This is a genomic window from Aquitalea aquatica (genome assembly GCF_013911085.1).
Lineage (GTDB): Bacteria > Pseudomonadota > Gammaproteobacteria > Burkholderiales > Chromobacteriaceae > Aquitalea > Aquitalea aquatica.
In genome coordinates, this window is sequence record NZ_JACERN010000033.1 from 172693 (window position 1) to 228749 (window position 56057).

Genomic DNA, 56057 nt, shown 5'->3' on the forward strand with positions numbered 1-56057 from the left:
CATCCCCGCCCGGCATATCGAAGACGTACTGGCCCTGGCCGAGAAAATCGTGCGCCGACAGGATGGCATGGTGGCTGCGGTGCGCAGCGGTCGTTCGGTGGCAGACGTCATGCACGACAAAGAGTTTGAAGCCATCAAACACGGAGAGGCAAAGTGATGCAAACCGATCAGCAACTTGTTGCCGCCTTTGCCGGGCTGGATACCCCGGCAGTATCCGATGCCATGGACAAGCTGGGCCTGCCCGGCCAGTGCCTGGGCATCATGCCGCTGGATAATTACCGCACCACCGTGGTTGGCCCGGCCTTTACCGTGAAATACGTCAGCGCCAGCACTCCGGCGGGTACGGTGGGAGACTTCATTGACGATGTCGCCCCGGGCGATGTGGTGGTTATTGATAACGATGGCCGTACCGATTGCACGGTGTGGGGCGACATCATGACCCAGTACGCCGGTATGCGGCACATAGCCGGTACCGTCATCGACGGTGTCTGCCGTGATGTAGGCAGAGCCTTGGCCGATGGCTATCCACTGTTCACCCAGGGACGTTTCATGCGTACGGGCAAGGACCGGGTGCAGGTAGAGGCGGTCAACGGCACAGTGTCTATCGGCACGGCACGGGTCTGTTCCCGTGACATCGTGGTGGCGGATGCCAATGGCGTGGTGGTGGTGCCGCGTGAACGTGCTGCCGAGGTTGCCGCACTGGCACGCCATATCGAAAGCGTGGAGGCCCGGATTCGCGCACAACTGGCTGCGGGTAAAACACTGGCAGCGGCCCGTGCCGAACTGGGTTATCACGATCTGCAAAGGAAACCGGCATGAGCACTTCCGCTTTCAACCAGGAGCAGCGTACCCGCTGCCTGACATTGGGCAGCGCCACCCTGTACGAGGCATCGGGTCTGAACTGCGCGGTAGATCCGCAAATACGCCCAGTTTGGGAGGGTGCGGCATTGGCGGCTCCGGCCTATCCATTGGTTTGCTCCCCCGGCGACAACCTGTCGATTCATATCGCGCTGGAACGCGCCCCGGCAGGCAGTGTGCTGGTGGTGGATGCCGCCGGTTTCATCGCGGGCTACTGGGGCGAGGTGCTGACTGTTGCCGCCAAGGCTGCCGGCATTGCCGGCCTGGTCATCAATGGCGGTGTGCGCGATGTAGCTGCCATCGGCACGCATCGCTTTCCAGTCTTTTCCCGTGGCATTTCCGTGCGCGGCACCGTCAAAGCCAGTAGCCCTTCCGTTGGCCAGGCCATGCTGTTTGCTGGTGCGCCAGTGGCGCTTGGGGATCTGGTGGTTGCCGATGCCGATGGCGTCATCATCCTGCCCGCAGCAGCCATAACATCAACCTTGCAGGCAGCAGAAGCCAGAGCAGAAAAAGAAAACATCATGATGCAGCAGCTACGCCAAGGGGTTAGCACCCTGGAACTGATGGGGCTGTCCTGCTGGCGAGAGAGAGCATGAACATGAACATGAACACTCCCGTGCTGAACAAATATCTGGCCAGCGCCCGGCCATCAGCCACCTACAAGGTGATGGATCGGGTTGCTGCACTGCGTGCCGCAGATGTCGAGGTGATTTCGCTGTGCGCCGGTGAGCCGGACTTTGATACCCCGCTGCACATTCGTGCCGCGGCCATGGCCGCCATCAATAACGGCCACACCCGTTACACTCAGGTTGCCGGCTTGAAGGCGCTGCGTGAAGCCGTTGCCGACAAGTTCCGCCGTGAAAACGGGCTGAACGTACAGTGGACCGACACCCTGGTCTGTTCGGGTGGCAAGCAGGTGATTTTCAATGCCCTCGCCGCCACACTGAATGAAGGTGACGAGGTCATCATCCCCGCCCCTTACTGGGTGAGTTACCCGGAAATCGTCCAGCTGTGTGGCGGCAAGTCCATCGTCTTGCCTTGCGGCCCGGGCAGTGGCTTCAAGCTGACGGCGGCACAGCTGGCGGCGGCCATTACACCGCAAACTCGCTGGTTGATCCTGAACTCGCCCTCCAACCCCAGTGGGGCGGTGTATCAGCGCGCAGAGCTGCAAGCGCTAGCCGAGGTTTTATTGGCCAATCCGCAGGTATTGGTACTGTCCGACGATATATACGAGCACCTGCTGTTTGACGGACAGGTATTCCATACCCTGGCCCAGGTTGAAGCACGTCTTCAGCCGCGCATCCTCACCATGAATGGCGTATCCAAATCCTACGCCATGACCGGTTGGCGCATCGGCTATGCCACTGGCCCGCGCTGGCTGCTGGATGCCATGGAAAAACTGCAGGGGCAGCAAACCTCAGGGGCTTGTTCCATTTCACAGCATGCTGCGCTGGCAGCCCTGACCGGGCCGCAGGATTTCATTTCCCGCTCACGTGGTGTGTTTGAAAATCGGCGCGACATGATGGTTCGCCTGCTCAACGAAATGCCCGGCCTGTCCTGCATCAAGCCGACGGGGGCTTTTTATGCTTTTGCCTGTTGCGAGGCTTTGCTGGGTAAACGCAGCCCGGCTGGCAAGTTGCTGCAAACTGACGAAGACGTCGCCATTGCTCTGCTGACCGAAGCCAGCGTGGCGGTAGTACACGGTAGCGCCTTCGGACTGGGACCATACCTGCGCATTGCCTATGCACTTGATGATGCATCGTTACGCAAAGCCTGTGCTGCTATCCGGACTTTCTGCAACACGGTGATGGCCACCAACGGCTGAAACAGGGAGACAAGATGAAACCGCAAGCATTACAGGCCCAGACGCTAGCTATCCGTATTGAAGGGATGGAGCTGACTGTTTCTGCGCTGTATCGCCCTGGTCCCAAAGAACCGATTGTCTTTCTGCACGGTTTTGGCTCGACCAAGGAAGACTATGCCGACATCGTCCAGCATCCGGCGTTTGATGGCCATGCTGTGATTGCCTATGACGCCCCCGGCTGCGGGGCCAGCATCTGCCCATCGCTGGACAAGGTGGGAATTCCGCTACTGTTGCACACGGCACGGGCGGTGTTGGCACATTACCGGGTAGAGCGCTTCCACCTGCTTGGCCACTCTATGGGCGGGCTGACAGCCTTGCTGCTGGCCGACGAGCTAAAAGAAGCAGTGCTTAGCTTTACCGACATCGAAGGCAATATCGCGCCGGAAGACTGTTTCCTGAGCCGACAGATTCAGGAATATCCCGCTTCCGATGCCGAACAGTTCTTTGCCGACTTCATCTGGCGCACTGGCCAGGCGCCGGATCATGCCAGCCCCCTGTATGCGGCCAGTCTGCAGCACAAGGTGCGCCCAGCGGCGGTACGCGGCATTTTTACCTCCATGGTGGAGCTGTCAGACCATGGGGAGTTGATGGAGAAGTTTCTGGAGCTGCCTTGCCGCAAGATGTTCATGTACGGAGCCAGCAATGCCGGGCTGAGTTATTTGGGCCACATCCAGGCCAACGGGGTTCGGCTGGCCGAGATCCCGGCCTGTGGCCACTTCCCCATGTATTCGAATCCGGTTGCGATGTGGCAGGCGGTAGCGGAATTCATCCGGCACGGAGGCTGCCAGGGTAGTGAATAGCCTTACCTTATGTCACCATGCCACCCTTAGCTCCAGGCCGCAGGATGGCAGTGTGCATTCACCGGGCGGCACCTCATCTCGCTCAACTTGAAACATGCCAATTATTGCGTTAAAGCTTTTGATGACCCCGCTCATGATCATTGCCGTTCATGCAGCGGGGAAGCGATGGGGAGCCATTATCAGTGGTTTGCTCATCGGGCTACCACTTACCTCGGGGCCGATCTCACTGATTCTGGCCTGCCAATACGGAGAAGCGTTTGCTGTTCATGCCTCGGCAGGTAATCTGGCTGGGCAGATTTCCATCTGTCTGTTCTGCCTGGTTTATTACAAGCTGTGCCAAACCCGGGGCTGGCTGCATTGCACCCTGCTAGCTACGCTCACTTTCATTGCTGCTACAGCAATCTTGAAGGTACTTGCCCTCGGCTTGCTGAGTGCATTTGGATTGCTGTTGCTTACCCTTGCGCTGGTCAGCAGCAAGACGCCAGGTAAACCGACATCTGCGATCAAGATGGCAAAGCCCTGGTGGGATTTGCCTAGCCGTATTGTGATTGCCGTCACATTTGTGTTGCTGATAAGCAGCCTGGCAGGCGGGATGGGGCCGGTATTGAGCGGCTTGATTGCCCCGTTTCCAGTATTTGCCATTGTATTTGCCGCCTTTACCCTGCAAACCGAAGGTAGTGCGGCAACATGTAATCTACTGCGGGGCATCGTACTCAGCTCGGTTGGCTTTGCGGCCTTCTTCATGACCATTGGCCTTACCACATCACAGCTTGGCTTAAGCAGTGCTTATCTGCTTGCGGCTGGACTGGGCATTCTGTCGAACTTCATTTTTCACTCTTTACTTGGTTAGAAAAAAGCTGCTTTTCCATTGAAAACAGCCAATAAAAGTTAGCTATGGTGATTATTTTACTGGCTCCGCCTTAGGGAATTCCCAAGAGCCATCAATGATTTCAGGTCTGGGACGATAAAGTCGAACCAGATAGTTCCAACCCGGCATGATTCGCAGATAATTAATGGCTTTCGGATTTCCACCAAAGTTCACGGTTACTGTTCCGTCACTATCTTTCTTGGCCGTGTAGCTGTTTACTGATATTGCATTGACAGGCGCCTCATAAAACCCATTTTTGTTATAGACGGTAATAGACCAGAATGCATCGACAGGCACATCCTTGACTTTCAGTCTGAACGGCTGCTTACCATCATTACCTTTGGGAACCTCAACAAAATAGAGTGCATCCTTCTCAGCATTGCCAAAGATACCTCCTGCGGTACCTATCAAATGCCGGACTTCATCAACATCATCTTTAACTCCGAAGGTTCGACGACTATCAGGCATCCAAGGGGTCATGGTCAATATTGCATTACGAAGTCCAGTTAGACTTTTCTGGTCCCAATTTGGAACTTCAAAACGACCAGGGTTAGCCTGAACAACCTGAACAGCATCTTGCGCTTTGCGCATTGCTACGATGTCGGCCGGATCGGTTGGATTAACCAACGTTCTAATCGTGACTTGAATGTAGCGACTTCCCATTTCCTTTTGGGTAAATGTATAAGTACCCGGATCATAAATGACTCGCTGAATATAATGATCCTGATTAAAAACCAGGATGGACTGAAATCGTCCGCCAGTATCTGGCTTCACAATAGTGAGAGGCTGAGTCAGATCGAATATACCCGTACTGTACGGCGTATCCCGATTCATTCTGATGACTAACTGTTTATCGACATCAACAGGCCCACGCTCATGGTGGAATTTTCCGAATGCACCTTGCTCCACACGTTGCTTAAAGTAGCGATCCGTTTCGGCACGAACAAAAGTATCAACAGTTACAGGAGTTACGCTCATATCAACTGATGCAGCGTGGATCTCTGGCAGATACGCAAGCGATAGCAGGCCCAGCGAGGCTGCGGTTAATAATCTGTATATTTGTCCACTCATCGTTCTCACCTTCTTCCTTCGGGATGGAAATGTAAAATTTGCGTTGCGACTGGAAATACAAACCACGCAGACTCCTTCAATCAAGCGGATCGGCAGCTATCTTGCAAAGGCGAAAAGCCTGTCATTTACTGACAGTTTGGTAAGCACAACCGGGTGTTCCTCGTATTAGCACCAAGAAAGAGGTCACTTTCTCTGAACGAGAGGCGACTGGTAGATGTGCTTCGAACTTCTGCTGCTGCCAACAATGGTGATGCTAGCACATTGGCATGGCAAATTTTTACCTTATTCCAGAACCCGAGCACCTCGGCCATCCGCTGTCAGCAACATCGTCGCCACAAAATCCGGCCTCGTCAGCACACACCGCACTGGGTGGTAAGAAATTGCATGTTCGAGTAGTTCGGCGGTAGCGGGCCGTACCTTCTGATACGCCTTGGGCGGGATGGCTGGGACACGATTTTGCAGCGCTGCGGGTCGCCTTTTCTCTGCCTCCTTGCTGTTTGCGAAGTGGCAAAGCAAAAGAAAGGACCTCGACGGAGGAACGAGGCCGGCGAAGCTAAATGCTGCACTACAGGATGACCACCCGCTTGCCGACACGGAATGAGAGCCGATTTTGTAGCGGCTCACGCACAGGGTGGTTTCGCTGTCGCCAGGCGCTGAACTCCCCTGCTTGATCTGCCGCACGGCAGCGGGTGCTAGGCTGCCCGCCAGGCAAAATGCGCAAAGGATTGCTGCCAGTAATCCAGCACTGCCCTGCCCGGCCACTGTGCAGCATCAAACAAGGGCTGGCCCTTGCCATCCCTGCCCTGCTGCAAGGCAGCGTGGGTGACGCCTTTGGCCTGCAGGGTGTCGGCCAGCCGGTACAGGCTGTCTGCCGTCATCACGCGCGGGTCCAGCGTGGTGCGGCATTCCAGCGCAGCACCGCTCTCCAGCGCGACATCCAGCGCCTGCCACATACGCGCCTCGCTGCCCGCCACGCCGGTCACGGCATCCACACCGCCGGGGGCGGCCTTGATGTCCAGCCCTATCCAGTCCACCAGTCCGGCCACTGCCGCCAGCCGCTGCGGGTAGATGCCGGCAGTATGCAGGCCGATGGCCAGGCCTAGCCGGCGAGCGTCCTGCATCCATTCGGCCAGTTGCGGTGCCAGCGTGGGTTCGCCACCGGAAAACACCACGCCATCCAGAAAGCCCACCCGCGCCGCCAGCATGGACTGCACGCTGCCCCAGCCAAGCACACCGGCGCTGCGCGCCTGCAGATCGGGGTTGTGACAATAGCCGCAACGCCAGGGGCAGCCGGCCACGAATACCGTGGCCACCAGCCGTCCCGGCCAGTCACAGCTGGAAAACGGCTCTATGCCGGCCAGAGGCAACAGGGGGCTGGCCACGGCAGGCCGGGACTCAGCGCCGCAGATGTTCTTCATCAAAATGCAGGCGTTCAGCAAATTCGCCCTGTTTGCCCACATTAAAGGCAGAGACCGGGCGGAAATAGCCCATTACGCGGGTCCATACTTCGCAGCGGGTACGCAGTGCCGGGTCCAGCTGTTCTGCCTGTTTGGCTAGGATTTGGGATGACATCATTTCTCTCCTGTTGAGGTGTCGGGTGTGCTGCTGGGAGCGGGCTAACAAAATGGCGTGGTGTCCTGAGGCCAGGCGCACCGCCGCAGCATGTTGTCAGCGGTGCTCAGCAGCAGCCCGGCGCGGTGGCTGCCGTGGTGCGGGCCAGCAGTTCGGCATCGCACTTGGGGCAGAATTCGTGATGGCCATGCAGGTAGCCGTGCTGCGGGCACACCGAGAAGGTGGGCGTCACCGTGACATAGGGCAGGCGGAAGCGCTGCAGCGATCGGCGCACCAGCTGCTTGCAGGCGACGGTGGAGCTGATGGCTTCAGTCATATACAGGTGCAGCACGGTGCCGCCGGTATAGCGGCGCTGCAGCGGTTCCTGATGGCTGAGCGCGACGAACGGGTCATCGGTATGGCCGGCCGGCAACTGGCTGGAATTGGTGTAGTAAGGCTTGTCCAGCGGGCCGGCCTGCAGGATGTCCGGGTAGCGCTTGCGATCTTCGCGGGCAAAACGGTAGGTGGTGCCTTCGGCCGGGGTGGCTTCCAGGTTGTACAGATGGCCGGTGCTTTCCTGCATCTGCACCATGCGCGTGCGGATGTGGTCGAGCAGATCCAGCGCCAGCTGCTGGCCGGCGGTGCTGGCAATATCTTCGGCATCGCCGGTGTAATTACGCACCAGTTCGTTGATGCCGTTTACGCCGATGGTGGAGAAGTGATTGCGCAAAGTGCCCAGATAACGCTTGGTATAAGGATACAAGCCATCATCCATCCAGCCCTGCACTCGCTGGCGCTTGATTTCCAGGCTGATGCGGGCCAGCTCCAGCAGGCGGTCGGTTTCGGCCAGCAGGCCATTCCAGTCGCCACGGAAGCGGTAGCCCAGCCGGGCGCAGTTAAGCGTTACCACCCCCAGCGAGCCGGTTTGCTCGGCGCTGCCAAACAGGCCATTGCCGCGCTTGAGCAGTTCGCGCAGGTCCAGCTGCAGCCGGCAGCACATGGAGCGCACCATCTGTGGTTCCAGATCGGAATTGAGGAAGTTCTGGAAGTACGGCAGGCCGTAGCGCGCGGTCAAGTCGAACAGCAGCTCGGCATTCGGGCTATCCCAGTCGAAATCCGGGGTGATGTTGTAGGTGGGAATGGGAAAGGTAAAAGCCCGGCCATGGGCGTCGCCACTGGCCATCACCCGCAGAAAGGCGCGGTTGATCTGGTCCATTTCCGGCTGGCAGTCGCCATAGCAAAACGGCATTTCCTCACCGGCAATCAGCGGAATCTGGCCGGCCAGGTCGGCTGGGCAGCTCCAGTCGAAGGTGAGATTGGTAAACGGCGTTTGCGTGCCCCAGCGTGATGGCACATTCAGGTTGTAGACAAACTCCTGCATGGCTTGCTCCACCTGCGCGTCGTTCAGGCCATCGCGCTTGATGAAAGGGGCCAGATAGGTGTCCACGCTGGAAAAAGCCTGAGCCCCGGCCCATTCGTTTTGCAGGGTGCCCAGAAAATTCACCATCTGCCCCAGTGCCGAACCCAGATGGCGCGGCGGCGCGGATTCCACCCGCCCCGGCACGCCGTTGAAACCCTCGTGCAGCAACTGGCGCAGCGACCAACCGGCGCAGTAGCCGGCCAGCACGTCCAGATCGTGCAGGTGGAAATCGGCCTCGCGGTGGGCCTGTGCCACTTCCGGCGGATAGATGCCGTCCAGCCAGTAATTCGCAGTCAGTTTGCCGGCGGCGTTCAGAATCATCCCACCCAGGCTGTAGCCCTGGTTGGCATTGGCAGAGACGCGCCAGTCGGCGCGACTGAGGTATTCGTCCAGCGTGGCAAGCGGACTGACCATGACAGGTTTTTTCATAACAATATGTAGTGCCTTGAAATTTTCAAACACTATATATTGATTTTTGGCACAACAAAGCCACAGCTGAAAAAGGCTTGATTCGGATCAAGTGCCGCCTTTATCTGCCAAACAGCACAGCCGCCAGCCCGTCCGACATGCTCATGTCGTGTAGGAATCGCCCTACAGGACTACAGCATTTTTCCTGACAGTAAAATCCGCAGCCCCCCGATACCCCTACTGTCATCCGCTTTTTACAATTCAGTCATCACCATTTAAACAGGAGTGGTCATGGCTGAAACGAACGCAAGCGACATCCTGGTCCGCTTCAAGAACGTACAAAAGAGCTACGACGGCGAGACCCTGATCGTGAAGGATCTCAATCTGGACATCCGCAAGGGCGAATTCCTGACCCTGCTGGGTCCGTCCGGCTCCGGCAAGACCACCAGCCTGATGATGCTGGCCGGCTTCGAAACCCCGACCGCCGGCGAGATCATGCTGGGCGAGCGTTCGCTCAACCGCGTACCGCCGCACAAGCGCGATATCGGCATGGTGTTCCAGAACTACGCGCTGTTTCCGCACATGACCGTGGCCGAGAACCTGGCCTTCCCGCTGAAAGTGCGCGGCATGGACAAGACCGATGTCACCGAACGGGTGAAACGCGCCCTGTCCATGGTGCAGCTGGACAAGTTTGCCAACCGCTACCCCGGCCAGATGTCCGGTGGCCAGCAACAGCGCGTGGCCCTGGCCCGCGCCCTGGTGTTCGAACCGCAACTGGTGCTGATGGACGAACCGCTGGGCGCGCTGGACAAGCAACTGCGCGAACACATGCAGATGGAAATCAAGCATCTGCACGAACGCCTGGGCGTGACCGTGGTGTACGTGACCCACGACCAGAGCGAAGCGCTGACCATGTCCGACCGCGTGGCAGTGTTCCATCAAGGTGAAATCCAGCAGATCGACAGCCCGCAAGGCCTGTACGAGCATCCGCGCAATACCTTTGTTGCCAACTTCATCGGCGAAAACAACCGCCTGCACGGCAAGCTGATCAGCCGCGACGGCGAGCGCTGTACCGTGGGCCTGGAAAACGGCGAGCGCGTGGAAGCCATGGCCATTCACGATGCAGCCCCTGGCGCGCCGGTTTCGTTGTCCATCCGCCCGGAACGTATCAATCTGAACGTGGCGCAGGAGCAAAACCGCTTCTCCGGCCGCGTGCGCGAATTCATCTACCTGGGCGACCACGTGCGTATCCGCATGGAAGCCTGCGGCAACTCCAGTTTCATCGTCAAACAGCCTATCGCCACCCTCGACCCCAAGCTGGCAGTGGGCGACGTGATTTCGCTGGGCTGGAATGTAGAACACGTAAGAGCGCTCGATCCCGTCGAACTGGCCGAGTGAGTGCGTGCAAGTGAGTAGCGTGTAGTAGCTGTAGTCTCAAAACAATATGGAGATCTATCAAATGAAGAAATGCATGAAAGCTCTTTCGCTGGCCGTGGTTGCTGCTTGCTGTGCTCAGACTGCGCTGGCAGGTGATCTGACCGTGATTTCCTTCGGTGGTGCCAACAAGGCTGCCCAGGAAAAAGCCTACTACGCCCCCTTCACCAAGGCCACTGGCGTCAAGGTGGTAGGCGGTGAGTACAACGGCGAAATGGCCAAGGTCAAGGCCATGGTCGACACCAAGAGCGTGTCCTGGGACGTACTGGAAGTGGAATCCCCGGAACTGGCTCGCGGTTGCGATGAAGGCATGTTCGAAAAGCTGGACTACAGCAAGATCGGCAACAAGGCTGATTTCGTACCGGGCGCTGCCCAGTCCTGCGGCGTAGGCATTTTCGTATGGTCCACCGTACTGGCCTACAACGCCGACAAGCTGAAGGTTGGCCCGAGCGGCTGGAAAGACTTCTGGGATGTGAAGAAATTCCCGGGCAAGCGCGGCATGCGCAAGGGTGCCAAGTACACCCTGGAAGTAGCGCTGATGGCTGACGGCGTAGCCGCAAAAGACGTGTACAAGGTACTGGCCACCCCGGCTGGTGTTGACCGCGCCTTCAAGAAGCTGGACCAGCTGAAGCCGAACATCCAGTGGTGGGAAGCCGGCGCACAGCCGCCGCAGTACCTGGTATCCGGCGACGTGGTGATGAGCTCGGCCTACAACGGTCGTATCGCCAACACCCAGAAGGAAGGCAAGAACCTGAAGATCGTCTGGGCCGGTGGCATGTACGACTTCGACTCCTGGGCTATCCCTAAGGGCTCGCCGAACAAGGATGCTGCACTGAAGTTCATCGCTTTCGCCAGCAAGCCGGAAAACCAGAAGGTGTACTCGCAGAATATCGCTTACGGCCCGACCAACAAGAAAGCCGTACCGCTGCTGGACAAGAAGCTGGTTGCCGACCTGCCGACCGCCCCGCAGAACATCAAGAGCGGCGTAGCCGTGGATGTGGCTTTCTGGGCTGACTTCGGCGAATCGCTGGAACAACGCTTCAACGCCTGGGCTGCCAAGTAAGCAGCTGTAACACGCATGACTGCTGCCGGCCCTTTTAACTACCGGCAGCAGGTCCGCCCCCTCGGGGGTTCATCCCCAGGGGGTTTTACCCCTTACCTGATCCGGAGCCGGAAGAATGACCGCTTCCTCTGCACCCACCACCGCTATCGCAGCCACCCTGCCGGAGGCCGGCCGTTCTCTGAAACAGAAACTGGCCCGCGCCGAGCGTATGAACAAACTCAAGTCCCAGCTGCTGATTCTGCCGCTGGTGCTGTTCATCCTGCTGGTATTCGTATTGCCGATCACCAGCCTGCTGTTCAAGAGCGTCAACAACCCGGAAGTGGTAGACGCCATGCCGCACACGGTCAAGGCCATCTCCAGCTGGAGCGGCCGCGCCCTGCCGCCGGAAACCGTCTATGCCGCCGCGGCACAGGATATCCAGCAAGCACACGACGACCAGAAACTGGGTGACCTGGGCAAGCGCCTGAACATGGAAGTAGCCGGCTACCGCAGCCTGCTGAACAAGACTGCCCGCGCCCTGCCGATGGACCCTGCCCCCAAATCCTACAAGGAAGCGCTGACCAATCTGGACGAGCGCTGGGGTGACCCGGCCTACTGGCAGGCCATCCGCCGCAACACCAGCAGCCAGACCCCGTTCTACCTGCTGGCCTCGCTGGACCACCGTATCGACGACCTGGGTGAAATCAGCCGTTCCTCGCCGGACCAGGCCATTTACCTCGACATCTTCACCCGTACTTTCTGGATGAGCCTGGTGGTCACCGCCATCGCCCTGGCCCTGGCCTACCCGCTGGCCTACCTGCTGGTGAACCTGCCCACCCGCAGCAGCAACCTGCTGATGATTCTGGTACTGCTGCCGTTCTGGACTTCCGTTCTGGTGCGCGTGGCCGCCTGGATCGTACTGTTGCAATCTGGCGGCCTGATCAACTCCACCCTGGAATGGCTGGGCCTCATCGATCATCCGCTGCAGCTGGTGTTCAACCGCACCGGCGTGTACATCTCCATGGTGCACATCCTGCTGCCCTTCATGATCCTGCCCATCTACAGCGTGATGAAAGGCATCTCCCCCAGCTATATGAAAGCCGCCATCTCGCTGGGTTGCCACCCGTTTGCCAGCTTCTGGCGCGTGTACTTCCCGCAGACCGTGGCCGGCATCAGCGCCGGGGCCCTGCTGGTGTTCATCCTGTCCATCGGCTACTACATCACCCCGGCCTTGCTGGGCAGCCCGAACGACCAGATGGTGAGCTACTTCGTCGCCTTCTACACCAACACCTCGATCAACTGGGGCATGGCTACCGCTCTGGGCGGCCTGCTGCTGGCAGCCACTATGATCCTGTACATCGTTTACAACTGGCTGGTGGGCGCCAAGAGCCTGCGCCTAGGCTGATCCTCACCCTTTCCCGGAGACATAAAACATGCTGAACCCGACCATGTCGCCCATCGAAAAGGTGTGGCACTACGTACTGCGCATCACCAGCGGCCTGACCTTGCTCTTCCTGATCATGCCGGTGCTGGTCATCATCCCGCTGTCCTTCAACGAGGGTTCCTTCCTGGTGTACCCGCTGACCGGCTTCTCCTTCCGCTGGTATCAGGACCTGTTCAGCGCACCGGAGTGGATCCGCTCCTTGCAAAACAGCATGATCGTGGCCCCGGCCGCCACTGTGCTGGCCATGGTGCTGGGTACGCTGGCCTCCATCGGCCTGACCCGTGGTGAATTCCGTGGCAAGGGCATCATCATGTTCCTGCTGATTTCGCCCATGGTGGTGCCGGTGGTAATTGTCGGTGTGGCCAGCTACCTGTTCTTTGCCCCGCTGGGCATGGACAACAGCTATACCACGCTGATCCTGGAGCATGCCGCGCTGGGCGTACCCTTCGTCATCATCACGGTGACTGCCACTCTGCAGGGCTACAACCACAACCTGACCCGTGCGGCGGCCAACCTCGGCGCGTCACCGATTACCGCCTTCTTCCGCATCACGCTGCCGCTGATCGCACCGGGGGTGATTTCCGGCGCACTGTTCGCCTTTGCCACGTCCTTCGACGAAGTAGTAGTGACGCTGTTCCTGGCTGGCCCGGAACAGGCCACCCTGCCGCGCCAGATGTTCAGCGGCATTCGTGAAAACCTCAGCCCCACCATTGCTGCCGCTGCCACGCTGCTGATCGGCTTCTCCATCCTGCTGCTGCTGACGCTGGAATGGTTGCGCGGTCGCAGTGAGCGCCTGCGCACCAGCTAAAGCTGACGATTCCCTCATCTGCTCCATCCATTACAGGCCGGCCTTAACAAGTCGGCCTGATTTTTATCAAGCAATCACTATTTAATACCCAGACAAAACCGCCCTTGGTTGCAATCCTCCGCCAGCAGCATACTATTCAGATAGTCTGCGTTCATTGCGCCCATTTCCCTGCCCGTTTGTTTATGCGACTTATCTCGGCTTTAAGCCTGATTTTTCTAAGCAACACCCTGCTTGCCGGCCCAGGCATCGACTCTGCCACCTGGGAATATCAGGTGAAGCCGGGGGATTCGCTGTGGTCGTTTGCTGACCAGCACTTATCCTCCCCCGCCTATGTGCCACGCCTGCAAAGCCTCAATCACATTGCCGACCCCTACCGCCTGACACCGGGCAGCCGTATCAAAGTGCCTTATCCCTGGGTACGGCAACATCCGTCCACAGCGCAAATCGAAGAGTTTTCCGGAGAAGTCAGCGCGCACGACGCCAAGGGCAAACCGCTACCCATCAACAAGGAAACACGCTACCCGAAAGGCGTGCAGTTCCAGACCGGCAACGACGCCATGCTCAAGCTGCGCTTCGAAGACGGCTCCACCCTGCTGCTGAACGCCAACTCCAGCGCCCAGCTACAAAACGAAATCTACTATCCCAGCACCGGCTCGGCCAAAACCGAAATCAAGCTGGACAAGGGCAATGCCGGCAGCTCGGTCATTCCCAACATCCTGATGCCCAACCGCTACCAGATTCGCACGCCATCGGCCGTCACCACCGTGCGTGGCACCGAATTCCGCGTCAATACCGAATCCAGCGACTCCACGCTGACCGAAGTACTACGCGGCAAGGTCAGCGTCAGCAGCAAGAACAAGGGTCAGGTCGATGTTCCGGCCGGCTTTGGCACATTGGCTTCAGGCTCCAGCAAACCCACCGTACCTGAAGCCCTGCCCGCCGCACCGGACCTGGGCCAGCTGCCAGCAGCCAGCAGCTTTAATCCGCCGCTGCTCAAATGGACTGGCGACCAGCAGGCCGTGGCTTACCGCATCAAGCTGCGCGGGCCTGGCGAGCATGGACGCCTGCTGGCCGAGCGCACGGTTGCGGCACCGCAGCTGTTCCCGGCACTGCCGGCTAATGGCGAATACCTGCTATCGGCACGGGCGCGCAACCAGCATGGCCTGGAAGGCTTTGACAGCAGCAAAACCTTCACCTTGAATGCCTTCCCGCCACCGCCACTGCTGTTCGGCACCGACGGTCCGCAGGAAATCCGCAGTCAGACCCTGCCACTCAAGCTGCTGGCCAGTCCGCAGCAGCCATTGCAACTGCAAGTCTCCCGCAGCAGCGACTTTGCCTCTGTCAGTCAGAACCTCACGCTGCAGGATGGTGACATCACCCTGCAGCTGCCGGACAAGGGCCAGTGGTTCTGGCGCGTGGCCCGGCTGGATGGCAAGGGGCAGCCCGGCCCCTTCAGCGATGCCCAGCAGGTCGTGGTCAAAGGCCTGTTCTCGAGCATCAACGACAACGCGCCCGCGCTGCTGGGCCGGCGTTATCCAGTCAACGGTGCGCGCTATACACTGAAACTGGCGGACAATCCGGCCATGCACAACATCAGCTACCGCGACACCCAGCCACAGCCGGCCTGGCTGCTGGACAAACTGCCACGCGGCCAGTACTTTGCCCAACTCGAAGTCAACGGAGATGATGGATATCACGCGGTGGAAGCGATTGAAAAAATCAACATCCAATAAGCAATCGCATAAAATAAGCGCATGCCATCACCGATAAAACACCGGCTATACCAACTGCTTCCCCTGCTAGCGGGCTTGCTCGGCCTGCTGCTGGCGCTGACCGGTGCTGTGCAGCGGCTGGACTACTGGTTTTACGATGCCAGCCTCAGCCGGCATGTGCTGCACAAAAGCGCCGACGACCCCATCCTGATCGAAGTGGACAACCGCAGCCTGGCCGAGATGGGCAGCTGGCCCTGGCCACGCGAATTGCATGCCCGCCTGATAGACCAGCTGCAATATGCCAAAGCAGTCGGCCTCGATATCGCCCTGGCGGAAAGCACGCTGGCCAGCAACAAACCCGACCAGTCACTGGCGGTGGCCATCCGTCGCAATGGCAAGGTGGTCAGCCCGGTATTTCCGGAAAGCGCAGGCGACACCCTGACCGAGACCCGGCCGATACCACTGCTGGCAGCGGCCTCCAACCGGCTGGGACACACCGACTTCGAGCGCGACAACGATGGCGTCATCCGCCGCACCTATCTGATGGCTGGCCTCGGCACACCGGACTTTCCCGGTTTTGCCAAAGCAGTGCATGAGGTGGCACAAGGCCTGCCCGCGCCAACACTACGCCTGCCCTTCCATACCAGCGACGAACCATGGGTGCGTGCCGACGAAGTACTGGTACCCTTTGGCAACGGTGCCGAACCCTTCGAGCGCATCTCGTATATCGATGCCCTGTCCAATGCCGAGCGCGAGACTTTCCGCAACCGCATCGTGCTGATCGGAGTCACGGCAGCCGGGCTGGGCGATATGCACACCACCCCTATTTCTGCCAACTCGGCCGGCATGCCCGGTGTGGTGATCAATGCCTACCTGCTGCGCGGCCTACAGGATGGCAGCCTGATCCGGCCAATCAGCCTGATACCCCAAGCGCTACTGACCCTGCTGCTGATCGTGGTGCTGGACTACCTGCTGGCACCATGGGGCCGGCAGCGTACGGTGCTGATGGCCTACCCTGCCGGTGCCTTGCTGGTGGCTGTCGGGTCGATGCTGCTACTGAACCTGGGCCATGTCTGGTTCGCCCCGGCCAGCACCATGCTGGTGCTGCTGCTGTCCGGCCTCACCCGCTTTATCGCGCGCCAGGCCAGCCTGCAAACCCTGGCCACCACCGATGGCCTGACCCAACTGGCCAACCGCCGTCATTTTGACGAAGTGTTCATACCGGCCATCGAACGCCAGCGCAATAGCCAGCAGCCGCTGGCTTTTGTCTTGCTGGATATTGACCACTTCAAGCTTTACAACGACCAGTACGGCCACTATGCCGGCGATGTGGTACTGAAGCGGGTGGCCCATGTGCTGCGCGAGTCATTCCAGCGCAAGGGTGAGCTGCCGGCCCGACTGGGCGGCGAAGAGTTTGGTGTGCTGATGCCAGGCGCTACCATGCAGGATGCAGTCGATGCGGCTGAAACTTTCCGCCAGCGGCTGGAAGACCTCGACCTACCACATGACGGCAGCCCGCTGCACAAGGTGACCTGCAGCATCGGTGTAGCTGCGCGCGTTCCCCAGCAAGACGACACCGCCCAGCGCATTTACGAAGAGGCCGATGGCGCGCTGTATATCGCCAAGCGTTCCGGCCGTAATGTGGTCAGCCCGGCCTCCAGCTAAAGGGCAATACATGAGCCATCGCCATGAAAAAGGCAGCCAAGCGGCTGCCTTTTGTTATCCGTACTCGTCTTGTAACCTGCGGACAACCCCGGGGAGGCAAGGGTCTGACAAGGTGAAAAAACGCAATAGCGCTGGCATCCATGCGCGTGTCGCACGACATTTCAACGCAGGATCACCCGGGTAGCACAGAGCGTATGCACGCTCTTACGGGCAAAGCACCGACCAGTCCTCTGCTCCCACAGTCAAATGACAGGCCAGCCGCCAGCCAGACGAGATATCCGGCCAACTCTCAGCGGCGGCCTCAGCCTTGTCGATCAGTCCGGCCCGCAGCAATACATTGCGCTCCTTGCGGCTGGGCAGCACCGGCTGTGCCGGGCCGGCGTGACTGATGCGGACCTTGCAAGTGCCACAAGTGCCCTGCCCACAGCGCCAGTGCAGCGGCACATCGGCCAGCCTGGCCACATCCAGCAACAGATCACCAGGCTGTGCCTCCAGCTCGGCCAGCAGCCGCTGTTGTTGATCGACAAATCGCAGCTGCGGCATGACTAGTACCCGAAGCGCCCGATAGGCAGCAGGCCAAGCAGATCACCCGGCTGCACCTGCTGGCCAGCAGCCAGGCGGACCAGCCCGTCGGCCCAGGCGCAGGATGTCAGTACGCCTGAGCCCTGATTGGGATAGCGCTGCAATTGCCATTGGCCATCCTGCTGCACCAGCTTCACCCGCAGGAATTCCTCACGCCTGGCATCCGGCCGCTCCCAGGCGAACCCGGCCGGGTACTGGGCAGCTGCAACGTCCCCCTCAAGCAGCAAACCGGCGCAACGCTGCAGATAGGGTTTGACCAGCACCTGATAGGTAACAAAGCCGGACACCGGATTACCCGGCAAGCCAATAAAACCCGCCTGACCAACCCGGCCACAAGCCAGCGGCTTGCCCGGCTTGATGGCGATCTTCCACAGATCCAGACTACCCTCGGCCTCCACTGCGGCCTTGACGTGGTCTTCCTCGCCCACCGATACCCCACCGCAAGTCATGATGACATCAGCCAGCGCGGCGGCATCCTGCAGGATTTCGCGGGTGCGGCTGAGTGAGTCCGGCACAATGCCCAGATCGGTCACCTCGCAGCCCAGCCGCATCAGTTCCGGCACCAGCCAGTAACGGTTGGAGTTATAGATTTGCCCGGCTGCCAGTGCCTGCCCCGGCTCCACCAGCTCGTCACCGGTAAAGAACACCGCCACCCGCAGCGGGCGGAACACCGTCAGCTCGGCCACGCCGATGGAAGCCGCCAGCCCCAGATGCGCTGCACTCAGCTGCTGTCCAGCGGACAACGCTTCGCTGCCGCAGCGGATATCTTCACCAGCACGACGGATATTCTGTCCGGGACGGGGGCTCTGGCTGAACGCCACCTGGCCATCAGGCTGCAGTTCGGCCATCTCCTGCATCACCACCGCGTCGGCACCAGCGGGAATGGGCGCTCCGGTAAAAATGCGCGCCACACTGCCTGCTTGCAATGCCGCAGGCTGAGTCCCCGCCGGGATGCGCTGCGATATCGGCAGCGGCCCGCTGCCATCGGCACAGCGCACGGCATAGCCATCCATTGCACTATTATCTTGCGGCGGCACATCCAGGCTGGCCACCAGCGGTACAGCCAGCACACGGCCCAGAGCCTGTAGCAAGGGAACGGTTTCAGTTGTGGTAAGCGGTCTGGCGCGCTGTAGCAGCCAGTCGCGGGCTTGATCAACGGTGAGCATCTTGATGTTGTTCCAGCAAGGCAAGAATGAAACGGGCAAGGCCGGCGGCATCGTCCCGGGCAAAACAGGGTAGCGCAGTATGCGGTGGTGCATCCGACACCATGGCCAGCACCTGCTTATCATGCAGGCAGAGGGGCGCATGCCCCAGCAGCGGGTCGTACACTTCCAATTTGGGAATGGCTTCATGCTTGAAGCCTTCGGCCAACACCAGATCACAGGGGCGCAATGCCGCCACATGGGCGGCCAGCGGCGCATCATTGCCCTGCGGCATGGTTTCCACCAGCAAGCGGCGCTGTGCACCGGCCAGCAAGACCTGCCGCGCACCGGCCTGGCGGTGCCGCCAGCTATCCTTGCCCGGCTGATCCCAGTCCACATCGTGATGGGTGTGCTTGATCACGGCTACATCGACCCCGGCGGCCAGCAGCAGCGGAATGACTTTTTCCAGCAAGGTGGTTTTGCCGCTGCCTGAATAGCCGGCGACTCCCAGAACATACATGGTGGCGCTACTCGATAATGGGGTAGGAACGCATCATATCATGCGCTCCTACCCCATTATTCAGCCGGATGACCTAGTTATTCGGTACTCAGGCCACCGCCCGGGCAAAATGCGTCGCCTGCTCCTCGGGCTGCTCGAAACGCTTCCAATCGACAATCATCACCTGGCTCAGCCCGCAGTCCAGCGCCAGTTGCGCCTCGATTTCTTCCAGCACCTGATGACAATGAATACTGCCGTTAATGGCCACTTCGGCACGCCGCATGACAGTATCGTCGGGCGTAACAAACCAGATGCAATAGCGACTCATGCTGCCCCTCCTCCCTGTGAATGCATTTACCTTACCAATATCGACGCAAGCAGCAGCAAACCGCAAGTTTTCGAACACGGCAAAGCCCTTGCAACCGTGACTAGGGATGGAAAACACCACAAACCGCCCGAGCTGACCTTGCCCTTGGCCACCCGGCAGGCTAGTGCCGGAGGGGCGGACTGCATACGGCCCAGGTACTAGGCTCCCAGCAGATTCCCCTTGCCCAGCGGGCTAGCACCGGCAATCTTGGCCACCGTACCGCCACGGGTGACATAGGGATGACGGGCAAACACATAGAACACTCCATCCGTGCCGGCGCGCAGGGTGGTGGTGGAGCCAGTGATGGGGTCGATCACATCGGCAATGGCATCACCCGCCTGCACCACACTGCCCAACTCTGCCAGGCTGACAATCACCCCCGCATGCGGTGCGATCAGGGTTTCCGAACCGTCCAGCGGCGTAGCCGGGTGCGGCAGCGCCGGCGCCGGCACTGCCTCGCCACGGATCACGCCGCAGCAGGTGAGGTAATGCAGAATGGCCTGGCTGTCCTGATCGGCCAGCGCATGGCTGACATCGCCCTCGCCGCGTAGCTCCACGGTGACAGCCACGCTATCGAAAGGTACGGGGAATTGCGGCAAGGCAGCGCGAATCTTGGCCCAGGGCAGGAAGATAGCCTCGTCGAAGGGCATCACACCATAGGCATCGGCCAGCAAGGACGCCCCGCATTGCAGGTGGGCGGCCAGCGCCTCCACCAGCGGCCAGTGCTCGCTATGCGCGTAGATATGCACCGGCCCGGCAAAGTCGCAGTGCAGGTCCAGCACCAGGTCAGCGTCGATAGCCAGCAGATGCAGGGTCTGGCGCAGGCTTTGCAGCTCGGTGTGAACCGGCTCTGCCGCGATGGCAGCACGCAGCGCCTGGCGGATGATGTCGCGGTTGGCATTGGCATCCTGTGTTAGCGTGTCTGCCAGCTTTGGCAGCACCCGGGCCGAAGGTTCGCTGTACAGGCGGTTGAAATTTTCTCCGCTTTCCAGATCGAAACGGCCTTGCGGCTGGTAATGCAGCTGCTGGGCCAGACCGATGGGATTGGCTACCGGCACCAGTACGATCTCGGCCTGCAACAAGCCCTGCTGCTCCAGCGCGGCAAACTGCTGCCGCAGCTTGTGTGCCACCAGCATGCCGGGAATCTCGCCCGCATGCAGGCTGGCTTGGATATACACCTTGCGCGGCCAGCTACCCGTTCCAGCAGATCCGAAATGAAAGCTGGTGATGCTGCGCTGGGTGCCCAGGCTGGGCGACAGCAGCGGGTGGATTTCCGTACGCATGAAAGACTCCTGTCAATGATAGGTATTGGTGGCCAGCCTTACTTCAGGCTGCCGGACAAAAACTGCTGCAGGCGTTCGCTTTTGGGCTGGCTGAGTACCTGGGCCGGGTGGCCTTCTTCCTCGATCCGCCCCTGGTGCAGAAAGATGACATGGTTGGAGACATTGCGGGCAAAGCCCATCTCGTGCGTGACCACCACCATGGTCCGGCCCTCCTCGGCCAGCGCCTGCATCACTCGCAATACTTCGCCCACCAGCTCGGGATCAAGCGCCGAGGTGGGTTCGTCAAACAGCATCACCTCCGGCTCCATCGCCAGCGCCCGGGCAATGGCCACCCGCTGCTGCTGGCCACCGGACAGGTGCGCTGGGTATTTGTTTTCCTGCTGCTCGTTCAGCCCTACCTTGGCCAGGTATTTGCGAGCCCGCTGCAGCGCTTCGGCGCGGCTCAGGCCCAGCACATGCATGGGCGCTTCCATGATGTTTTCCAGCACCGTCATGTGTGACCACAGATTGAAATGCTGGAACACCATGGACAGCTCGGTGCGCATTTTCTGCAATTGTTTCGGATCACGCGCTCGCTGGCTACCTTTCTTGTCCAGCACCGTCTGCAGCAGCTCGCCATTCAGGCTGATTTCACCGGCGCAAGGCTGCTCCAGAAAGTTGATGCAGCGCAGAAAGGTGCTCTTGCCCGAACCGGACGAACCGATGATGCTGATCACGTCACCGGCCTTGGCCTTGAGCGAGACGCCCTTGAGCACTTCATGCTGGCCGTATTTCTTGTGCAGGCCGTTTACAGTCAATTTGTACATGGTAATCCTTCGCAATCCGTATCAATGGCCCATGGGGCGCAAAAAAGCCAGCCAGCGGTTTTCACACAGGCGGAACAGCCCGACCAGGGCAAAGGCGATGCAGGCATACAGTACGGCAGCGATGCCGAATGCCTCGAAGGAGGCGTACGTTGCCGCATTGACATCGCGTGCCACCTTGAGGATGTCCGGTACGGTGGCGGTAAAGGCCACGGTGGTGGCATGCAGCATCAGGATGACTTCATTGCTGTAGTAAGGCAGCGCCCGGCGCAGCATGGCGGGAATGATGATGCGGGTGTACTTGACCCAGGGCGACATGCCCAGCGCCCGCGCCGCTTCGATTTCGCCATAAGGAATGGCGCGAATGGCACCGGCAAAGATCTCGGTGGTATAGGCGCAGGTATTGAGGGCAAAGGCCAGGATGGTGCAGTTGAGTCCCTCGCGGAAAAAGTGTTCCAGCAGGTCGACCGAGCGCACCACATGCAGGCTGTACACCCCCGAGTAAAAGATCAGCAACTGGATATACAAGGGCGTGCCGCGAAACACATAGGTGTAGAACCACACCGGCCCGCTAATCCAGCGCCGCGAGGACACCCGCGCCACCGCCAGCGGGATGGACAGGCAAAAGCCGCAGGCAACCGAGGCAATCAGCAGCCACAGGGTCATGGCCACGCCGGAGACATGGTAGCCGTCGTTCCACAGCCAGGCCTGCCAGTAATTCTGGATGATGTCGATCATAGAACCGCCTTGCGCACGCCGGCAGAGTAATGGTTTTCCAGCCAGATCAGCAGCAGATTAGACACGGTGGTGATCAGCAGATACATCAGCGCACCCACCACGGCAAACAGGAACATCTGCATGGTGGCCTTACCGGCATCCTGAGTGGCCTTGACGATGTCGGCCAGCCCGATGATGGACACCAGCGCGGTGGCCTTGATCAGCACCTGCCAGTTATTGGCAATACCCGGCAGGGCAAAGCGCATCATCTGCGGAAACAACACCCGGCGAAAGCTCTGCCACGGCGTCATGCCATAGGCGATGGCCGCTTCGATCTGCCCTGCCGGCACCGACAAAAAGGCACCGCGAAAGGTTTCGGTAAAGTAGGCACCATAGATGAAGGCCAGCGTCACCACACCAGCCAGAAAGGGATCGATGTCGATCTGCTCCATGCCCAGCGCCTCGGTGCACTGGTTCAGCCCCAGTTGCAGGCTGTAGAACAGCAGCAGCATCAGCACCAGGTCGGGCACGCTGCGAATCAAGGTGGTGTAGACGGTGGCCCAGCCGCGCAGCAAACCAGCCTTGGCCAGCCGGGAACTGGCACCAGCCAGGCCAATCAGCATGGATAGAATCAAGGATAACAGCGATAGCTTCAGCGTCACCCAAGTGCCCGCCAGGATGAGCGGGCCGAATCCGGACAGGAACATGGCTATCTCCCGACAGGACGGCAAGGTGAACGGTAGGAATCGCGCGCGGCAATAGCTGCCGCTGCCGGCCAGCGCAGGCGGACGGATGGGTGTTTCATGACATTTCTCCTGGTAGAGGGCAATGCAAGCGGTCGGTCGTCCTTGCTGGACGATTCTCAGCCGCTGGCACCCGGCGATGACTGCCGGTGGCGGCAGCACATCTGTCACGATCCTAATCAAGCCTTATTGTATATACAATAACTTTTTCATGTGCATGCGCAGCATGAGTCTCTCAGTCAAGCAGCAGCCAACAAGACCTGCAGCCGTACGCACAGAATCAATAGACACGCACAATATATTGTTTTAAATGGGAAATAATTCCAGGAAATAGCAACTGAAGATGTGGCACAAGCTTGATGACTGCTAACAATCAGCTGTTAATTTGTATATGCAATTACTGCAAAAGTGTTGCAACAGACACCAAAGCCGGCTCAAGCCAGCACGGCGCGCAAGGCCTGCCACTGCGCCAGCTTGGCAGAATAAGACAGGGTATAGGCAGGACTGGAAGAAGGTAGATCAAACAATGCGGGCAGCGTGGCCATGGCCGCCAGCTGCTTGCGGCCAATAGTGGCCGCGGTGCTGCCATTGAAGGCGACAGCACGCAAAGCCGGCAGGCTGGCACACAGCGCCGGCAAATCATTCGGACTGATGCCACGGATGGCTGCGTCCAGACTACCCTGGCGCCGCGCCTGCGCCACCACATCCCACAGCCCGATGCCGTGTTGTTGCAGTGCAGCCAGCCGGCTTGGGTAGTCCAGCGCCACCAGCTCACACCCCAGCAGCTCGCCCAGTAAGCGCCAGAACTGGTTGCGCGGGTGGGCGTAGTATTGTGCCGCCTGCAGCGAAGCATCGCCGGGCAAGGACCCCAGGATCAGCAAACGGGTTTGCGCATTCACTACCGGCGGGAAGCACGATTTCGCGTTATCGCTCATGCTTTCTAGCGCTAGAACAGCTGACCTTGCTGACGAGCCAGCCAGGCCTTGACCGGACCAAAGGATTTGCGGTGCGCGGCCAGCGCGCCATGCGCTTCCAGCGCCGCCAGGTGCTCGGCAGTGGGATAGCCCTTGTGGCGGGCAAAGCCGTATTGCGGGTGCAGGGCATCCAGCGCGATCAACTCGGCATCGCGTGCGGTCTTGGCCAGAATGGAAGCAGCGGAAATGGCCTGCACCTTGGCATCGCCCTTGACGATGGCTTCCGCCGGCAAGGTCAGCTGCTTGGGTACGCGATTGCCATCGATCAGCACCCTGCCCGGCTGCGTTGCCAGCCCCTCCACCGCCCGGCTCATCGCCAGCATGGTGGCGTGCAGGATATTCAGCTGGTCGATTTCTTCGACGCTGGCACTGGCGATACACCAGGCCAGCGCATCGCGCTTGATGAGGATGGCCAGGGCATCGCGCCTGGCCTCGCTCAATACCTTGGAATCAGCCAGCCCGGCAATCGGCCGCGCCGGGTCAAGAATGACCGCAGCCGCAAACACCGCCCCGGCCAGCGGGCCACGTCCGGCTTCATCCACGCCGGCGATCAGCTCGCCGCTAGCCAGCAGCAGGCTCAGGCTGTCCGGCATCCGGCCTCCTGCAGCACGGCGGAGGCCGCCAGACTGGCGGTATCGGCCAGCAGCGACTGATGCAGATCGGTAAAGGCCTGCACCATTTCCACCCGCGCATCTTGATCGACATACAGGCGCTTGACCTCGGCCGCCAGCTTCTCGGCCGTGGCCTCCTTCTGCAGCAGCTCCGGCACCACGAAGCGGCCACACAGGATATTGGGCAGCCCCACGTAAGGCAGCTTGATCTTACGCTTGACCAGCTGATAGGTGAGCCAGGACAGCTTGTAGCTGATCACCATCGGCCGCTTGGTCAAGGCCACTTCCAGCGTAGCCGTGCCACTGGTGACCAGCACCACATCGCTGGCAATCATCGCCATCTGCGCATGGCCGAACAGCTTGCGCAGCGGCAAATCCCAGGCCTTGCGGCGGGTCAGCAGACGGTCGAACAGGTCCATGGTGGCACGGGTTGCCAGCGGCACCAGGAAAGTCGCGTCAGGATAATCGCGCAACAGGATACGGGCGGCTTCGATATACAGCGGGGCCATGAATTCCAGCTCGCTCTTGCGGCTACCTGGCATCAGGGTGAACACCGGTGCCTGCCGTGGCAGACCCAGTTGCTCGCGCATGGCCAACTGGTCCGGCACCATGGGAATCTCACTGGCCAGCGGGTGGCCGACAAAATCCGCTTTCACCCCGGCCTTGTCATACAGCGCCGGCTCCATCGGGAACAGGCACAGCACGCGATTGACGGCACGGCCTATCTTGTAGATACGCTCCAGCCGCCAGGCCCACACCGAGGGGCTGACATAGTGCACGGTGGCAATGCCGCTTTTCTTCAGCGCTGCTTCCAGCGCCAGATTAAAGTCGGGTGCATCCACACCAATGAACACATCCGGCTTCGCGGCCTTGAGTTGTTCGCGCAAGTCACGGCGAATGCGCAACAGCTCCGGCAGGCAGCGCAGCACCTCGGCATAGCCGCGTACCGCCAGTTTTTCCTGTGGCACCACGGAGAGAAAACCGCGCGCTTCCATGCGTGGGCCGCCAATGCCGGCAAATTCGATATCGGCATGCCGTGCCTGCAAGGCGTCCATCAGGTGCGCCCCCAGCACATCGCCGGAGGCTTCGCCCACCACCATGGCTACCTTGAGCGCGCCCTTGCGTTTGAACAGGCTGTCAGACATGGTCAGCGGATAATGCCTCGCTCGGACTGGGCAAAGAAGCGGACAAACGGCTCCAGTTCGGCATGGCCTTGCTGCGCCTCGGCCAGAATGGCCTCCTTGGCCGCATCGTATTGCAGGCCCTGGCGATACAGTGCCTTGTAGGCATTGCGCACGCGGCGGATCTGCTCCGGCGTGAAGCCACGACGCTTCAGACCCTCGGCATTAATGCCGGCCGGTACCGCGCGGTTGCCATGCGCCATCACATAGGGCGGCACGTCCTGCGCTACCGCACTGGCAAAGGCTGTCATGGCGTGATCGCCGACAATGGCAAACTGGTGCACGCTGGTAAAGCCACCCAGAATCACCCAGTCGCCAATATGCACATGTCCACCCAGCGTGGCGTTATTGGCAAAGATGGTGTTATTGCCGATCTGGCAGTCATGGCCCAGATGCACATAGGCCATGATCCAGTTGTTGTTGCCCAGGCGAGTAACGCCCACATCCTGCGCGGTACCGATATTGAAGGTGCAGAATTCGCGGATGGTGTTGTTGTCGCCGATTTCCAGCCGGGTGGGTTCGCCGGCGTATTTCTTGTCCTGCGGAATGGCACCCAGCGAGCTGAACTGGAAGATACGGTTGTTCTTGCCAATGCTGGTATGGCCTTCGATCACCACATGCGGCCCCACCCAGGTGCCGCTGTCTATGCTGACATCCGGCCCGATGATGGAGTAGGCACCGATTTCCACATCGGCGGCGATGCTGGCTTTGGGATCAACAATGGCAGTCGGGTGAATGGCCATGATCAGACCTCGCGCTTGGCACACATGATTTCGGCTTCACAAGCCACCTGGCCATCCACCAGCGCGCGCGCGGTGTACTTGCCAATACCGCGCTTGACGGTGATCTGCTCTACTTCGAAGATCATCTGGTCGCCCGGCACCACCTGGCGCTTGAAGCGGGCCTTGTCGATGCCGACAAAGAAATACAGCTCGTTGTCAGCGCGCTCGCCCTGGCTCTTGATTGCCAGGATGCCGGCGGCCTGCGCCAGCGCTTCGATGATCAGCACACCCGGCATGACCGGGTATTGCTCGAAATGGCCACAGAAGAAGGGCTCGTTGATGGTGACGTTCTTCAGTGCCTTGATACGGGTATTCGGCACCAATTCGGTGACACGGTCGACCAGCAGGAAGGGGTAGCGGTGCGGCAGGCACTGCATGATTTCCCGTACATCAATCGTCACGGCGTGTTCAGTCATTGGCGTTGTCCTCAGGTTCTTTCAGTTTGCCGATCTCGCGTTCGAGTTGTTTTATGCGCTTGGCGAGATCGTCCAGATGTCTTACATGAACGGCGTTACCCAGCCATTCCTTCATGGTTTGCAGCGGATAGGACGAAGCATAGGTATCCGGCTGGCGGATGGATTTGGACACCAGGGTGCCACCGCCGATATGCGTCTTGTCTGCCACTTCAATATGGCCGACAAACATGGCAGCCCCACCTACGGTACAGTGCGCGCCGATCTTGGTGCTGCCGGCAATACCGACACAACCGGCAATCGCCGTGTGCTCGCCGATCTGCACATTGTGGGCAATCTGCACCAGATTATCGATCTTGGCACCACGGCGGATGATGGTATCCGCCAGCGCACCACGGTCGATGGTGGTATTGGCACCGACTTCCACATCATCTTCCAGGATGGCACGGCCAGTCTGCGGAATCTTGAACCAGTGGTCCTTGGCCCAGGCCAGGCCAAAGCCGTCGGCACCGATCACGCTACCGGAATGCACGGCGACCCGATTACCCAGTATGCAGCCGTGATAGACGCTGACATTGGGATAGAGCACCACGTCATCGCCCAGCACGGTACCGTCGCCGACCACCACGCCAGGGTGCAGGATGCAACGCTCGCCGATGACCACGGCGCGGCCGATGCTGACATGCTCGCGCACCTCGGTGCTGGCAGCGATGACACTGCCCTCGCCTACCACGGCCGTGGCATGAATGCCCGGGCGGGGCTGCGCTGGTGGGTGAAACAGCGTGGCCACCTTGGCAAAGTACAGATAAGGATCATCCACCACGATCCACGAGCGAGCCGGGTCCAGTTCGGCCGCCAGCTTGGGTGATACGATCACCGCGCCGGCCGCGCAAGTCTCCAGCTGTTTGCGGTACTTGGGATTGGACAGAAAAGTGATATCGGCCGGCCCTGCCACATCCAGCGGTGCCAGACGCTCGACCAAGCGGTCAGCACCCTTGAGCGCGCCACCAAGCTGGGCCACGATATGTGAAAGCGTGTACGCCATCAAAAATGAAAGCCGACCACGGGTCGGCTTCTCCCGTAACTGTTAGGCAGGATTACTTCTCAAGTTCCTTCAGCACTTTGCTGGTCAGGTCGAACTTGGGATTGACGTAAACGACATCCTGCAGGATCAGGTCGTACTGTTCGCGATCGGCAATTTGCCTGAGTACACGATTGGCACGCTCCTGCACCGAGGCGAACTCTTCATTGCGGCGCTGATTGAAGTCTTCGGACATTTCACGCCCCTTGGCGCGATAGTCACGATCCAGCGCTGCATATTCGCGCTCATAGCGCTTGCGGTCGTCGATGGAGAGCGTGCTCTTGGCCATCAAGCCTTCCAGCTCTTTGGCACGGGTTTCCATCTTTTTCAGCTCGGTCCTGCGGTCGGCAAACTCCTTGTCCAGTTTTTTCTGGATGGCGATGGCCGGTGCAGCTTCGCGGTATACCCGCTCGATATTGACAAAACCCAGCTTGAAATCAGCCGCAGTGGCCTGCAGGCTGAGCAGGGCCAGCCCTGCCAGCCACCATTTGAAAGAAGATTTCATGTTCAGGCCTCTTTCCGTTTAGAAGACAGTACCCAGCTGGAACTGGAAGCGTTGTTGCTTGTCGCCTTCCTTCTTGCGCAGCGGGTCGGCGTAACTGAACTTCATCGGTCCCAGTGGCGACAGCCAGGTCACGGCAAAACCGGCAGAGTAGCGCAGTTCGCTGCTCGGGGTACTGCCGGAGAAGGTGGTATCCCACACGCTGCCAGCATCGAAGAACACACTGGCACGTACCGACTTGTTGTCCTTCATGCCCGGGAAGGGGAACAGCACTTCGGCATTGGCCACCGCCTTGCGAGTACCACCCATGTAGTCACCATTGGTGTCTTTGGGGCCCAGGCTGTTGTTGTCATAGCCACGTACCGAACCGATACCACCCAGGTAGAAGTTCTGGAAGAACGGCAGCGTGGAGGTCTTGCCATAACCGCTGGCATAGCCCACTTCGCCATTGAGCATCAGGGTGTACGTCTTGGACAGCGGGAAGAACCACTGCTGACTATGCGTCAGGCGGTAGTACTCGAGATCGCCACCGGGCAGGCCGGCATCCGCCTGCACCTTGATCGAGGCACCGCGCGTCGGCCACAGCGAGCTGTCGCGGGTATCGCGCCCCCAGCTGACCGAACCCAGCAGCGTCTTGTTCTTCGCACCGTACTGGTTGACGAAGTCGATATAGCGCTGCGGGCTGGTATCGTAAGTGGTGATCTTGGTCTGTTCCACACCAATACTGAAATTGATACGGTCAAACTCGGTCACCGGCACACCAAAGCGGACCGCGGCACCATCGGTGGAGGTTTTATAGGCCGAGGTCGAGGTGGCATCCGGATTGTACACACGGTGGTACAGGTCGTAGCCGAGGCTGACGCCATCCGGAGTGAAGTACGGGTCGGTAAACGACAGCGAGATGTTCTTGTTCACCTTGCCGTTGGAAATACCGAAAGACATATACTTGCCGGAGCCAAAGATATTGCTTTGCGAAATACTGGCCGACAGCTGGATGCCCTCACCCTGCACGAAGCCCACGCCGGCGGAGATACTGCCGGTGGCACGTTCTTTCAGATTGATGTTCATATCCACCTGATCGGGCGCATCCGCCACGGCCGGGGTTTCCACGGTGACATCTTCGAAGTAGCCCAGCAGCTCGATACGTTCCTTGCTGCGCTTGACACTGGCGGCATTGTAGGTAGCACCTTCCAGCTGGCGCAGCTCACGTCGCACCACTTCATCACGCGTCTTGGTGTTGCCGGCAATGTTGACGCGTCGCACATAGGTCTTGCGACCCGGATCGACGAAGAAGGTGAAACCAACCTGCTTCTTGTCACGGTTGATTTCCGGTAGCGCGTTCACATTGGCAAAAGCATAGCCTTCATTGCCCAGGCGATCGCTCAGCGCCTTGACGCTTTCGGTCACCTTCTCGTTATTGAACACTTCGCCGTTCTTGAAGGTGATCAGCTTGCGCAGATCAGCCTCCGGCACTTTCAGATCGCCAGCCAGCTTGATATCGGAAACGGTAAATTTGCCGCCTTCGCTGACATTGATGGTAAGGAACATGTGTTCCTTGTCAGCGCTCATGGAAACCTGGGTCGATTCAATATTGAATTCCAGATAGCCCTGGTTCTGATAGAAAGCCTTGAGCTTTTCCAGATCGCCGGTCAGCTTTTGCTTGGAGTACTGGTTATCCTTGGTCAGCCAGGACATCCAGCCGCCGGAAGTCAGCGTCATTTCGTCCAGCAACTGATCCTGAGTGAAGGCCTTGGTGCCAACAATTTGGATGTTTTTGATCTGGGCGGTAATGCCTTCGGTGATATCCAGCGTAACCGCGACGCGGTTACGCTCCAGCTTGGTCACCTGCGGGGTGATTTCCACCGCATATTTGCCACGGCTGTAGTACTGGCGCTTGAGCTCCTGTACCGCACCGTCCAGCAAGGCCTGGTCGAAAATGCGCGACTCGGCAAAACCATTGTCCTTGAGTGCCTTCTTCAGCTGATCTTTGCTGAATTCCTTGGCGCCGTTGATGTTGAGCTGGGTAATCACCGGGCGCTCGGCCACGGCCACGATCACCACCCCATTGCGCGATTCGACCCGCACATCGTCGAAAAAGCCGGTGGCAAACAGGCTCTTGATGGATTCACGCGCTTTTTCTTCGCTGAAGGTGTCGCCCACCTTGACCGGGAGGTAGTTGAAGACGGTACCGGCTTCGGTACGCTGCAGGCCTTCAACCCGGATATCCTTGATTACGAACGGATCCGCAGCCCAAACAGCTGTTGCCGTAGTCATGCCCAGCACAGCGGCCGCAAGTAGTTTCAATTTCATAGGTTTGTTTTAACCCCCAAAAAGGCGGCTGATATCGTTCAGCACGGCAAATAGCATCAGCGACGCCAGCAGGATGAATCCGATCTTCTGTCCAAACAGTTGCGCACGCTCGCTTAACGGGCGGCCTTTGACCAGCTCCGCGACATAATACATTAAGTGCCCACCATCCAGCACAGGTATCGGCAATAGATTCAACACGCCGATACTGACACTGATCAGTGCCAGAAATTCAAGATACGGGCTCCAGCCCTCCCGTGCAGTCTGGCCGGCAATGCTGGCAATGGTCAGCGGGCCAGACAAATTATCCAGCGACGCCTGACCGATCACCATGCGCCCAAGAAACTTCAGGCTCATCCAGGCGGTGTTGGTGGTCTTGTGCAAGGCTTCGACGGCAGCTTCCGCCACGCCGGGCTTATGCATGAAGCTCAGCTGCTTCATCCAGGCACTGTCCAGCAGTGGTGCGGCACCGATACGGCCTATCATCACATCACCATCCGCCACGGTGGCCGGGCGCAGTTTGACATCCTGCGGCTTGCCGTCACGCTCGATACGAATCAGCAATTCCTTGCCCGGACTTTCGTGGATCAGCTTGACCCAGGCATCCCAGCTGGCCAGCGGCTTGCCATCAGCCGACAACAATTTGTCACCGGCCTTCAGCCCAGCCTTGGAAGCCACGCTACCCTCTTCCACCCCGCCAATGGCAGGCAGATAACGCATCGGCATCAGGCCCGGATTACCCTGCTCCAGCGCCTTGAGTGCATCTTCATCGGCCTGCGCCGGGTCGATGCTGCGCAACTGAGTGGTAGCCTGGGCTGTTTTGACTTGCACGCGGATCGGCACATCACCACTACCAGCCGCATCCACCAGTGCCAGCCGCAGCTGCTGCCAGTCAGCCACTGACTGACCATTGACCGACAACACCCGATCACCCGCCTGAAAACCGGCCGTTGCTGCCAGGCTGGGCGTCAGCACCGTCCCCACCTGCGGCAACAACTGCACCATGCCACCGGCAATCACCGCCCAGTAGAACAAGACCGCCAGCAGCAGATTGGCCAACGGCCCGGCCACCACAATGGCCATACGCTTGAGTACGTGCTGGTTATTGAAGGCCAGGTGGCGCTCCTCCTCCGGCACTTCCATTTCGCGCTCATCCAGCATGCGCACATAACCGCCCAGCGGAATCGGGCTGATGGCCCACTCGGTATCCCCACGCTGGAAGGTATACAGCGGCTTGCCAAAACCCACAGAAAAACGCAGTACCTTGACACCACACAGCCGCGCCACCCAGAAGTGGCCCAGTTCGTGGAAGGTGACCAGTACGCCAATAGCCACCAGAAATGCAATAAATGTCAGCATGAGCCCACCTTGTTCGCGGCAAAGCGTCGCGCCTCGCCATCCTTGTCCAGCAGCGCCGCCAGCGTGCCACTGGCCGACAGGCTGACACCCGCCAGCGTAGCTTCCACCACCTTGGCGATATCAACAAAACGCAGACGACCTTCCAGGAAAGCCGCCACTGCCACTTCATTAGCCGCGTTCAGCACCGCTGGGGCATCCCCACCGCTTTGCAGCGAAGCGAATGCCAAGCCCAGACAGGGAAAGCGCTGTAAATCCGGCTGCTCGAAAGTGAGCGAGCCCATGCTGAAGAAATCCAGTGATGCCACACCAGCTTCGATACGCTCCGGCCAGGCCAGTGCACAGGCAATCGGCGTGCGCATATCAGGCGAACCCAGTTGCGCCAGCACCGAGCCATCGCGGTATTGCACCATGGAATGGATGACACTTTGCGGATGCACCACCACATCAATGCGCTCCGGCGGCGCAGCAAACAGCCAGTGCGCCTCGATCACTTCCAGCCCCTTGTTCATCAGGCTGGCCGAGTCCACCGAAATCTTGCGCCCCATCACCCAGTTGGGATGGCGACAGGCATCCTCAGGGGTAACCTGCAGCAAAGCCTCGGCACTGTGTTGGCGAAACGGCCCGCCCGATGCGGTCAGGATGATCTTGCGAATACCCGAGGCATCCAGATTGCCGGCATAGTCATGCGGCAAGGACTGGAAAATGGCGTTGTGCTCGCTATCCACCGGCAGCAGGGTGGCACCGTGTTCGCGCACGGTTTCCATGAACAACCGGCCAGCCACCACCAGAGCTTCCTTGTTGGCCAGCAGGATTTTCTTGCCGGCACGTGCAGCAGCCATCGCAGACGGCAAGCCGGCAGCGCCGACAATGGCCGCCATCACCACATCCACTTCGGACAAGGCGGCTACCCGCTCCAACGCAGCTGCGCCGTACAGCACCTCGGTAGCCAGGCCCTGCTCACGCAACCGGCCTTGCAAGGCATTGGCGGAGGCCGCATCGGCCACTACGACATAAAGAGGAAGAAAACGACAAGCCTGCTCGAACAGGCGATCCACTTGGCGGTGACCACTAAGAGCCACTACCCGGTAACGATCAGGATGACGGGCAACCACATCCAGCGTGTTGACGCCGATACTGCCGGTTGCCCCAAGAACTGCAATGCCTTGAGGTTTCATGAGATGAGCTTACAGCCCGCCCAGCACGCGCAGCGCATTGCTGACTGCCAGAACGGCAATGAGACTATCGATTCGGTCATAAACGCCGCCATGTCCAGGCAGCAGCTTGCTGCTGTCTTTCATGCCCGAGACGCGCTTGAACCAGGATTCCAGCAGATCGCCGCAGACACTGACCGCAGTCAGCGGCAAGGCCAGCAGCACCAGCCCCCACAACGGCAGCCCTACAGAAATCCAGCCCAGCTTGCTGACGATGACCACATACACCGCCACGCCGACCAGTGCGCCATACACCCCTTCCCAGCTCTTGCCGGGACTGATGGACGGTGCCAGCTTGCGCTTGCCAAAGGCTTTGCCAGAGAAATAAGCCGCCACATCCGCCACCCATACCAGGCCCATCACGGCCAGCAAGGTCAGGGCATGGGCGCTGTCGGCCTGCGGCCGCCACTCCAGGAAACCATACCAGGCTGGCAGCATCAGCAACCAGCCCAGCAGCATGGCCAGCGGCAAGGACGCCAGCTTCCAGCGCCGCACCAGCCACAAGGGCATCACCAGCAACCAGAACACCAGCGCCAGACCATGCCCGGCTAGCGGCATATGCCAGCCTTGCTGCCAGGAGACACCAGCAAATAGGCTGCTCAGCGCCAGGTAGGCCCATTGCAGCACACCATGCAAACCGGCCATGCGGGAGAATTCCCACAGCGCCAGCAGGATGATCAGCCAGGAAAAGCCGGCCCAGGCATTGGCCGGAAACAGAAATAGTGCCGCCAGCATCAGCGGCAGCAACACCAGGGCAGTCAGAATGCGTGTCTTGAGCATGGAGGATCAGTTTCTGCGCTGCTGGACCGGCAGCTGTTCGCTGGTACGGCCAAAACGGCGCTCACGTTCGCGATAGGAATTGAGCGCGCCCTCCAGGGCCGTGCGATCAAAATCCGGCCACAGCAGATCGGTAAAGTACAGCTCGGAATAAGCCAGCTGCCACAACAGGAAGTTGCTGATGCGCTGCTCGCCACCCGTACGGATGAACAGATCAGGCTCCGGTGCCCAGTGCGTGGACAAGCGCTCGGCCAGATTCTCTTCGGTAATCTGGCTGACACCGTCAGCAATCAGGCCATTGACGGCATTGAGTACATCCCAGCGGCCACCGTAGTCGGCGGCGATGCTCAGCACCAGGCCATCATTGCCGGCAGTCTTGTCTTCCGCCGCCTGAATGCGCTCGGCCAGCGCCGGGCTGAAACGCTCACGCGTACCCAACACCCGCAAGCGGATATTGTTGGCATGCAGCTTGCTGACTTCGTTTTCCAGCGCGCGAATGAACAAATCCATCAGGAAGGACACCTCATCCTGCGGCCGCCGCCAGTTTTCCGTGGAAAAGGCGAACAGCGTCAGGTACTCCACCCCCAGCTCCTTGCAGGCGGTCACTACTTCGCGCACGGTATCCAGCCCTTTTTTATGGCCGGCTACCCGTGGCAGGAAACGCTTTTTGGCCCAACGGCCATTGCCATCCATGATGATGGCGATATGCCGGGGTACGCAGCGCACCTCCGGCACGTCCTTGGTGGAGCTTCCAAACAAGGCTATTTCCTTTATACCGCCATCAGGTCTGCTTCTTTACCTGCCAGTGCCTTGTCGATCTCGGCAATGAACTTGTCAGTCATTTTCTGGATGTCGTCTTGGCCGCGGCGCTCGTCGTCCTCGGTAATCGACTTATCCTTGAGCAGGTTCTTGAAGTCATTGTTGGCATCGCGGCGGATATTGCGCACGGCCACGCGGGCACCTTCAGCCTCGCTCTTCACTACCTTGATCAGGTCGCGACGACGCTCTTCGGTCAGCATCGGCATCGGCACGCGGATGATCTCACCCATGGAAGCCGGATTCAGGCCCAGATCGGAATCACGAATGGCCTTTTCGATCTTGGCCACCATATTCTTTTCCCAGGCTTGCACACCGATGGTGCGGGAGTCGATCAGGCTGACATTAGCCACCTGATTCACCGGCACACCGCTGCCATAGTAATCGACCATGACATGATCAAGAATGCCGGTGTGGGCGCGACCTGTTCGCACTTTGGTCAGGTCGGTCTTGAACGCCTCCAGAGTCTTGTTCATCTTCTGCTCGGCGGATTTCTTGACTTCATTAATCATGCTTGCTCCAAAAATCGGTACTTTGAAAAACAAGGCGGAAAGCGGCTTCCAGCCGTTTCCGCCCCTTGGTATTCGTCAAGCTCAGCAGTGTACCAGCGTGCCTTCATCTTCGCCAAGCACTACGCGCTTGAGTGCGCCCTGCTTGAAGATGCTGAACACTTTGATATTCAGGTGCTGGTCGCGGCACAGCGCGAAGGCAGTGGCATCCATCACCTTCAGATTACGCCCGATGGCCTCATCAAAAGTCAGGGTCTGGTAGCGCACGGCATCGGGATTCTTTTTCGGATCATCGGTATACACGCCATCCACCTTGGTGGCCTTGAGCATGATATCGACATTCATTTCCATGCCGCGCAGTGCAGCTGCGGTATCGGTGGTGAAGAAGGGATTGCCGGTGCCTGCACCGAAAATTACCACTTTGCCCTCTTCCAGATACTGCATGGCCTTGCCGCGCACATAGGGCTCGGCAATCTGCTGCATGGTCAGTGCAGATTGCACGCGGGCAATCAGACCAACCTTGCCCATGGCATCCTTCAGCGCCAGTGCATTCATCACCGTCGCCATCATGCCCATGTAGTCGGCCGTTGCGCGGTCCATGCCGCTGGCAGCGCTGGATACGCCACGGAAAATATTGCCGCCACCAATCACGATACCCACCTGCACGCCAAGCTCTACCACTTCCTTGATCTGGCCAACAATCTGCTCGATGGTCGAGCGGTTGATGCCATAGTTATCGTCGCCCATCAGGGCTTCACCAGACAGCTTGAGCAGAATGCGTTTATAGGAAGGAGCTTGGCTCATGATAACCTCGAGTTGGGTGTTTTTAGGGCGTTCAGTTTGCAAAACGGCACCCTGCAGGCAGGGTGCCGTTCGATCATACAGTCTTGTCAGACTTACAGCTTGGCAGCAGCAGCCACTTCAGCAGCATAGTCTACAACCTTCTTCTCGATGCCTTCGCCAACAACAAACATGGCGAATGCTTTTACGGAAGCGGATTTTTCAGCCAGCAGCTTTTCAACGGTCACGTCCGGGTTCTTGACGAAAGGCTGACCCACCAGGGTCACTTCAGCCAGGTACTTGTTGACGCGGCCTTCTACCATCTTGGCGACGATATCAGCCGGCTTGCCGGATTCGGCAGCTTGCGCGGTGTAGATCTTGCGTTCTTGCTCCAGGGTTTCGGCCGGAACCTGATCCTTGGAAACACAGATCGGCTTGGAAGCAGCGATGTGCATGGCAATATCGCGACCCAGCGCTTCGTCACCCTTCAGATCAACGATAACGCCGATCTTGGCACCGTGCAGGTAGGTGGCGATGGTGCCGTCGGTTTCGTAACGCACGAAACGACGGATAGTCATGTTCTCACCCAGCTTGGCAATGGCAGCCTTGCGAATTTCTTCTACGGACACGCCGTCTACTTCAACAGCGGACAGGGCTTCAACATCAGCCGGGTTCGCAGTTGCAGCAGCCTGGGCAGCAGCAGCCGCCAGGGCCAGGAAGGTCGGGTCCTTGGCAACGAAGTCGGTTTCACAGTTCACTTCAACCAGGGCGCCAACGCCACCAGCCACGTAGGAACCGATGATACCTTCGGCAGCCAGACGGCCAGCCATCTTGGAAGCCTTGTTACCGGACTTGATACGCAGAATTTCTTCGGCCTTGGCAGCGTCGCCTTCAGCTTCAACCAGGGCTTTTTTGCACTCCATCATGCCCAGGCCGGTAGCAGCGCGCAGATCCGAAACCATCTTTGCGGTAATTTCCGCCATTTGTAACTCCTGTATTCGATACGTAAGGTAATCAGGTCTAAAAAAAGGGGCTTGCGCCCCCTTTCGAGTCTGCTTACTCAGCCTGGGCCGTTTCAGCAGCGGCTACGACTTCTTGCAGCGACTGAGCGCGGCCTTCCAGTACGGCGTCGGCGATGCCGCGAGCGTACAGGCGGATAGCGCGACTGGAGTCATCGTTACCCGGAACTACGTAGTCGATGCCGTCCGGGGAGTTGTTGGTATCAACAACGCCGATAACCGGGATGCCCAGTTTCTTGGCTTCAACAATGGTACCTTTCTGGTAGCCAGTGTCGATAACGAAGATGGCGTCCGGCAGGCCCTTCATATCTTTGATACCGCCCAGCGAGCGTTCCAGTTTGTCAACTTCGCGTTGCAGGTCCAACAGTTCTTTCTTGTTGTAACCCATGTCAGCGCCTTCCAGGATGGCACGCTTCTCTTCAAGACGCTTGATGGACTGCTTCACGGTCTTGTAGTTGGTCAGCATGCCGCCGAGCCAGCGGTGATCAACAAACGGCATGCCAGCGCGAGCGGCTTCTTCACGGACGATCTCACGTGCCTGACGCTTGGTACCAACAAACATTACGGTACCCTTGTTGGCGGCCAGACGACGCACATATTCCTGGGCGCTGATGAACAGCGGCAGAGTCTTTTCCAGGTTGATGATGTGAATCTTGTTGCGGCTGCCAAAGATGTACTGAGCCATCTTCGGGTTCCAGAAACGGGTTTGGTGGCCGAAGTGAACACCGGCCTCAAGCATTTGACGCATGGTAACGTTGGTGGACATGCAAAAACTCCTTAAAGGGTTAAGCCTCCATCCGCGCAGACAACCGTCAGTATCAGAAAAAAATGACGGCACCCTTTGGCACGGATGTGCGTAGTTTATTCCCCTACCCAATGTAGAGGACGCAAGATTCTAGCACCACAGCGCAAGCTCACTCAAGCGTCTTGCCTGCATTTGCCTGCTCACGGGCCAATTCCTGCCGTTTTCGCAGGCGGCGCCGTGTCATTCTTGCAATAAACAGAGTGGGCAGGAAGCCGAGGAAAAACAGGATGGAAAAGGTAGCCCACAGGCTGTTCTGCGCCACTGCCAGCATCAACACCACGTAGAGCCAGCCGATCAATACCATGTACATAATCAAACAACCGTTTGAAATTTTCGAAAAAAGCCTGAACAATAGCCCGACATTGTAAACCACCTGCCCGGCCACCATCATGCAAACCCGCCTTACCGAAACCTTTGGCGTGCGCCTGCCACTCGCCTGCCCCGGCATGAGCTATATCGCCACTCCCGAACTGGTAGCTGCCACCGCCAATGCGGGTGGACTGGGCATTCTGGCCACCGGCCCGCTCAAGCCAGAACAGACCCGCGCCGCCATCCGCCGCATCCGTGAGCTGACCGACCGCCCTTTCGGCATCGGCTGCACACTGATGATGCCGGGCGCGCGCGAAAACTGCGAAGTTGCCTTGCAAGAGCAGGTGCCAGTCATCAACTTTTCGCTGGGCAAGGGTGACTGGATCGTCAAGGCCGCACACTCCTATGGTGGCAAGGTGATTGCTACCGTCGTCACCGAGAAGCATGCCATTTCGGCCGAAAAAGCCGGTGTGGACGGCCTGCTGGTCACCGGCCACGAAGCAGCCGCCCATGGCGGCGAGGTGACTTCGCTGGTACTGATCCCGGCCATCCGCAAGGTATGCGCACTGCCCATCATCGCCGCTGGTGGCTTTGGCAGTGGCGCCGGCTTGCTGGCCGCCCTGGCACTGGGGGCGGATGCCGTAGCCATGGGCAGCCGCCTGGCCATGACGCAGGAAAGTCCGGTGCACGAGCGCAGCAAGGAGATGATTCGCCAGCGCAGCGTGGCCGATACTTTGTATTCGCGTAACTTCGACGGCCTGTGGTGCCGCATGATGGACACCCCCACCGCCCGCGCCGCCACCCGCAAGCCGATGAATCTGCTGGCAGCCGCCTGGAAAGCCAGCGCCATCGCCCGCAAGATGGGCATGCCGGTATGGAAAGTAGCCTTGGGCGGCATGCTGCAAAAACCGCAGGAACTGCGCCAGCTGGCGCTGTTTGGTGCAGCCACCGAATCCATCCGCCTGGCTATTGAAGAAGGCAATCACCAGCATGGAGTGCAACTGATCGGCCAGGTGCAGGGACTGATTGACGACGTGCCCACCGTGCAACAGCTATTCGAACGCATCATGCAGGAGGCCGGACATAACCTAAGCCGCCTGCAGCAGCTGAACCAAGCCTGACCACCGCGCCGCCCGTCTATTCCATGCAACTGGCGGCGCATTTTTTATGACGCACCGAGCCAAATAAAAAGATTTACCACACGAAAATCAGCTTTTCACGCAACAAGATGCCAGCATGCCGCACCTAACCACATTGCCTGCCCCCATCCCTTCCCGTATTCTCTCAGACTGACCCACCCGCCCCACAGCAGGCCGCCACAGAGTAGCCAGCCCACACACAAGAGATTACGCATGATCCCGCAGCACGACGAAGCCAAGCTCAGCCCAGCACGCCCACTCAATCGCCAGGACTACCGCACCCTGGCCCTCGCCGCCCTGGGCGGCGCGCTGGAGTTTTACGACTTCATCATTTTTGTATTTTTCGCCCTGGTCATCGGCAAGTTGTTTTTCCCGCCGGACATGCCGGACTGGCTGCGCCAGTTCCAGACCTTCGGCATCTTTGCTGCGGGCTATCTGGCACGTCCGCTGGGCGGCATTGTCATGGCGCACTTTGGTGACAAGCTGGGGCGCAAGCGCATGTTCACCTTGTCCATCGTGCTGATGGCCGTTCCCACCCTGCTGATGGGCATGCTGCCCACCTATGCCAGCATCGGCATTGCCGCGCCGCTGGCACTGCTGGCTTTGCGCATCCTGCAGGGTGCGGCAATTGGCGGCGAAGTGCCGGGCGCCTGGGTATTTGTGGCCGAACATGTCCCCGCCCGTCACACCGGTTATGCCTGCGGCACGCTGACTGCTGGCCTCACTGCCGGCATCCTGCTGGGTTCGTTGCTGGCCACCCTGATCAACAGCAGCTTCAGTCCGGCACAAATCAGCAACTGGGCCTGGCGACTGCCTTTTCTGGTGGGCGGTATCTTTGGCCTGCTGGCCATGTATTTGCGCCAATGGCTGCAGGAAACACCGGTCTTTGCCGAGATGCAGGCACGCAAAGCCCTGGCTGATGAATTGCCACTGAAAACCGTACTGCGTGAACACAAACGCGCCGTCATCATTTCCATGCTGCTGACCTGGCTGCTGTCTGCCGCCATCGTAGTGGTCATCCTGATGACGCCCACCTATCTGCAAAAGCAGTTCGGCCTGGATGCCGCCACCACTCTCAAGGCAAACAGTCTGGCCACCATCGCCCTGATCGCAGGCTGCATGGCGGCCGGCCGCACAATCGATCGCATCGGCAGCGGCCTGACCTTCATTGTCGGCAGCCTGCTGCTGGGCGCCTGTAGCTATCACTTTTACACCAGCATGGCGAGTGATGACAGCCAGCTGTATGCGCTATACAGCCTGACTGGCCTCAGCGTCGGCATTGTCGGGGCCGTCCCCTTCGTCATGGTGCGCGCCTTTCCACCGGCAGTGCGCTTTAGCGGCCTGTCATTTTCCTACAATGTCGCCTACGCCATTTTCGGCGGTCTCACACCCATGGCGGTTTCGCTGTGGCTGAAGGCTGACCCGCTAGCCCCTGCCCATTACGTGGTCAGCCTGTGTGGCATGGGTGTGCTACTGGGTATTTACCTGCTACTAAGCGAATCGCCACAGCGTGCAGATAGTGCATCGGCCAACTGCTGACCACACTCGGCAAAGTACTTTTTCCACGGCCCTGCGGGGCCGTTTTGCATGGCGTAGCGGCCAGATAATTCTGCAGTGCAGCAAGAATTAATTCACTCAGCAATGGAACCCTCGCAGCAAATCAGCAGTCCCTAATTTATACACTCAGCATTTCAGCCTGCCCGCAGAGCCATTCAACGCACCACTCCCGGCCTCACGCCCGCCTTGGCGGGCCTCATCCACAGACCACGGAGACACCCATGAGCCAACTACCCTGGCACAGCCTGTCCCTTAACCCGCTGGCTGCCTTTGGCATTCTGCTGACGCTAGGCGTTATCGGCGGCCAAATTGCCAACCGTGCCGGACGCTTGCCCGCCATTACCGGCTATGTACTGACCGGCCTGATCATCGGCCCGGCCAGCCTGCATCTGCTAAACCAGGAATTACTCAGCGCCGCCGACCTGTTCGTCAACCTGGCACTGGGGCTGGCACTGTTTGAAAGTGGCCGCCGGGTCGACCTGCACTGGCTGCGCGTGGAGCGTACCTTGCTGCTGACCACGCTGTGCTACTGCCTGGCAGTATTTGCCGCCCTGTGCGCACTACTGCTGCAAGGTGGACTGGGCTGGCAAGCCAGCAGCATGATGGCAGCGCTGGGTATGGCCACCTCGCCCATCGTCATTCTGGAGATGCTGCGCGAGACCCGCGCCGAGGGCCAGGTCAGTGAACGACTGACCACTGCCACCGCCCTATCCAGCTTGCTGTCGGTCATCGTGTTCGCCATCGCACTGGGCTCCGCCCATCTGCAAAACCAACACAGCACGGAGGACGGCATTCTGTCGCCGGCCTGGCTGATTCTGGGCTCCAGCCTGCTCGGCCTGCTGGCCGGTTTGCTGGCAATCGCGCTCAACCGCTGGCTGGGCAGCCAGCAACGCCAGCGGCAGACCGTCCTGCTATTCGGCCTGATCGCTCTGCTGGTGGGGCTATCCGTCATGCTAAACACCCTGCCCTCATTGGCCCTGCTGGTATTTGGCCTGGCCACACGCAATCTGCGTGGCGGGCATACAGTCAGTGAGCCGGGCTTGTTAAGTGGCAGCCACTTTTTCTTTGTTGCCTTTTTTGTTGCAGCCGGTGCCCAACTGGCACCACAGACGCTGGCCGCTTACTGGCCACTGGCCTTGTCCTACCTGCTGCTGCGCTCGGCCATCCCCATGCTGTGCTGGTGGCTGCTGGCACCGCAAAACTGCCTGAGCCGCCAGCGCGGCCTGTGGCTGGGGCTGGCACTCAACCCGCTTTCTGGCGGCAGCGCCGTGCTAGTGAGTATGAGCACACTGGCACTGGGTCCGGATGCCGCCGCCTTTACCGGCACCATGATGGCCGTATTTGTCATCAGCGAACTGGCCGGCCCCCTGCTAACCCGCCTGGCACTACGCCGCGCTGGCGACCTTCCTCCGGAGGACTGACATGCTGGAATTCAACAACAGCACACCACTGACCCTGGGTGTGGAACTGGAACTGATGATAGTCAACCGCCGCGACTACAACCTGACCCGTGGCTCGGACGACTTGCTGCTACTGATAGACCGTCAGCCGCACGGCTATGACATCAAGCCGGAAATCACCCAAGGCATGATCGAAATCGGCACGGCCATTCACCAGGGCAGCGACACCATGCTGCAGGAGCTGCAAGGCATCCGCGCCCTTTTGGTGAGCAGCGCACAAAAGCTCAACCTGGGGCTGGCGGGCGGCGGCTCCCATCCTTTCCAGCACTGGAGCGAGCAGCAGATCTACCCCAAGGAACGCTACCAGCTGGTTTCAGAGCTGTACGGCTACCTGGCCAAGCAGTTCACCGTGTACGGCCAGCACATCCACATCGGCTGCCCGGATGGCGACGCTGCCATCCGTCTCAGTCACTACCTGGCGCGTTACATTCCGCACTTTATCGCGCTGTCCGCCTCGTCACCCTTTTATCAGGGCATGGATACGCTGTTTCAGACCTCGCGCCTGACCAGCGTCAATGCCTTCCCCTTGTCTGGCTGCATGCCCTGCGTGGAAAACTGGACACAGTTCAATGAATATTTTCAGCACATGGCCGGGCTGGGTATTGTTGCCAGCATGAAAGACTTTTACTGGGACATCCGCCCCAAGCCGGAATATGGCACGGTGGAAATCCGCATCTGCGATACCCCGCTGGACATTGTCACCCCCACGCTGCTGGCAGCCTATGCCCAGATGCTGGCGCATCGCTGCCTGGAGGATGGATGGCACGACATCCAGGCCGCGCACTATCACACTTACAATTACAACCGCTTCCAGGCCTGCCGCTTTGGCTTCGACGGCGTACTGGTGGATGGCGCGGCACGGCAGCAAACCGGCCTGCAGGAAGATCTACTGAGCACGCTGAACGCCCTGCAACCGCAAGCCCGGGCACTGAACTGCGAAAAGGAGCTGAGCCTGCTGCGCGAGCGCGCGCTCAAGCGCCAGTCCGACAGCCAGTGGCTGCGCGCCATCTATCGCGCCAGCGGTTCCTTATCGGAAGTGGTACGCCGCCAGAGCGAACACTGGATGTATGGCAGCAATGCCTGAGATCGGGTAACTCAAGCAGCGCCAGCGCAATGCAGCAGACATGATGACACTCAACAGCTAAACTGGCGGCTTAGCGTCCCAAAGCCCCATCATGCCGCTCGAACTGCCCGAACACCGTAATCCCGATCTTCCCACGCGCTGGTGCATTTTTGATGGCCCGCGCCTGCTACTGCAAAAACAGGCCTTGCCCGGCGATGCCGCCCGCCACTGGCCACTGGCCAACCGCCTGTTCATCGACCAGCAGCAAGGCAGCAATCTGTACGCCGCCGACCTGATCGGCCCGCCGCCGCCCGACTGCGAATGGCTGCCGTTGCGTGCCGCATTGATGGCACTGCCGCCCGAGCAAACCGCAGGCATCGCCCGTGCTGCGCAGTTGCGACAGTTTCAGTACACCCACCGTTTTTGTGGCCACTGCGCCAGCCCGCTGCAACAACATGGTCATGACCAGGGCAAACACTGCCCCGGCTGCGGTCAGCTTTACTACCCACGGCTGTCACCGGCCATGATGGTGGCGGTGTATCGCGGCCAGGAGCTGCTGCTGGCCCGCAGCCCGCATTTCCTGCCCGGCGTGTACAGTGCACTGGCCGGCTTTGTCGAGCCGGGCGAAACGGTGGAGCAGTGCGTACACCGCGAAACCCTGGAAGAAGTGGGCGTACGGGTGAAAAACCTGCGCTATGTCTGCTCGCAGTCCTGGCCTTTCCCGCATTCGCTGATGCTGGCATTCACTGCCGAATATGATGGCGGGGACATCCGCCCGCAGCCCGGCGAGATCGAAGACGCGGGCTGGTATCACATTGACGCCCTGCCCACCATTCCGGCCCAGCTGTCAGTAGCCTACCAACTGATTCGCCATACCAGCGACTGGCTGCGCCAGCCACACGACTGAGCAAGAGCCATGACAAAGGGGAGCCACTGGCTCCCCTTTCATTTATTCCGTGCAAACATTTACTCCTTGCACAGAGCTGGCTCAGGCTGACAACACACTGTCCTCGATCAACTGCAGCAAACGACCAAGCGCCGTCAACACAGTCTGCTGCCGCACCGCCGCCCGGTCGCCAGCAAACTGACAGACGAAGGCCTGACTCAGCCCATCCGGCCCGGCCAGTGCCAGCCATACCGTACCCACCGGCTTGGCTGGTGATCCGCCCCCCGGACCGGCGATGCCGGAAACAGCCACCGCCCAATCAGCAGCGGCACGCTCACGCGCTCCAGCAGCCATCTGCCGGACCACGGCCTCACTGACCGCGCCGTGCTCGGCCAGCGTGGCGGCCTGCACCCCCAGCAGATCCTGCTTGGCCTCATTGCTGTAGCTAACCAAGCCATAGCCGAACCAAGCCGAGCTGCCGGCAATATCGGTCAGCGCGGCGGCGATCATGCCACCAGTGCAGGACTCTGCCGTCGCCACTGTTTCGCCTCTTGCCAGCAGCTGCTCGCCCAGTTGTGCCGCCAGTGCGGCTGCCTGCTTATCCATGTATTTTCCTGAAATATTCGATCAAACCGTGGGTTGAGCTGTCGTGTGCAGCAGGTGCGGCTGCTGCCGCATCCAGCTCGGGCAGTATGCGCCGGGCCAGCTGCTTGCCGTATTCTACGCCCCATTGATCGAAGGAGTTGATGCCCCAGATCACCCCTTGCACGAAGACCTTGTGCTCGTACAGTGCCAGCAGCATGCCCAGGGTGCGGGGAGTCACCTTGTCCAGCGCAATGGTGTTGGAGGGCTGATTGCCCGGAAATAGCTTTTGCGGCAGCAGCATGTCCAGCTCTTCACCGGGCATGTCCGGCAATTCGGCCATGACTTCGGCCTCGCTCTTGCCGCGCATCAGCGCCTCGGACTGGGCAAAACAGTTGGCCACCAGCACCCGGTGCTGCTGCTCCAAACCGTAATGACCATTCATCGGCACAATGAAATCACAGGGCACCAAGCGGGTGCCCTGATGCAGCAGCTGGAAAAAGGCGTGCTGGCTGTTGGCCCCTTCCTCGCCCCAGATCACCGGCCCGGTATCAAAATCCAGCGGTGCGCCAAAACGCCCCACCCGCTTGCCATTCGATTCCATATCCAGCTGCTGGATATGGGCTGGCAGGCGGCGCAAGCCATGGTCGTACGGCATGATGGCGTGGGTGTGCGCCTGATAGAAAGTGTTGTACCAGATGCCGATCAGCGCCAGCAGCACCGGCATGTTCTGTGCCAGCGGCGCATGGAAGAAATGTTCATCCATGGCATGTGCGCCATCGAGAAACTGGCGGAAGCTGTCGTAGCCCACCGCCAGCATCACCGGCAGACCAATGGCCGACCAGACCGAATAACGCCCGCCGACCCAATCCCAGAAGCCGAACATGTGTTCGGTATCGATGCCAAAAGCCTGCACTGCCGGCGCATTGGTGGACACAGCAACAAAATGCCGGGCAATGTCATCTTGACTTCCTGCCTGCAAAAACCAGGCCTTGGCTGCCTCAGCATTGAGCAGGGTTTCCGGCGTGGTAAACGACTTGGATGCCACCACGAACAGCGTGGTGGCCGGATCCAGCGGCTCCAGTGTACGGGCAATATGCTGGCCATCGACATTGGAAACAAAATGTACTTTCAGCGCAGGATGGGCATAGGCCGACAGCGCCTCTTTCACCACCAGCGGTCCCAGATCCGAGCCGCCAATACCCAGGTTCACCACATCGCGTATCGGCTGGCCGGTGTAGCCCAGCCACTGCCCGCCGCGCACCTTGTCGCTGAAAGCCCGCATGCGCTGCAACACGGCATGCACCTCGGGCACAATATCCTGCCCATCCAGCAGCAGGTTAGCCGACGCAGGAAGACGGAGCGCGGTATGCAGTACAGAGCGCCGTTCGCTGACATTAATCTGCTCACCGCAGCGCATGCGCTGCATCCAGCCTGGCAGATCCGCCTCGTGCGCCAGATCGATCAATAGCTCCAGCGTGCGTTCGGTGATACGGTTTTTCGAGTAATCCAGCAACAAACCATCCAGTTGCAAGGAGAAACGTTGAAAGCGCTGGGCGTCGGTCTGGAACAGTTCACGCATCTGCATGAAACGGGTGGCACGCTGATGCTGGTGCAGCCTGGCCCAGACTGGGCTGTGATTGATACCGGTTTTGCTGTCGTCAAACATGGTCGTGAGATGGCTGCATTCAAAAATGGAATTGGATTTTGCTTTACTCACCCTGCCACCAATGGCTGGGCTGGCAAGAATAAAGGGGACTGGCGTCCCCTTTGCAGAATGCATACTACCACTGTAGTGCCAGCGCTACATCACACCTTGAGAAAGTGCTCGCGATAGTATTTCAGCTCTTCGATGGACTCCTCGATATCCGCCAGCGCTTCGTGCTTGCCACGCTTGACCACGCCACGCGCCACCTCTGGCCGCCAGCGCTTGCACAATTCCTTCAGTGTGGACACATCCAGATTGCGATAGTGGAAATATTCCTCCAGCTGCGGCATCCAGCGCACCATGAAACGGCGATCCTGATGAATGGTGTTGCCACACATCGGCGTGGTACGGGCCGGCACATACTCGGCCATGAAGGCCAGCAACGTCGCCTCGGCCTCGGCCACGCTCAGGGTGGAGGCTTTGACCTTGGCAATCAGGCCGCTCTTGCCGTGGGTATTCTTGTTCCAGTCATCCATGGCATCCAGCACGCTGTCCGGCTGGTGAATCACCAGCACGGGCGACTGTCCCAGCACATTCAACTGGCTGTCGGTGGCGATCATCGCCACTTCGATAATGCGGTCGGTTTCAGGATTCAGCCCGGTCATTTCCATGTCGAGCCAGATGAGGTTGTTCTGATCTTGTGCCATACTGTCCAATCTTTGCGAAACCCAAGCATTTTCCTTCATTGCCGCCGTGGCGGCAAACCCACCTGCGTAAATCATGACCGAGGCATTCCGCTATCTCTTTCTGGCCGCACTGGCGCTGACCCTGATTCTCAAGTTGTGGCTGGGCTTGCGCCATATCCGCCATATTGCGCGCCATCGCGCCCGCGTACCGGCAGAGTTTGCCGACGCCATCACACTGCAGCAGCACCAGCATGCCGCCGACTACAGCATGGCCAAAACCCGGCTGGGCTTGCTGTCCAGCTGCATCGACACCGCGCTGATCGCTGGCCTGACGCTGGGCGGTGCACTCGACTGGCTGGCACGGCAGATTAGCGGCCTGGCTTTGGGTGAAATCGGCAGCGGCCTGTTGCTGGTCGTGGCCCTGACCCTGCTCACCTCCGCCATCAGCCTGCCCATCTCGCTATATAGCACTTTCCGCATCGAGGCGCGCTTCGGCTTCAACAAGATGACGCTAGCCATGTTTGTGCTGGATGCCATCAAAGGCAGTGCCATTGGCGCACTGATCGGCCTGCCCTTGCTGGCGCTGGTACTGTGGCTGATGGCCCAGGCCGGACCGTTGTGGTGGCTGTGGGTGTGGCTGGTCTGGTCGGCCTTCCAGTTATTGATGGTAGCGCTCTACCCCACGCTGATCGCCCCCCTGTTCAACCGCTTCCAGCCGCTGGAAGACCTGGAATTGAAACAGCGCATCGAAGCGCTACTGACACGTACTGGCTTTACCAGCCAGGGCGTGTTCGTGATGGACGGCTCACGCCGCTCCAGTCACGGCAATGCCTACTTCACCGGCTTTGGCAGCGCCAAACGCATCGTGTTTTTCGACACCCTGCTCAAGCAGTTGTCGGCAGAGGAAATCGAAGCCGTGCTGGCGCACGAACTGGGCCATTTCAAGCGCAAGCACATCGTCAAGCGCATCGGCTTTGCCTTTGCCCTGTCTTTGGGCTTCCTGTTCATCTTGGGTCAATTGCTGCATGCCGGCTGGTTCTACCAGGCATTGGGCGTCAGCACACCCAGCACCGCCATGGCACTGATCCTGTTCTTCCTTGCCGTGCCGGCTTTTACTTTCCCGCTGACACCGCTGTCCAGCCTGCTGTCGCGCCGTCATGAATACGAGGCAGACGAATTTGCCGCCAACCAGTCCGATGCGCACCATTTGGTCGCCGCACTGGTCAAACTCTATCGTGACAACGCCTCAACTCTGACACCAGACCCGCTGCACTCGGCGTTTTACGACTCCCACCCTCCGGCGAGCCTGCGCATCGCCCATCTGCAAGGAGCCCGTCCATGAATCTGCTCGCCCTGCATTGCGAGGCCCAGCACGGCAAAAGCCCGCTGGACTCCAGCACCATCAATCAATTCCTGACCACCCTGCCCGGCTGGGAAGTCAAAGGCATCGAGCTATGCAAGACCTTCCGTTTTGACGACTATTACCAGACCATGGCCTTTGTAAATGCCCTGGCCTGGATTGCCCACCAGGAAGACCATCACCCCGACATGTCGGTGCACTACAACCGCGCCGTGGTGCACTTCAGCACCCACGACGCCGGCGGCCTGACCCTCAACGACTTCATTTGCGCGGCGAAAACCGAAGCGCTGCAAGGCCGCGCATGAGAGCAGCCATCGGACAGATCATCCGCAGCCATGGCCGCCGCTTCATCGTGGAGGCCGAAGGCCAGACCTACGGCTGCTCCACCCGCGGCAAGCGGGTGGACTTCGCCTGCGGCGACCGCGTGGAAATCCTGATTCAGAACAAGGAACAGGCCGTCATCGAGGAAAGCCTGCCACGCAGCAGCCTGCTGTACCGTCAGGACGACTGGAAGACCAAGGTGATTGCAGCCAATGTCAGCCGCATTCTGTTTGTGATTGCCGCCGTTCCCAGCCCTAACGAAGAGCTGCTCAACCGCTGCCTGATTGCCGCCGAGGCCGCCGACATCGACCCGGTCATCCTGATCAACAAGGCCGACCTGCCGGAAACCGCCGCGCTGATCGAAAAGCTGCAGCCCTATGCCGCGCTGGGCTACAAGATGATCACCCTGTCCGCCAAACAGGACATGAGCCCGCTGCTGCCGCTGCTGGATGGTGAAACCTGCGTCTTTGTCGGCCAGTCCGGCATGGGCAAGTCCACCCTCACCAACGCCCTGCTGCCCGAGGCCAACGCTCGCATCGGCGATATTTCCGAAGCGCTGGATTCCGGCAAGCACACCACCACCCACGCCACGCTCTATCATCTGGACACTTTGTCGCCGGGCAGCGACCTGATCGACTCCCCCGGTCTGCAGGAATTCGGCCTCAAGCATTTGCAGGCCACCGACCTGCTGCACTACTTCCCGGAAATGCGCCCGCTGATCGGCCAATGCCGCTTCCACAACTGCACCCACCGCAAGGAACCGGATTGTGCGATCAAGCAAGCCACAGAAGATGGCACGATCTCTCGACAAAGATTGGATTTACTACAACGTTTAAGCAATGAATTGTTAAATCATACGGCATAAAACGTTTTGTCATCTGGCCTGTTTACAATTCGGTGCAGGACTCATATTCTGGTAAGAAAAAAGTCATATCAGACTTCAGATCAGCGAGTTTTTCGCCCCAACAAAGACAAGGAGCCAGCATCATGACAAAACGCATCGCACTCGTAACCGGAGGCATGGGCGGCATTGGCACCGCCATCTGCAAGGCTCTGGCCGAATCCGGCCACACCGTCATCACCACCTACAGCAAGCCGGGCAAGGAGCAAGCCTGGCTGGCCGACATGAAGGGCATGGGCTTTGCCGACATCCACGCCTACCAGTGTGACGTGACCGATACCGCAGCTTGCGCCGCCATGCTGGCGCGCGCCCAGCAGGAAGTTGGCGCCGTGGACGTACTGGTCAACAACGCCGGCATCACCCGCGACGGCACCTTCAAGAAGCAAAGCAAGGACGACTGGGATGCCGTCATCAAGACCAACCTGGATTCGCTGTTCAATATGGTGAAGCCGGTGCTGGACGGCATGGTGGAGCGCGGTTTTGGCCGCATCATCAATATTTCCTCGATTAATGGCCAGAAAGGGCAGTTTGGCCAGACCAACTACTCTGCCGCCAAGGCTGGCATGCATGGCTTCACCATGGCGCTGGCCCAGGAAGTCGCACGCAAGGGCGTCACCGTCAACACCATCTCCCCGGGCTATATCGCCACCGACATGGTGATGGCAGTACCGGAAGAAGTACGCAACAAGATCATCGCCAACATCCCGGTAGGCCGCCTGGGCAAGCCGGAAGAAATCGCCGGCCTGATCAACTACCTGGCCTCCGACGTTGCCGGCTTCATGACCGGCGCCAACCTGGCTATCAATGGCGGCCAGCACATGATGTAAGCCGCATTCCATCAGGAATACCGCACAAAAAACCCGGCCTCGCGCCGGGTTTTTAATTGCCATCTTGATGATCGACATTCTGCTATGCTGACGGCCTTGAATTTCACATCAGAGCAAGACATGGCTGAACATTTGACCATTCAGGGCGAAACCAAGGAAGAAAAATACCAGACCCTGCTGCCGCAGGCGCAGGCGCTGGTGCAATACGAAGACGACCAGATTGCCGCCCTGGCCAATCTGGCCGCAGCCCTGCACAGCAGTTTCGACTGGCTATGGACCGGCTTTTACCTGGTCAAGGGCCCACAACTGGTGCTTGGACCCTTTCAGGGGCCGATTGCCTGCACCCGCATCCCGCATGGCAAGGGCGTATGTGGCAGCGCCTGGGCACAAAACCGCACGCTGATCGTGCCGGATGTCGATGCATTTCCTGGCCACATTGCCTGCTCGTCCAGCGCCCGTTCAGAAATCGTCGTCCCCGTGCACAATGCAGCCGGCGCAGTAGTCGCGGTACTGGATGTGGATTCCGCCCAACTCGACCAGTTTGACAGTACCGACGCACAATACCTGGAAACCATCTGCCAAGCGCTGCAACACTTGTTCTAGAACCTCCCCCAAAAGCAGATGCGCCATGCATCTGCTTTTCAGCCATCCATTCAGGCCAGCGGCAATTGCAACTGCCGACTGACCCACTCGCGCATCCCAGCCTCATCCAGCACGGCCAGCTCCTGACGCGCATCATGCATGGCAGAAGCCAGGCGCTGTAATTGTCGCTCCAGCCCCGCCGCCATCTCCCCGGCCAGTCGCGCATTTTCTCCAGCCATATCCAGCAGACGGGCATTGGCTTGCTCGCCCAACACTGATTGACGCTCGGCCGCCTGCTGCAACTCGGCATTACGCTGTTCCAGCATTTCCAGTCGCGCCGCCTGCTTGCCGGACTCGCGATCCCGCTCGGCCAGCCGCTCCCGCCACACCTGCTCCACCTGCAGCACCTGCCGCCGCGCCGCCTGCAATTCTTCCTGCAAGGCGGCCGTCGCCAGTTTCATGGCCTGACGCTCCTCCTCGACCTGTTCATACAGGCGCACGCGCAAGCCTTCCAATCGTTCATAGGCCAGACTCTCGCGCCGCTCAGCCTCCTGTCGCGCTTCTTGCAGCCTTTGTTCATGCCGCGCCTCCAGTTCGGCCACGCGCTCGTCGCTATCGCGGCGCACTTGCTGCGCCTCCAGCCTGCTGGCTTCCAGCTGCTCGCCCAGCCGCTGACTGTTCGACTCCAGCACGGCATGGCGCTGTTCGGCAGACTGCAGCTTGCCATCCAGCTCCTGCAGACGGACAGCGCGCAGCTCCAACTCACGCAAGGCCGACTGCAGGGAAGCCTGCGTCGTTTCCAATTGTGCCTGGGCTACCGCCTGCGCCTGGGTCGAGTCGGCCACCTGCTGCTCAGCCTCCTGCCGCAGCACTTCCCATTGCTGCTCGGCCGCCGTGCAAGACTGCTGCCAGATCAGGCCAAATGCCTCGGCCAGCCCGGCGGGCCAATCCGGATGACGGGCAGAACTGGCCATACGCGCCAGAAACTCCTGTCGCCACTCTTTGAGCGTGTTGTTGATGGTGGTGTTGGAACCCGTACCCAACCGGCTGCGCACCTCCACCACGGTAGGCCACACCCCCTCCCCCACCAATTCAAAAGCTACCTGCCGAATGCGCGAATAGATGTCAGTTGCCATGCCAGCCATACCATTTCCGTTGAATGAGCGCATTTTATCACAGCCATAAAATATTATTTATTACGTATTACATTATTTAATTACACCATCACCACAAATATTTCCGATTACTATACTTATCGGATGTTTTATTCAGAAAACCTAAAAACATCAACCACTCCGCAACAAGCCCACCAACCAAAATCCACTCAAGACCAATCCCAGCACGCGCAGCACCAACCAACAACGCAGCACGCGCACGTCATTCCACACCAACAGCAGTACAGCATCATCAACAAACAAAAAGCCCGGCATACAAGCCGGGCCCGACCAAACACCACCCCACCCTAAGCCGATTCACCTCCGGCCACACGGCGCAAATCCGCCACCATCTGCGACAAGCGATTTTGCAGATCCGAAATATCCGCCTGCGAATTCAGCAACTCCTCCACCCCATCATCCAGCGCTCGATTAAGCATATTTTCCTGAGTCGTAGTCAGCATCATCGATACATATGCCGCATCCACGCGCTGCCGCACATTTTCCAGCGCAATGCGACTGGAAACCTGATTATCCCGCTGCGCCTTGTCCACCTCTCCCAACACCTCGGTCATACTCAAAGCCAGTCGCACAATTTCATCATCCCGGCTTCGCGCCAGCGCGAGCGCCGCCAATGCCCCTGCATGCACATCTGCCGTTTCCACCAGCATGGTCAGGTGATCACGCAAGCGGCCGCAGCGATCTTCATCCTCCAGCGGCATGTCGCGCACCAGCAAGGACACCACCGGATAATTGATCACCATGCGCGCCTTGAACTGCACCAACCGCCCCATGCTGACCAGGTGATCCATTACCGACACTTCCAGCGGACTAGCTTCGCCACCACGACAGCGCGTCACCCCGCCCATCGGCACCCGCACCTGCACACAGGCATCCAATCCGTACAGCGCAACACCAGCAACCATCGCATCCGCCAGCTCCAGCACAGCCGCTGCCGTACCAAGCTGCTTCACCACCTCCAGCAAGGCACCCATCTCACTCATGCTTTGCATGGCAGTCATGGCAGCACAGCTGGCATCGCGCGCCAAACCATTCAACCGGCCACGCTCAGCCGTGGAGTCAATCAGCCGCTGCAACTTCGCTACCAATTCCGGTGCAGAAAACGGTTTGACGACATAATCCTCACCCCCAGCCTCGTAGCCAGCCAGTCGGTCTTCTATCTCCTCACGTGCCGACACAAACACAATCGGCACCTGTGCAAACTCTTCATTTGCCCGGATGCGGCGACAAGTCTCAAAGCCATCCATGCCGGGATGCATTTCCACATCCAGTAATATAGCCGCCGGACGCACCTCACCCAGCATAGCCAGCGCCTCCTCACCGCTGCCGGCATCTATCACCTCAAAACTGCGCGACAAGCCCATTTTCAACAACCGCCGCACCGTCTCCACATCATCCACCACCAGTATTTTTGCTTTTTCATTCATAACAGCAACACCTTCCCCCCTTGCCAAATCAACCACTCAGTCTTTCATCTATAGCTGCCAACCCACATCCGATTCAAGCCGTATCCACAAAGAGTGTCGATTCACACCCCGCGCTTCCGGACATCAACATCGGCACCAGACTGCAAGAATGCTTGTCCACGACAGCGCACCACCCTAGAATCGGCAAGCTCATGCCCAACACCCTGCCCGATACCCGCCACCCCGACAGCCTGATTGCCGCCCAGTCCGACCAGCAGGCCGTGCTGCTATGGCTAAGCGAATTCATCGACCGTCCAGCCACCTTGCGCAGCTATCGCAAGGAGACCGAGCGCTTCCTGCTATGGCTGGCCGATCGCAAGCAGGGGCTGCAAGCGGTGCGCCGCGAAGACGTACTGGACTACCAGCGGTTTTTGCAAGCACCCTGGCCGGCAGAGCGCTGGATCGGGCCCGCCCGGCCACGCCAGCACGCACACTGGAAACCGTTTACCGGGCCGCTGAAGCCCGCCAGCATCCGCCAGGCCCTCACCATTCTGTCAGCCCTGTTCAGCTACTTGAGCGAAGCCGGCTACCGCCATGGCAATCCATTCAAATTGCTACGTCAACGCCAGCCGCAGGACACGCGCCCGGTGGAACGCTTTCTCGACCACACTGCCTGGCAAGCCATTCTCAGCGCACTTGAACAGCTGCCGCACAACACGCACCGCGAGCAACTGCAAGCAGCCCGCGCCCGCTGGCTGCTCACCCTGCTCTACCTCACCGGCGCACGCCGCCAGGAAGTGGCCGCCGCACGCATGGGCGACATCAGCCAGCGCCGGCAACAATGGTGGTGGCGCGTGCATGGCAAAGGGGGCAGCACTGCTGACATTCCGGTATCTGATGAATTGCTGCAGGCACTGGGCGACTATCGCCACAGCCTGGGACTGGGGCGCCTCCCCCTGCACGGCGAAGACACCCCATTACTCTGCCGCATTCCCGGACAAGGCCAAGACAGCCTGCACGGCGTCAGCGACAAAGCGATCTACCTGATCTGCCAGGAAATCTTCAAACGCGCCGCCAGCCATTGCACAGACCCGCAAAGCCGCAGCCAGCTACAGCAGGCCAGCACCCACTGGCTGCGCCACACAGCGGCCAGTCATCAGCTGGAAGCCGGCGTGCCGCTACTGATGGTGAGCCAGAACTTGCGTCATGCCAGCATCCAGACCACCCGCCGCTACCTGCACAGCGAAGATGATGCCCGCCATGAGGCCACTGCCCACCACAGCATGCACGGCACACGCAAGCACACGCCCACTGACGAGCACTGAGGCCAAACCCGCCCTGCGACAAAAGTCAACAGCTGCCCATTTATCCGTCCGACGCGCCACAATACGCCTGCACGGCCCTTCACAAAAAGCGCCATTACGCGTACCATCCCGCCTCGCTTTTCGGGATGGCATCAATGACTACTAGCAGCGCTGCGCAAGCATGCGGCATCGACTTCGGCACCTCAAACTCCACGGTAGGCTGGTTGCGCCCCGGCGCAGATACGCTGATTCCGCTGGAAGACGGCAAGATCACCCTGCCCTCGGTTGTTTTCTTCAACTATGAAGAAGACCACTCGGTGTTTGGCCGCAAGGCCTTGCTGGAATACACCGAAGGTTATGAAGGCCGGCTGATGCGCTCGCTGAAAAGCCTGCTGGGCAGCAGCCTGATCGACAGCCAGACCGAAGTACAAGGCCGGGCGCTGCCGTTTCGCCACCTGCTCACCCTGTTCATCCAGGAAGTGAAACAGCGCGCCGACCGCGCCGCTGGCCGCTCCTTCGAACAAGTGGTGCTGGGCCGCCCGGTATTCTTTGTCGACGACAACCCCAAGGCCGACGCGCTGGCGGAAGAAACCCTGGCGCAGATTGCCCGCCAGGTGGGCTTCAAGGAGATTTCCTTCCAGTT

Annotated in this window: 58 protein-coding genes (2 of these 58 only partly in view); 24 read left to right on the forward strand and 34 right to left on the reverse strand. The window is 59.5% G+C overall.

Annotated features, from left to right (window positions below; translation table 11 throughout):
* From H2Z84_RS13180 to H2Z84_RS13205, 6 genes are all read left to right on the forward strand, one after another.
* A protein-coding gene (locus H2Z84_RS13180; RefSeq protein WP_181836384.1) for an RraA family protein crosses the window boundary here: on the forward strand, positions 1–157 show its end. It extends 512 nt beyond the left edge of the window; only the last 157 of its 669 coding nucleotides appear in the window; its start codon lies beyond the left edge, outside the window; the stop codon is at positions 155–157.
* On the forward strand, positions 157–819 hold the full coding sequence (locus H2Z84_RS13185) for an RraA family protein (RefSeq protein ID WP_220272849.1): 663 nt from the start codon (positions 157–159) through the stop codon (positions 817–819). The genes H2Z84_RS13180 and H2Z84_RS13185 overlap by 1 nt, the downstream gene beginning before the upstream one ends.
* Positions 816–1454 (forward strand): RraA family protein, encoded by a 639-nt coding sequence (locus H2Z84_RS13190; protein WP_181836386.1) that lies wholly within the window; start codon positions 816–818, stop codon positions 1452–1454. The genes H2Z84_RS13185 and H2Z84_RS13190 overlap by 4 nt, the downstream gene beginning before the upstream one ends.
* Before the next feature lie 8 nt (positions 1455–1462).
* Positions 1463–2683, forward strand: a complete 1221-nt coding sequence (locus tag H2Z84_RS13195; RefSeq protein WP_220272833.1) for a pyridoxal phosphate-dependent aminotransferase — start codon at positions 1463–1465, stop codon at positions 2681–2683.
* 14 nt (positions 2684–2697) lie between these two features.
* Positions 2698–3522, forward strand: coding sequence for an alpha/beta fold hydrolase (locus tag H2Z84_RS13200; RefSeq protein WP_181836387.1), 825 nt, complete (start codon positions 2698–2700; stop codon positions 3520–3522).
* A 133-nt stretch (positions 3523–3655) separates the two neighbouring features.
* Entirely contained in the window at positions 3656–4372 is a 717-nt protein-coding gene (locus tag H2Z84_RS13205) for a hypothetical protein (protein WP_181836388.1), read from the forward strand.
* A 51-nt stretch (positions 4373–4423) separates the two neighbouring features.
* Here the strand turns inward: H2Z84_RS13205 and H2Z84_RS13210 are convergent, their stop codons facing one another.
* From H2Z84_RS13210 to H2Z84_RS13225, 4 genes are all read right to left on the reverse strand, one after another.
* Positions 4424–5461 (reverse strand): DUF1214 domain-containing protein, encoded by a 1038-nt coding sequence (locus tag H2Z84_RS13210; RefSeq protein ID WP_220272834.1) that lies wholly within the window; start codon positions 5459–5461, stop codon positions 4424–4426.
* Positions 5462–6153: 692 nt separating this feature from the next.
* Entirely contained in the window at positions 6154–6843 is a 690-nt protein-coding gene (locus H2Z84_RS13215; RefSeq protein ID WP_220272835.1) for an anaerobic ribonucleoside-triphosphate reductase activating protein, read from the reverse strand.
* A gap of 13 nt (positions 6844–6856) precedes the next feature.
* Complete coding sequence (gene nrdD, locus H2Z84_RS13220) at positions 6857–7036, reverse strand: anaerobic ribonucleoside-triphosphate reductase (RefSeq protein ID WP_220272836.1); 180 nt, start codon at positions 7034–7036, stop codon at positions 6857–6859.
* Positions 7037–7139: 103 nt separating this feature from the next.
* Positions 7140–8927, reverse strand: coding sequence for a ribonucleoside triphosphate reductase (locus H2Z84_RS13225; protein WP_181836607.1), 1788 nt, complete (start codon positions 8925–8927; stop codon positions 7140–7142).
* 204 nt (positions 8928–9131) lie between these two features.
* Between H2Z84_RS13225 and H2Z84_RS13230 the strand changes: the two genes are divergently transcribed.
* The 6 genes from H2Z84_RS13230 to H2Z84_RS13255 all read left to right on the forward strand — a co-directional run bounded on the left by H2Z84_RS13230 (position 9132) and on the right by H2Z84_RS13255 (position 16945).
* Positions 9132–10238 carry an ABC transporter ATP-binding protein gene (locus H2Z84_RS13230; RefSeq protein ID WP_181836390.1) on the forward strand — a complete coding sequence of 369 codons (1107 nt, stop codon included), beginning with the start codon at positions 9132–9134 and terminating at the stop codon, positions 10236–10238.
* A gap of 73 nt (positions 10239–10311) precedes the next feature.
* Positions 10312–11337, forward strand: a complete 1026-nt coding sequence (locus H2Z84_RS13235) for an ABC transporter substrate-binding protein (RefSeq protein ID WP_258869400.1) — start codon at positions 10312–10314, stop codon at positions 11335–11337.
* A gap of 115 nt (positions 11338–11452) precedes the next feature.
* Positions 11453–12721, forward strand: coding sequence for an ABC transporter permease (locus H2Z84_RS13240; protein WP_181836392.1), 1269 nt, complete (start codon positions 11453–11455; stop codon positions 12719–12721).
* Between the two features lie 28 nt (positions 12722–12749).
* A complete protein-coding gene (locus H2Z84_RS13245; RefSeq protein WP_181836393.1) occupies positions 12750–13568 on the forward strand; it encodes an ABC transporter permease in 819 nt (272 codons plus the stop codon).
* A gap of 182 nt (positions 13569–13750) precedes the next feature.
* The gene (locus tag H2Z84_RS13250; RefSeq protein WP_181836394.1) at positions 13751–15301 is read left to right on the forward strand and encodes a FecR family protein; all 1551 of its coding nucleotides are present in this window, start codon (positions 13751–13753) and stop codon (positions 15299–15301) included.
* Positions 15302–15322: 21 nt separating this feature from the next.
* Positions 15323–16945: a CHASE2 domain-containing protein gene (locus H2Z84_RS13255; RefSeq protein ID WP_181836395.1), complete on the forward strand. Its 1623-nt coding sequence runs from the start codon at positions 15323–15325 to the stop codon at positions 16943–16945.
* A gap of 204 nt (positions 16946–17149) precedes the next feature.
* Here the strand turns inward: H2Z84_RS13255 and H2Z84_RS13260 are convergent, their stop codons facing one another.
* The 25 genes from H2Z84_RS13260 to H2Z84_RS13380 all read right to left on the reverse strand — a co-directional run bounded on the left by H2Z84_RS13260 (position 17150) and on the right by H2Z84_RS13380 (position 38599).
* The gene (locus tag H2Z84_RS13260) at positions 17150–17488 is read right to left on the reverse strand and encodes a 2Fe-2S iron-sulfur cluster-binding protein (RefSeq protein WP_181836396.1); all 339 of its coding nucleotides are present in this window, start codon (positions 17486–17488) and stop codon (positions 17150–17152) included.
* A gap of 2 nt (positions 17489–17490) precedes the next feature.
* Entirely contained in the window at positions 17491–18693 is a 1203-nt protein-coding gene (locus tag H2Z84_RS13265) for a molybdopterin molybdotransferase MoeA (protein ID WP_181836397.1), read from the reverse strand.
* Positions 18680–19189, reverse strand: a complete 510-nt coding sequence (gene mobB / locus H2Z84_RS13270) for a molybdopterin-guanine dinucleotide biosynthesis protein B (protein ID WP_103524566.1) — start codon at positions 19187–19189, stop codon at positions 18680–18682. Before mobB ends, H2Z84_RS13265 begins: the two co-directional genes overlap by 14 nt.
* Before the next feature lie 88 nt (positions 19190–19277).
* Positions 19278–19496, reverse strand: a complete 219-nt coding sequence (locus H2Z84_RS13275) for a hypothetical protein (protein ID WP_103524527.1) — start codon at positions 19494–19496, stop codon at positions 19278–19280.
* Between the two features lie 197 nt (positions 19497–19693).
* Positions 19694–20818: a succinylglutamate desuccinylase/aspartoacylase family protein gene (locus H2Z84_RS13280; protein ID WP_181836398.1), complete on the reverse strand. Its 1125-nt coding sequence runs from the start codon at positions 20816–20818 to the stop codon at positions 19694–19696.
* 38 nt (positions 20819–20856) lie between these two features.
* Positions 20857–21624, reverse strand: a complete 768-nt coding sequence (locus H2Z84_RS13285; RefSeq protein WP_181836399.1) for an ABC transporter ATP-binding protein — start codon at positions 21622–21624, stop codon at positions 20857–20859.
* 21 nt (positions 21625–21645) lie between these two features.
* Positions 21646–22359 (reverse strand): ABC transporter permease, encoded by a 714-nt coding sequence (locus tag H2Z84_RS13290; RefSeq protein ID WP_181836400.1) that lies wholly within the window; start codon positions 22357–22359, stop codon positions 21646–21648.
* Complete coding sequence (locus tag H2Z84_RS13295; RefSeq protein ID WP_181836401.1) at positions 22356–23045, reverse strand: ABC transporter permease; 690 nt, start codon at positions 23043–23045, stop codon at positions 22356–22358. The genes H2Z84_RS13290 and H2Z84_RS13295 overlap by 4 nt, the downstream gene beginning before the upstream one ends.
* A 470-nt stretch (positions 23046–23515) precedes the next feature.
* Positions 23516–24016: a DNA-deoxyinosine glycosylase gene (locus H2Z84_RS13300; protein ID WP_181836402.1), complete on the reverse strand. Its 501-nt coding sequence runs from the start codon at positions 24014–24016 to the stop codon at positions 23516–23518.
* A gap of 11 nt (positions 24017–24027) precedes the next feature.
* Entirely contained in the window at positions 24028–24648 is a 621-nt protein-coding gene (rnhB, locus tag H2Z84_RS13305) for a ribonuclease HII (protein ID WP_181836403.1), read from the reverse strand.
* A complete protein-coding gene (gene lpxB / locus H2Z84_RS13310) occupies positions 24633–25811 on the reverse strand; it encodes a lipid-A-disaccharide synthase (RefSeq protein ID WP_181836404.1) in 1179 nt (392 codons plus the stop codon). The genes rnhB and lpxB overlap by 16 nt, the downstream gene beginning before the upstream one ends.
* 2 nt (positions 25812–25813) lie before the next feature.
* The gene (lpxA, locus tag H2Z84_RS13315) at positions 25814–26590 is read right to left on the reverse strand and encodes an acyl-ACP--UDP-N-acetylglucosamine O-acyltransferase (RefSeq protein ID WP_103524534.1); all 777 of its coding nucleotides are present in this window, start codon (positions 26588–26590) and stop codon (positions 25814–25816) included.
* Positions 26591–26592: 2 nt separating this feature from the next.
* Positions 26593–27045: a 3-hydroxyacyl-ACP dehydratase FabZ gene (fabZ, locus tag H2Z84_RS13320; protein WP_103524535.1), complete on the reverse strand. Its 453-nt coding sequence runs from the start codon at positions 27043–27045 to the stop codon at positions 26593–26595.
* Positions 27038–28087, reverse strand: a complete 1050-nt coding sequence (gene lpxD, locus H2Z84_RS13325; RefSeq protein WP_181836405.1) for a UDP-3-O-(3-hydroxymyristoyl)glucosamine N-acyltransferase — start codon at positions 28085–28087, stop codon at positions 27038–27040. The genes fabZ and lpxD overlap by 8 nt, the downstream gene beginning before the upstream one ends.
* Before the next feature lie 52 nt (positions 28088–28139).
* Positions 28140–28628 carry an OmpH/Skp family outer membrane protein gene (locus H2Z84_RS13330; RefSeq protein ID WP_181836406.1) on the reverse strand — a complete coding sequence of 163 codons (489 nt, stop codon included), beginning with the start codon at positions 28626–28628 and terminating at the stop codon, positions 28140–28142.
* 18 nt (positions 28629–28646) lie between these two features.
* Positions 28647–30935 carry an outer membrane protein assembly factor BamA gene (gene bamA / locus H2Z84_RS13335; protein ID WP_181836407.1) on the reverse strand — a complete coding sequence of 763 codons (2289 nt, stop codon included), beginning with the start codon at positions 30933–30935 and terminating at the stop codon, positions 28647–28649.
* A gap of 9 nt (positions 30936–30944) precedes the next feature.
* Complete coding sequence (rseP, locus tag H2Z84_RS13340; RefSeq protein ID WP_181836408.1) at positions 30945–32291, reverse strand: RIP metalloprotease RseP; 1347 nt, start codon at positions 32289–32291, stop codon at positions 30945–30947.
* On the reverse strand, positions 32285–33466 hold the full coding sequence (gene ispC, locus H2Z84_RS13345; protein ID WP_181836409.1) for a 1-deoxy-D-xylulose-5-phosphate reductoisomerase: 1182 nt from the start codon (positions 33464–33466) through the stop codon (positions 32285–32287). Before ispC ends, rseP begins: the two co-directional genes overlap by 7 nt.
* 9 nt (positions 33467–33475) lie before the next feature.
* Entirely contained in the window at positions 33476–34282 is an 807-nt protein-coding gene (locus H2Z84_RS13350) for a phosphatidate cytidylyltransferase (RefSeq protein ID WP_181836410.1), read from the reverse strand.
* 6 nt (positions 34283–34288) lie between these two features.
* Positions 34289–35038 carry an undecaprenyl pyrophosphate synthase gene (gene uppS / locus H2Z84_RS13355; RefSeq protein WP_220272837.1) on the reverse strand — a complete coding sequence of 250 codons (750 nt, stop codon included), beginning with the start codon at positions 35036–35038 and terminating at the stop codon, positions 34289–34291.
* A gap of 11 nt (positions 35039–35049) precedes the next feature.
* Complete coding sequence (gene frr, locus H2Z84_RS13360; RefSeq protein ID WP_181836411.1) at positions 35050–35607, reverse strand: ribosome recycling factor; 558 nt, start codon at positions 35605–35607, stop codon at positions 35050–35052.
* Between the two features lie 81 nt (positions 35608–35688).
* Entirely contained in the window at positions 35689–36408 is a 720-nt protein-coding gene (gene pyrH, locus H2Z84_RS13365) for a UMP kinase (protein ID WP_103524543.1), read from the reverse strand.
* Positions 36409–36500: 92 nt separating this feature from the next.
* Positions 36501–37367: a translation elongation factor Ts gene (gene tsf / locus H2Z84_RS13370; protein WP_124643997.1), complete on the reverse strand. Its 867-nt coding sequence runs from the start codon at positions 37365–37367 to the stop codon at positions 36501–36503.
* A 73-nt stretch (positions 37368–37440) separates the two neighbouring features.
* Complete coding sequence (rpsB, locus tag H2Z84_RS13375) at positions 37441–38169, reverse strand: 30S ribosomal protein S2 (RefSeq protein WP_059285475.1); 729 nt, start codon at positions 38167–38169, stop codon at positions 37441–37443.
* A gap of 148 nt (positions 38170–38317) precedes the next feature.
* Positions 38318–38599 carry a hypothetical protein gene (locus H2Z84_RS13380; protein WP_226034127.1) on the reverse strand — a complete coding sequence of 94 codons (282 nt, stop codon included), beginning with the start codon at positions 38597–38599 and terminating at the stop codon, positions 38318–38320.
* On the opposite strand from H2Z84_RS13380, the gene H2Z84_RS13385 reads away from it, so the two are divergent.
* The 5 genes from H2Z84_RS13385 to nudC all read left to right on the forward strand — a co-directional run bounded on the left by H2Z84_RS13385 (position 38598) and on the right by nudC (position 44643).
* Complete coding sequence (locus H2Z84_RS13385; RefSeq protein ID WP_181836412.1) at positions 38598–39638, forward strand: NAD(P)H-dependent flavin oxidoreductase; 1041 nt, start codon at positions 38598–38600, stop codon at positions 39636–39638. The genes H2Z84_RS13380 and H2Z84_RS13385 overlap by 2 nt on opposite strands.
* Positions 39639–39869: 231 nt before the next feature.
* Complete coding sequence (locus H2Z84_RS13390) at positions 39870–41195, forward strand: MFS transporter (RefSeq protein ID WP_181836413.1); 1326 nt, start codon at positions 39870–39872, stop codon at positions 41193–41195.
* A gap of 239 nt (positions 41196–41434) precedes the next feature.
* Positions 41435–42634: a cation:proton antiporter gene (locus H2Z84_RS13395; protein WP_181836414.1), complete on the forward strand. Its 1200-nt coding sequence runs from the start codon at positions 41435–41437 to the stop codon at positions 42632–42634.
* Position 42635: 1 nt separating this feature from the next.
* Entirely contained in the window at positions 42636–43757 is a 1122-nt protein-coding gene (locus H2Z84_RS13400; RefSeq protein WP_181836415.1) for a YbdK family carboxylate-amine ligase, read from the forward strand.
* 91 nt (positions 43758–43848) lie between these two features.
* Positions 43849–44643: an NAD(+) diphosphatase gene (gene nudC, locus H2Z84_RS13405; protein WP_181836416.1), complete on the forward strand. Its 795-nt coding sequence runs from the start codon at positions 43849–43851 to the stop codon at positions 44641–44643.
* Positions 44644–44724: 81 nt separating this feature from the next.
* Here nudC and H2Z84_RS13410 read toward each other — a convergent pair whose 3' ends face one another.
* From H2Z84_RS13410 to orn, 3 genes are all read right to left on the reverse strand, one after another.
* Complete coding sequence (locus tag H2Z84_RS13410; RefSeq protein WP_181836417.1) at positions 44725–45228, reverse strand: CinA family protein; 504 nt, start codon at positions 45226–45228, stop codon at positions 44725–44727.
* Positions 45221–46873, reverse strand: a complete 1653-nt coding sequence (gene pgi, locus H2Z84_RS13415; protein WP_181836418.1) for a glucose-6-phosphate isomerase — start codon at positions 46871–46873, stop codon at positions 45221–45223. The genes H2Z84_RS13410 and pgi overlap by 8 nt, the downstream gene beginning before the upstream one ends.
* Before the next feature lie 140 nt (positions 46874–47013).
* Positions 47014–47559: an oligoribonuclease gene (gene orn, locus H2Z84_RS13420; protein ID WP_181836419.1), complete on the reverse strand. Its 546-nt coding sequence runs from the start codon at positions 47557–47559 to the stop codon at positions 47014–47016.
* Positions 47560–47632: 73 nt separating this feature from the next.
* Between orn and H2Z84_RS13425 the strand changes: the two genes are divergently transcribed.
* The 5 genes from H2Z84_RS13425 to msrC all read left to right on the forward strand — a co-directional run bounded on the left by H2Z84_RS13425 (position 47633) and on the right by msrC (position 51550).
* Complete coding sequence (locus tag H2Z84_RS13425) at positions 47633–48880, forward strand: M48 family metallopeptidase (RefSeq protein ID WP_181836420.1); 1248 nt, start codon at positions 47633–47635, stop codon at positions 48878–48880.
* The gene (locus H2Z84_RS13430) at positions 48877–49203 is read left to right on the forward strand and encodes a 4a-hydroxytetrahydrobiopterin dehydratase (RefSeq protein WP_181836421.1); all 327 of its coding nucleotides are present in this window, start codon (positions 48877–48879) and stop codon (positions 49201–49203) included. Before H2Z84_RS13425 ends, H2Z84_RS13430 begins: the two co-directional genes overlap by 4 nt.
* Positions 49200–50084 carry a ribosome small subunit-dependent GTPase A gene (gene rsgA, locus H2Z84_RS13435; RefSeq protein ID WP_181836422.1) on the forward strand — a complete coding sequence of 295 codons (885 nt, stop codon included), beginning with the start codon at positions 49200–49202 and terminating at the stop codon, positions 50082–50084. The genes H2Z84_RS13430 and rsgA overlap by 4 nt, the downstream gene beginning before the upstream one ends.
* 122 nt (positions 50085–50206) lie before the next feature.
* Positions 50207–50947 carry an acetoacetyl-CoA reductase gene (gene phbB / locus H2Z84_RS13440; protein ID WP_181836423.1) on the forward strand — a complete coding sequence of 247 codons (741 nt, stop codon included), beginning with the start codon at positions 50207–50209 and terminating at the stop codon, positions 50945–50947.
* A gap of 120 nt (positions 50948–51067) precedes the next feature.
* Positions 51068–51550: a free L-methionine (R)-S-oxide reductase MsrC gene (gene msrC / locus H2Z84_RS13445; RefSeq protein WP_181836424.1), complete on the forward strand. Its 483-nt coding sequence runs from the start codon at positions 51068–51070 to the stop codon at positions 51548–51550.
* Between the two features lie 50 nt (positions 51551–51600).
* Here msrC and H2Z84_RS13450 read toward each other — a convergent pair whose 3' ends face one another.
* The gene (locus H2Z84_RS13450; RefSeq protein WP_181836425.1) at positions 51601–52665 is read right to left on the reverse strand and encodes a DNA-binding protein; all 1065 of its coding nucleotides are present in this window, start codon (positions 52663–52665) and stop codon (positions 51601–51603) included.
* Positions 52666–52991: 326 nt separating this feature from the next.
* Entirely contained in the window at positions 52992–54131 is a 1140-nt protein-coding gene (locus H2Z84_RS13455) for a response regulator (protein WP_181836426.1), read from the reverse strand.
* Between the two features lie 191 nt (positions 54132–54322).
* On the opposite strand from H2Z84_RS13455, the gene H2Z84_RS13460 reads away from it, so the two are divergent.
* Together H2Z84_RS13460 and H2Z84_RS13465 are read left to right on the forward strand one after the other, a co-directional pair.
* Entirely contained in the window at positions 54323–55435 is a 1113-nt protein-coding gene (locus tag H2Z84_RS13460; protein ID WP_181836427.1) for a tyrosine-type recombinase/integrase, read from the forward strand.
* A gap of 134 nt (positions 55436–55569) precedes the next feature.
* A protein-coding gene (locus H2Z84_RS13465; protein WP_181836428.1) for an Hsp70 family protein crosses the window boundary here: on the forward strand, positions 55570–56057 show its beginning. Its footprint extends 778 nt past the window's final position; only the first 488 of its 1266 coding nucleotides appear in the window; it begins with the start codon at positions 55570–55572; its stop codon lies beyond the right edge, outside the window.

Excerpts from the sequence above, each read along its gene's own strand:
- lpxD (WP_181836405.1), bottom strand. The coding sequence starts at position 28,087 with ATGGCGTACACGCTTTCACATATCGTGGCCCAGCTTGGTGGCGCGCTC.
- bamA (WP_181836407.1), bottom strand. The coding sequence starts at position 30,935 with ATGAAATTGAAACTACTTGCGGCCGCTGTGCTGGGCATGACTACGGCA.
- H2Z84_RS13255 (WP_181836395.1), top strand. The coding sequence starts at position 15,323 with ATGCCATCACCGATAAAACACCGGCTATACCAACTGCTTCCCCTGCTA.
- H2Z84_RS13330 (WP_181836406.1), bottom strand. The coding sequence starts at position 28,628 with ATGAAATCTTCTTTCAAATGGTGGCTGGCAGGGCTGGCCCTGCTCAGC.
- orn (WP_181836419.1), bottom strand. The coding sequence starts at position 47,559 with ATGGCACAAGATCAGAACAACCTCATCTGGCTCGACATGGAAATGACC.
- H2Z84_RS13380 (WP_226034127.1), bottom strand. The coding sequence starts at position 38,599 with ATGATGGTGGCCGGGCAGGTGGTTTACAATGTCGGGCTATTGTTCAGG.
- lpxA (WP_103524534.1), bottom strand. The coding sequence starts at position 26,590 with ATGGCCATTCACCCGACTGCCATTGTTGATCCCAAAGCCAGCATCGCC.
- H2Z84_RS13395 (WP_181836414.1), top strand. The coding sequence starts at position 41,435 with ATGAGCCAACTACCCTGGCACAGCCTGTCCCTTAACCCGCTGGCTGCC.
- msrC (WP_181836424.1), top strand. The coding sequence starts at position 51,068 with ATGGCTGAACATTTGACCATTCAGGGCGAAACCAAGGAAGAAAAATAC.
- H2Z84_RS13250 (WP_181836394.1), top strand. The coding sequence starts at position 13,751 with ATGCGACTTATCTCGGCTTTAAGCCTGATTTTTCTAAGCAACACCCTG.
- H2Z84_RS13210 (WP_220272834.1), bottom strand. The coding sequence starts at position 5,461 with ATGAGTGGACAAATATACAGATTATTAACCGCAGCCTCGCTGGGCCTG.
- tsf (WP_124643997.1), bottom strand. The coding sequence starts at position 37,367 with ATGGCGGAAATTACCGCAAAGATGGTTTCGGATCTGCGCGCTGCTACC.
- H2Z84_RS13450 (WP_181836425.1), bottom strand. The coding sequence starts at position 52,665 with ATGGCAACTGACATCTATTCGCGCATTCGGCAGGTAGCTTTTGAATTG.
- H2Z84_RS13285 (WP_181836399.1), bottom strand. The coding sequence starts at position 21,624 with ATGTACAAATTGACTGTAAACGGCCTGCACAAGAAATACGGCCAGCAT.
- H2Z84_RS13260 (WP_181836396.1), bottom strand. The coding sequence starts at position 17,488 with ATGCCGCAGCTGCGATTTGTCGATCAACAACAGCGGCTGCTGGCCGAG.
- H2Z84_RS13425 (WP_181836420.1), top strand. The coding sequence starts at position 47,633 with ATGACCGAGGCATTCCGCTATCTCTTTCTGGCCGCACTGGCGCTGACC.
- H2Z84_RS13400 (WP_181836415.1), top strand. The coding sequence starts at position 42,636 with ATGCTGGAATTCAACAACAGCACACCACTGACCCTGGGTGTGGAACTG.
- nudC (WP_181836416.1), top strand. The coding sequence starts at position 43,849 with ATGCCGCTCGAACTGCCCGAACACCGTAATCCCGATCTTCCCACGCGC.
- H2Z84_RS13455 (WP_181836426.1), bottom strand. The coding sequence starts at position 54,131 with ATGAATGAAAAAGCAAAAATACTGGTGGTGGATGATGTGGAGACGGTG.
- pyrH (WP_103524543.1), bottom strand. The coding sequence starts at position 36,408 with ATGAGCCAAGCTCCTTCCTATAAACGCATTCTGCTCAAGCTGTCTGGT.
- H2Z84_RS13200 (WP_181836387.1), top strand. The coding sequence starts at position 2,698 with ATGAAACCGCAAGCATTACAGGCCCAGACGCTAGCTATCCGTATTGAA.
- frr (WP_181836411.1), bottom strand. The coding sequence starts at position 35,607 with ATGATTAATGAAGTCAAGAAATCCGCCGAGCAGAAGATGAACAAGACT.
- H2Z84_RS13300 (WP_181836402.1), bottom strand. The coding sequence starts at position 24,016 with ATGAGCGATAACGCGAAATCGTGCTTCCCGCCGGTAGTGAATGCGCAA.
- H2Z84_RS13190 (WP_181836386.1), top strand. The coding sequence starts at position 816 with ATGAGCACTTCCGCTTTCAACCAGGAGCAGCGTACCCGCTGCCTGACA.
- H2Z84_RS13275 (WP_103524527.1), bottom strand. The coding sequence starts at position 19,496 with ATGAGTCGCTATTGCATCTGGTTTGTTACGCCCGACGATACTGTCATG.
- lpxB (WP_181836404.1), bottom strand. The coding sequence starts at position 25,811 with ATGTCTGACAGCCTGTTCAAACGCAAGGGCGCGCTCAAGGTAGCCATG.
- H2Z84_RS13410 (WP_181836417.1), bottom strand. The coding sequence starts at position 45,228 with ATGGATAAGCAGGCAGCCGCACTGGCGGCACAACTGGGCGAGCAGCTG.
- H2Z84_RS13240 (WP_181836392.1), top strand. The coding sequence starts at position 11,453 with ATGACCGCTTCCTCTGCACCCACCACCGCTATCGCAGCCACCCTGCCG.
- rpsB (WP_059285475.1), bottom strand. The coding sequence starts at position 38,169 with ATGTCCACCAACGTTACCATGCGTCAAATGCTTGAGGCCGGTGTTCAC.
- H2Z84_RS13390 (WP_181836413.1), top strand. The coding sequence starts at position 39,870 with ATGATCCCGCAGCACGACGAAGCCAAGCTCAGCCCAGCACGCCCACTC.
- H2Z84_RS13245 (WP_181836393.1), top strand. The coding sequence starts at position 12,750 with ATGCTGAACCCGACCATGTCGCCCATCGAAAAGGTGTGGCACTACGTA.
- rseP (WP_181836408.1), bottom strand. The coding sequence starts at position 32,291 with ATGCTGACATTTATTGCATTTCTGGTGGCTATTGGCGTACTGGTCACC.
- H2Z84_RS13460 (WP_181836427.1), top strand. The coding sequence starts at position 54,323 with ATGCCCAACACCCTGCCCGATACCCGCCACCCCGACAGCCTGATTGCC.
- H2Z84_RS13195 (WP_220272833.1), top strand. The coding sequence starts at position 1,463 with ATGAACACTCCCGTGCTGAACAAATATCTGGCCAGCGCCCGGCCATCA.
- ispC (WP_181836409.1), bottom strand. The coding sequence starts at position 33,466 with ATGAAACCTCAAGGCATTGCAGTTCTTGGGGCAACCGGCAGTATCGGC.
- H2Z84_RS13235 (WP_258869400.1), top strand. The coding sequence starts at position 10,312 with ATGAAAGCTCTTTCGCTGGCCGTGGTTGCTGCTTGCTGTGCTCAGACT.
- fabZ (WP_103524535.1), bottom strand. The coding sequence starts at position 27,045 with ATGACTGAACACGCCGTGACGATTGATGTACGGGAAATCATGCAGTGC.
- rsgA (WP_181836422.1), top strand. The coding sequence starts at position 49,200 with ATGAGAGCAGCCATCGGACAGATCATCCGCAGCCATGGCCGCCGCTTC.
- H2Z84_RS13295 (WP_181836401.1), bottom strand. The coding sequence starts at position 23,045 with ATGTTCCTGTCCGGATTCGGCCCGCTCATCCTGGCGGGCACTTGGGTG.
- nrdD (WP_220272836.1), bottom strand. The coding sequence starts at position 7,036 with ATGATGTCATCCCAAATCCTAGCCAAACAGGCAGAACAGCTGGACCCG.
- phbB (WP_181836423.1), top strand. The coding sequence starts at position 50,207 with ATGACAAAACGCATCGCACTCGTAACCGGAGGCATGGGCGGCATTGGC.
- H2Z84_RS13185 (WP_220272849.1), top strand. The coding sequence starts at position 157 with ATGCAAACCGATCAGCAACTTGTTGCCGCCTTTGCCGGGCTGGATACC.
- H2Z84_RS13430 (WP_181836421.1), top strand. The coding sequence starts at position 48,877 with ATGAATCTGCTCGCCCTGCATTGCGAGGCCCAGCACGGCAAAAGCCCG.
- H2Z84_RS13230 (WP_181836390.1), top strand. The coding sequence starts at position 9,132 with ATGGCTGAAACGAACGCAAGCGACATCCTGGTCCGCTTCAAGAACGTA.
- pgi (WP_181836418.1), bottom strand. The coding sequence starts at position 46,873 with ATGTTTGACGACAGCAAAACCGGTATCAATCACAGCCCAGTCTGGGCC.
- H2Z84_RS13280 (WP_181836398.1), bottom strand. The coding sequence starts at position 20,818 with ATGCGTACGGAAATCCACCCGCTGCTGTCGCCCAGCCTGGGCACCCAG.
- H2Z84_RS13265 (WP_181836397.1), bottom strand. The coding sequence starts at position 18,693 with ATGCTCACCGTTGATCAAGCCCGCGACTGGCTGCTACAGCGCGCCAGA.
- H2Z84_RS13385 (WP_181836412.1), top strand. The coding sequence starts at position 38,598 with ATGCAAACCCGCCTTACCGAAACCTTTGGCGTGCGCCTGCCACTCGCC.
- H2Z84_RS13290 (WP_181836400.1), bottom strand. The coding sequence starts at position 22,359 with ATGATCGACATCATCCAGAATTACTGGCAGGCCTGGCTGTGGAACGAC.
- mobB (WP_103524566.1), bottom strand. The coding sequence starts at position 19,189 with ATGTATGTTCTGGGAGTCGCCGGCTATTCAGGCAGCGGCAAAACCACC.
- rnhB (WP_181836403.1), bottom strand. The coding sequence starts at position 24,648 with ATGCCGGACAGCCTGAGCCTGCTGCTGGCTAGCGGCGAGCTGATCGCC.
- H2Z84_RS13205 (WP_181836388.1), top strand. The coding sequence starts at position 3,656 with ATGATCATTGCCGTTCATGCAGCGGGGAAGCGATGGGGAGCCATTATC.
- H2Z84_RS13350 (WP_181836410.1), bottom strand. The coding sequence starts at position 34,282 with ATGCTCAAGACACGCATTCTGACTGCCCTGGTGTTGCTGCCGCTGATG.